Below are 48,878 nucleotides of genomic sequence, written 5' to 3' on the forward strand. Positions count from 1 at the left end.
GACCTACGATGACCCCGACCATCACCGGAAAGGAACAGTGTGGATGAGTACCCTGAACAACTATTCCGAAGCGGACCTGGACACCGAAATTTCGGTGAAGCTGACCCTGCGCGACTTGCTAATTCTGAGCTGGGGGCACGAGAGCGTTTCCTTCGTGCCTGGGGAAGCGTCCGACAAAGAATTCAAAGCTGCTGAACAGAAGATCGACAATGCCCTCAACCAGCTTCGTGTACAGATCTCCCGGGCAGAGCGGCCAAATCTCATGGTTGATGAGGGGCAGAGAGCGCCGCAACTCAGTGCTGATGCCATCCAAACCGTGTTGAAAACGAACACCAGGAACTGATCACGGTAAACGCTCAGGTGTACCCCAAGCCCCGGCCTGATAAACCGGGACCGAGGCCGTAGAGACAGGTGTGATTTTCGCGCCCGCATAACCATAAGGGACCTGTATGAGAAGAGAAATGGATCCAACCCGTCCAGTGACAAGAAATCGCGTTCTTTCGTTTTTCGGTGCGGCCGTGATCTGGTTCATCCTGATAGCACTTGACAGCCGTTCTGAGCACATCAGTGCGTTACTGTTCTTTGTCTTGGCGTCATATATGGCCCGTAGTATTTCGGGAATTAAATCGAATTGAACCAACTTACTTATGTGCTGCTCGCAGCCGCTGCATTGTATTTTTTCTTTGCAACCCTCCTGAAATCAGCCGGCGCTTTGTCATCAGCAAATTTTAGGATTGGCGGCACGAAGGTGCCTGTGTTACCTGGTATTCTAGTTTTCTGGCTAATTGCCCTTGTCGTTTGGGCGATTTTTGATGCCTTCGGCGTGAGGGTGATTGCCTTTACGGCGCTAGTAGCAATTGAAGCCGTTGCGTTCTTCTCGTTGGAGAGGGGAGAGGCCGCCAGTGATAATGCGTTTCTTTGGCTTCTCAAAGCATTCACGCTTGGCGGTCTGTTCATAGTGGCGCTGACGATGTTCGCGGCGTAACGCTGCCATCAATCACCCCAGATAACGGACAATTCCACTATGCGCCAATCCACGACAGACCCCATTGAAGGCGAAGTATGCGCCGCACTGGCAGCTTACAAATGGGCTTTGGTTCAGACGAGCTACAGAAGCCTCTGGCATCGCCTGTTGTGTAGCGCGGGTGACAAGGCTGCTATCAGCCATTCTGCCGCTCTTGATCGAGCAGAAAAACACGCTCAGCAGGTTGTCAGCAAAACGCCTGAGCATCGTTCGGCATTGGAGCGAATCGTTAGGCAGCAGCCAGAACACGTTGCCAAGAAGGATCGCTTTTTCGACCTGCTCAACACAACGTTTGAACCATAGGGAAGCCATGAAATTGCCGTCAATGCAATTTCGGGGCTCTCAGGCATAAGATAGGCAGCTTTCACCCCTATTTAACCCATTTCAGTGAGGCAGCAGGATGCGGGCGTTAGAAGAGATCGTTACCGAGTTTTTTCAAGGCTGGGACGGCAAACACATCAGCGAGCCAGCTTTTGGAGCCCTACGCGAGCTGGCGAAAGATGGGCGCTTTGATCAAATGACAACCCTGCTGGAGGCCTGCGTTGAGCTGCACGGGCGCGTAGCAATGGGTTTTGTGTTGGATCATCTGCCAGGGGTCCTGCTCAATAATTACGTCTACGGGCAGGCCGAAGCATCTGCGACGATTGTTGAGAACTATTGGCGCGACGAAGATGTTGCCACCACGATCAGAGACGCTGCACTGAAGCCTGGCAAATTATCTGTGGTCGTTCCGAAGATTCTCAGTGACCTTGGTAAAATGGCCGAGTCGAGCCGCTAACCTCACTAGACCCGCTGCTCCTGCCTTGCTCGGCCGTTGGCAGGGCAAGCAGTGTGTAAAGGCGCGGTTATCGCGCCTCATCATTTGACTGCGACAGGAGGCATGCCATGACAGTATCCCCGCAAGCAGATTCTTCGGAGCGCTCGCCAACCGCCGATGAGGCGGCGGGTATGGCATGGTGGAACTGCATGCCCGACGTCGAACGTAGCCAATGGCTAACTGCTTCAGGTACCGGTTCGGTGGCCGACGCATGGGCAGTGCGTAAGGGTGCCCAGGCTCATGAAGCTGCCGACGCTGCGGTCTATTTCAACCATCTGTTTTGGTTCGATCAGCTCGCCCAGCGACGCCTGGCTGTCGACGCAGCCCCTGATAATGCGGAAGCCGCTGCAGCGCTGCAGAGCGTTGAAGAACTGCTGCGGTTGGAAGAGTTGGAGCGCCACTTGCCTCTGCGCGCTTGGTGCATCGGCGACGACTATGTGGTCGTCGCCCGTTCAGTGGAGCAGGCGTTGGCCGTGGTCGAGGCCGAAGGGGGCGAGTTCCCAGGCGGATGGGCCGATCCCAGGCTAGTGGAAGAACACATTCCCGACCCTGCGAGCTCGCGGCGCACAAGCTTTGAGGATGCGCCGGACGTCAAGTTGACGTTCGCTGAAATACTTCCGCGATTTCGGTTCCCCAGGATTATTTGGGTATGCCCCTTTGGCAACGAATGGACCGATCCCGAGTACGATGAATGAGCGGTACCGCACACGGTGAAAGCTCCCGAATCACAGTGGCAGGCGTGGCCGCCGAGACATGAAGGTGAGGCATGAAGCTGGATCGCATCACAGGAAATACTGAGAACTACGGGCATCACCTGCAAGGGTTCTGTACCAATCCGGCGTGTAAACCCGGTGCGCTTGGCCGGCAGGTAGCTGAGCACCCAGAAGGCAGCCAGCAGCTGCCAGACGGTGTGCACCTGTTTGAGTGCTGCAGTTGTAAGCATCGCTTTGAGGTTCAGGAACAGTCATCAGCGCCGGCAGAAGTAGCACCTGTGATTACGTCTGGGCTTTCGAGCCTTACCGTGCCATGTCCATGGTGTGGTCACCGCAACGAATACAAAGCTGAGGTGTGGCCCTTGCTGAATAGCGGCGGCGTATTCGCTATTACACCCATCACAGCGTATGCGGTGGATTGCAGCGAGTGCCATGCCGTCTACACGCTTCGGCCGCAAGCCGAGTAGCGACGGATAACGCCATGTTGAATCTTGTAACTGACCAGCGCCCAGGTGAGCCAGACGTGCTTTCTGCGGTGAAGCATGCAGCTTTTGAAATCCGTTCTCTCGCAGGCGATGTGCTCCTAGCCATTGCCGCACCCCCAACGGGCTGGACGCATCAGCAGCTGATAACCGTTGCGTACGAGCATGTGGCAATAACCCGCGACGGGGCCGATGGCTACCTCGGCGGCGAATGGATTGGCAGTAGCGAAATCTGACCAGAGTCGTTCAATTGAGCAGGAGATCACCATGCAGTCCAATAACCACCCCGCGGCGCCTGACAGCTTTGAGCGTTCCCGTTTGACGGATCTGGTAGCGCTGCATCAAGCAATCGCAGCGCTTGGCCAGGCGCCTGACTTTATGGCGGTAATTGAGCAGCGTTCGGCGCTGTATGACCGTGTGCGCGCTCTTCACCCGACTCTGGTAAGTGCTGAGGAGGTTTCTGCCCTGAACTTGCTAATTGGATCAATGGCCGAAACGCGCAAGGAAACGCTCGGCCTCTAAATTTTGCGCGGGCGCAAGGGCTCGGGCCTACGCCCGCCCACCTGGTTACGCCGCCCCCGGCCCATAGACTGACCCGACCCCCCCATCCATTTTTTATATCGAGGATCCCGCCGTCGCTTTCGCGGCTGCGCCCGACAGGAGAAACGCAACATGGCCAACCTGACCACGCCACAGATTCACGCCATCGGCGATTGGTGCGCCGAGCGCGGAATGTTGCCGCAGCGGATTGATGCCGCTGATATCAAGGCCGCGTGTGCCAGTCTGGGCATTTTCTTGGTCGGAGTGCTGAGTCAATACGAGGTCGAGGCGATTAGTGACGTTTGCGAGGACGCCGCCGGCTGACGGCACAGGGCACTCACTATGCACGTACGTGGTTTCTGTTAAATCCAGGCTCCCAGTTATAGAGCGATGCAAGTCTCATGCGATGCGGCGCCCCATTGATAACTAATTTATCAGGTTGACTAGGAACGTTATGCTTGATTCACCTTTTTCTTGCAGCAATTCAATAGTTTGGTTCTGCGGAATTGCGATATTTATTCTTGTTTTCCAGTTCGTTAGGCCGAAAGTTTGGGCAAAACCTTTCGCAATAGTGGGGATTTGCCTAATGATGGTGAATTTTGCGGCGTTTGGGCAGATACCTTTGCGCTATGCATTCGCTGATAAACTCGAACTCTGCCGGCCTTATGGTCTCTGAGGCGCGTTTCACGGAGCGACAGCATGGTTAAAGACACGAATGCTAGCGAGCGGATCAGCCGGGCTGAAAAGCACGTCAATGAGCAGTTGAGCTACGGCGGGATTTTCCCTGGTACCGGGCCTTTCGGCGGCACGCTTGAATATCGCTATCATGATGGAAATTTGGCAGACGAAATCGGCCAGATGCGCCGCCTTGCTGATGCGTTCAGCCAGCTCGCTGATGCGCTGGAGTCGGACTCCAGGTTGAGTTCATAGAATTCCTTAATATCGGACTGGGACTGACAAATCTGGCTGCACCATCAGCCCGCTCCGTCACGGTTTCTTGCAGTAGCGTGTCTTCCAGCTCTAGGCACATCCTTTCTCTTGCGGCCTAACTGTCAACCCTTTAGGCTCAGTACCCGCCCGCAGTCTGCGCGCTGCGAGCATGTGATCACCAAGAAATAATCAGTTTTATGCTAGGGATTCTGGGGTATGAGGCGGCAAAAAGCAGATCCGCGCAATGCGCATATGGCTAGCTACGAGCAATTTGCCTGGCAGGATGCACTGGCCTTGGCAACTTGGTTGAAGAGTGCCTTCGATCTGGTGCAGGTAAAAGAGGCCTTCGATGCCCTTTCAGTTGAGCAACTTCATGCGTTCGAATCAGAATCCGAAATCTTCATCCGGGAGCTGTTAGCCAAACCTGTGAGTCAGCGTCCAGCCTACTTGCGCAAGGTCGGCAAGAACGTAGGTGCAATGACCCAAGCCATGCTAATTGTCCTGTCGATCATTGCCCAGGTCCGGGTTATGGAGGTAATTGAAATTCGTGACCGGTTTCGCTACTCGCTGTCTCCAGGCAGCGGAAATCGGGCCACCTGCGCCAGCATCTACGCATTTAACAACGAGATGAGGGATGTCACCTTCATGGATTGGCCTACGCGTGTGTTCGAGGTGCTTGCTGAGCAGGAAGCCGAGCACAAGGCTTTCTTGGCGACGCATGGAGACATTCTTGAGCAGTGGGCGGCTGCAGTTCGCCCTCTCCCCCCTGAGGCAGACTGATCGAATACCTCAACGGCTTTTCTTTTGCCTCCAGTCAACAGCTAGTGGCCTGAGGCCAGTGAAACAGACCCACGGTTTTGTGCGGCCTGTTTTCATAGGCAAATCCCCAACCGAAAGTCTGGCACCGGGCGTGTACAACTGCAACGATGATGATAGTGACTCCTAAGGGTGTTGGGTGGGGGGGGATGTCATCAAGTTCAAGAATCATGCTCGGTGTTGAGCATCCCCAGGATACGAAGCCTACTTCCTCCTGGAGATGCCAATATGAATCAGATGCTTGTACCCGAATTGATCGCCGTAAACGACTACACCCACGCAGTTCCTGCCTTGGGCAGTGCTGGTCGCTTTGCCCGGATCGTTGCGCGGGCGGAAGCCTGCATTGCGCGCATCGACCAGATTATCGATCAAGGCTTCACATGTAGCTCAGCGACCTCGTTCGGTAAGGACAGCACGGTTGTGCTGGTACTGATGCTAGAGGCCATCCGGCGCCGTGTCGAAGCCGGATCGTACGTGCCGCCGGCTTTCGTCAGTCATGCCCAGACCACCGTAGAGAACCCAGCAATGGAGACTTACGCCGAGGCGATGATCACTGAGCTGGAGGCGCACTGCACGAGGCTCGGACTGCCAATCACGGTAGTCAAAGTGCAGCCTTCAATGACCTCGACATTCGCTTATGCCACCCTGGGTCGCGGCAAACTGCCGGTTTTCGCTGGCGCCTCTCGAAGCTGCTCGGTCGATTGGAAACTGCGCCCGCAGCAGAAAGCGCTCAAGCAACTGCTCTCCACGCTGCAGTCTCCTGGTGAGCTGGTGACCTTCGTGGGCACTCGTTTGTCAGAGTCGGCAACCCGTGCCGCCAACATGCGCGAACGGGGTGAGGAGGAGGCCGGGCGGCTGGTGCTCAATGAGCATGGCTCGTACAACTGCTCGATCATCGCCGACTGGGAGATGGAGGAGGTGTGGGAGTTCCTCATGGCGTGCGAGGCGAAGCGCGGTGGTCCTTATCGGACCTTCGTCGACAGTTTCGACTGGTGCCTGGAGCTCTACAAGGAAGCTAATGAAGGCACGTGCGCAATCATCACCGGCGATGGTGGTAACAAGGCGGCGTGCGGCTCTCGCTTTGGCTGTGCCTGGTGCACGGTCACCGGAGAGCGTGACAAATCCATGGAAGCAATGATTGCGTCTGCGCCTGACAAGCATGGACACATGTCGGGAATTAACCGCTTCCGGAACCATCTCATCAACACCCGCTGGGACATGGAGCGTCGAGACTGGATCGGGCGCACAACCTCGGACGCCGGCTACATCAACGTCACAGGAACAGCCTACAACGCAGAGATGCGCCGTGAGCTGTTGCGGTACCTGCTGACTTTAGATGTGCTGGAGGAAGAGCGGGCTGAGGAGCACGATGCGCGGATGTTCCGCGGCGAGCTGGAAAGGACGGAGTCCAACGAAATTCTTCGTGGTAGCACCTTCCAATTCATAACGCCGAAAAATCTCCTGGCCATCGACTTTGCCTGGTCACTGAGCTACGGCTTTGACCATGCCTTCCCCGCTTTGTCGGAGTGGTACGAGATCCGTGTCTTAGGGAAGCGCTACCTGATCGATGATGTCGCTCCCACGGAAAAGGGCATCATCCCAGAGCAGCGTTGGTTCAAGTTCGATGACTGGCAGAGCCCGGCGCAGGAGATGGGCTTGCAGGACGCTTACCTCGAAGCCACCAACAAGCACCGACACCCTGAACGTCCGGCGCTGCGAACGATCCGAGACCGCTTTGAGGGCAAGGAACGCAATATCGTCTACTACGAAGAAGCCGATGAAATGGAAATCGACCCGGCAGATGCAATGTGCTTGGTCGACTCGTTCGATGAAGCGTTTTACACGTTGGCGAAAAGTCTTTCTCCGACTGACAGCGCCAAGTACTACTTGAACAAAGGCTTGGTCAAACTGGCCAAGGGCAAGGCTGCTGATTACGATGCAATGGCTCGCCGAGCGCAATTCTGGCAACGCATGGAGCGCGATCTAGCTGGTACCGATCTGCGTTCCTACATACGGCATCATTCGATCAGCAACGCCGAGCACGAACAGGTCCTGGAGTCGATGAAGGTTGAGTCCACCAATCAAAATTCGGCGATCTCGGATCTATTTGCTTAACTAATCGAAGGCTACCTCTTGCGAGGTGGCCTTTTTTTTCGACGTCGCTGACGTAGCTCGTATATGGGTTTTCGCGGTCAGGTTGCCAATCTGCTTGTTTCTTAGTTAGCGGTCGCCGCAGGCGTTGTGCCAAACGGCGCCACTTCAGGAGACTATTCAATTGGTGCTAGGTTCTGTACGAAATCCCGAGAAACCCAATTGGCGCCCTTCGGAAGCTGAAATTCTGTAGGGTTCCCGGCCATCTACGGAAAGGAATTCTGTGATGGCAAAGCGTTACGAACTCTCTGACGAGGCCTGGGATGTAGTCTCTGATCTCTTCATCGAAACTCATGGCCGAGGGCGGCCACGCTTAAGCGACCGCCTGATGCTCGATGGCGTGCTCTGGGTGCTCTGCTCGGGCGCTGCATGGCGAGACATGCCGGAGCGCTTCGGCCCATGGTCAACGGTGTATCAACGGTTTCGCGGCTGGCGAAACCAGGGGACGTTCGATCAGATGCTCAAACGCTTACACCTGAGATTGAATGAGCAAGGCTTGATCGATCTGCAAACCTGGATGATCGACTCAACCGCCGTACGTGCAACCCGAGCCTCATCTGGTGCTCGGAAAAAAGGGGGGGCTGACGAACCTGCCGATCACGCTCTAGGCCGCAGTCGCGGTGGCCTGACGACCAAGATCCACATGCTCTGCGACGCTAACGGGATACCGTTGCGCTTCCTCCTCTCTGGCGGTCAAGCCAGTGACATCAGCTACGCCCAACCACTGTTGGACGAAGTCAGCATTCAATCGAACCAACGTGGCCGCCCGCGTAAGCGCTGCAAATGGTTGCTCGCCGACAAGGGCTACGACGCCGAAGCGCTGCGCCGTTACTGCGACCAGTACCGAATGCAACCCGTCATCCCGATGCGCTCAATGAAGCGTAAACCCAAGCCTGGCTTACCCAGACTGTTTGATCGACCCAAATACCGACAGCGCAACATCATTGAGCGCATGTTTGGCTGGCTGAAAGAGAACCGCCGCATCGTGACGCGCTTCGACAAGCTCGCGAAAAGCTATGCAGCCATGGTCTCACTGGCTTGTTCCATGCGGTGTTTGCGACATCTCTTTTCGTACAGAGCCTAGGCTGGTCCAGGTGAGGGCCGACGTAAGCGATCACCATTCTGTCCTCAATGATGTCGAAGTAGATCCGCATCCCTTCCACAGCACCCCACCCGTTGCCGGTTCTTAGTCGGTACTCAAAGAATCGAATCTCGCCCTTGTAATTAAACTCGCGCTGAGCTCTCATCGAAGCGTCTTGAGAAACCGACTGCGACTCTTTTGCCGCGAAGGCTCCTGCGAATAGTTCTCTGCCGACAGTTCCCATAGGTGTGCCAGCACGAACTTGGTCTAGGTAATCGAACACCAGCTTGCAAAGGTGCTCGCTGAGGCGTTCCGGATTAGCGAAGTTCTCAGATTGCCGAGATGACTTCCAGGCAGAGTCGAGTACGAGAAGGCGATCAGGGGCCATGAGGCTGTAAAACCTCAAGAGCTCCTCTGGCTTAAGGCGTTGCCCCTGTACCTGGCGGCGTGCGAGATCCATGAATGACTGATCCAACGTTCCGTTAGAGGTCTCCCCCCGGATTTGAAGTGCCTTGTTTGCAGAGTTGAGACGGAAGATTTCTACCTGCGCGGCCTTGAGTTCAGTTTCGAGGCGAGTATTTGTTTCGAGCAGCTCTGTCTCGATGTCGTTTTTGCTATCTTGTATCGGTGGTGGAGCTTCTTGGATCGAATCAGCACCTTGCAAGTCTGTGGCCGAAGGCGAAATGTTGGACTGTGCAGCCTTAGTGGCATCTATTGCATTGATAAATAACTGTGAATCGCCCCTGGTTTTCTAGACACTCTCCAAGCTCAGGAAATAGCGTTTCTCATACTCTACTGGAGACAGCTGCATAGCACTGCTGTGTCGGCGTTTAGGGTTATAGAACATCTCGATGTAATCGAAAATATCACTTCGGGCTTCTTCACGGGTTGTGTAGATCTTTCGTCGGATTCGCTCTCGCTTCAAAAGCTGGAAAAAGCTCTCGGCTACGGCATTGTCGTGGCAGTTTCCCCGCCGGCTCATGCTGCTGATTACATTGTTGGCCTTCAAAAAGCTTTTCCAATCCGAGCTACTGAACTGACTACCTTGATCTGAGTGAATCATAACTTGCTGCTGAGGCTTGCGTCGCCAAACAGCCATCAACATCGCGTCGATAGCCAGGTCGCTGCACATCCTTGGCTTCATTGACCAACCAATTACTTGGCGTGAGAACAAATCCAGCACTACCGCGAGGTAGAGCCACCCTTCATAGGTGCGGATGTAAGTGATATCTGTCACCCAGACCTTGTTCGGCTCACTTACCTTGAACTGCCGCGCGAGGTGGTTGGGCGAGGCCACTGTTGGTTTTCCACCATAGAACCCTGGACGCCGCCGATAGCCCGTTTGAGAACGCAGCCCCTCCGCCTGCATCAAGCGCCTGACTCGATTTCGGCCGCATTCCTCTCCCAGCTCACGCAGGTCATCGTGAATTTTGCGGTAGCCGTATACACCTCCGCTTTCCAGCCAAGCGTGTTTGATCAAGCCAAGCAGACGTTGATCTTCTTTTGCTCGGGCAGATTGAGGCTCGGCCAGCCAGGCGTAATAGCCGCTGGGGTGCACCTTGAGGGTTTGGCAAAGGCGCCGCACCGGGTAATCAGTCGAGTGCTTCTTGATGAAGGCGTACTTCAGCCGCACTCCTTGGCAAAGTACGCGGCGGCCTTTTTTAAGATGTCTCGCTCTTCCGTCACGCGCTTGAGTTCAGCGCGTAGCTTGCGCAGTTCGGCCTGCTGATCGTCGTCTTGCTGACGCTGCTCTTGGGGCTTGCTGTAGACCTTGATCCAGGCGTAAAGACTGTGCACGGACATGCCCAGGCGCTGGGCGACATCGGCGACAGGTTTGCCTTTCTCGGTCACTTGCTTGACCGCTTCGATCTTGAATTCTTCGGGGTAACGCTGACGACTCATGGCACCTCCTATTTGGGCCTCATTATGAGGCTTGGAGGTGTCTACGAAACCAGGGGCGATTCACTTGAGTAGATTTGTTTCTGGAGATTTTCGTAGAGGTCGTCGCCAATGATTTCTTTGGTTCTGTCTTCAAGCCTGGCCTGCGGCATCAGTTCCCGCACACGCTCTACGCCAAGACTTTTTTCGAGTACTGCGCGTCGGTCATCGTCCAATAGCACAGTCGACAGCAACATGCCATTTGGCATCAGTTTAAGATCACTACGACTGAAACCCTCAAGCCGGATACCCGATTCGATGATCTCGGCCCTTAAATCGGAGACGTTCTCTGTGGCCCCATACCAACTCGACCATGCCTCATCGCACGTAGACGGATGTATAAACTTGGTTGGGGACGTGACGACGGAATGAATCCTCTCATCGCTCATGAGACCAGTCTTGCGGTCTGGTGGTCTTCTGACCTTCTTCTGACGGGCCATCGTTGGTTCCTTGTTATTTGTGTGATGTGGGCCCACTGAGTCCACACCAGAACGCTCTGGGGTTACAGGGTGTCCTCAGATTGTAGAATGCCGTTTCCGCAGACAGGGATTCAACAGATGACCCGCGAGCGAGAGAGGTTACGCCATCAGCCCCTTGACCACTGCCCGACCTTCGGCTGTCTGGGGGCATCAGGTGCCAATACGCAGAAACGCTCGCCAGAAAATCGCCATTCGGGCCTAGGCAAACAGATCATCCGCATTTAGATTATGTCTACGTGTTATGTATCCGAAAACTGAGGTTAAAATGGGCGTGGATCAAAGTACCGATGGATCATCAGCCACGAGCTTAGCTGTAGAGCGCTCTGTGGTGACAAAGCTTGTCATCACGGGAGGTGTAAACCTTGACCCGATCACTGTCTTTCTTGAGGACCTCGGCTGCAGGGTTTCTCCCCGTGATGACGGCCAAGATAGTGTCAGTTGCCAGGGTAACCTCACCGTCCGCTGCGCAGGGGAGAGCTGGACTTCATACTGGGGCGGCATGGGTTCAAGGACGGTGACTGAGTTTGTTGCCAAGTGCAGTGATGAGTACATTCTGAATTGCCTAAGCCGCGGCCTGAGCAGCACTCGATTCAGCGCAAAGGCTCTCAAACAGCTCTCAGCAAGGTGCATCATCGATCGCCGGCGTGAGCGCAGCGGTACCGATTGGGAGCTGGGGTATCTCGACGCTGAAGAGGCTCGTTCGCTTTACGGGCGCCTCGATGAGCTTCGCGATGTTGAGTCGTTGCGGGACTGCTGGAGTCATTCCGAGCTCCTATCTCTTTTGTTCGGTGATGAATGGCATTACCCCGTCGATCGAGCTACTGAACCAAACCCGGACTACATGTACCTGCTGCGCATCGTCCAAGCAGTCCAGCAAGCGCTCACACAACCTGTCGAGGTGGCGGCAGCATGAACAGTTCTGGACAGCTGGCAGGCCTGCCGCCTTTCGCTAACCTGGTCATCCGAAAACTGCAGCGCTTTGACGAATACGCCAGCGATGGCCAAGGCGCTGACATTGGTACCCAGTGGTTTGATGTTCTCACCCAGCTGGGCTTGCTCAAGCGAGTTCAGCGACGCCCGGCCCTATGGCAGGTCACCGATCAAGGGGAGCAGCTCTTGGAGCTCCAGGCAGGCCCCCAGCGCAGCGAGGATGCTGTGCGGGTTGAAGCGGTCGCTGTGACACGGACTGATGAGGAAGGAATGCGGCTTGAGTGGCTGCTTGAGGGCGGCATCGCAGCGCTGGAGCACGCGGACCAAGTCCTACTGATTGCTCATGGCTCGATCACGGACGAGGAGGGCGCTGGCGAGGTCTATCTGAAGGCTCCAGCTGTGCCGTCCGCAGACCAGCGCGACATGGCTCGCGTATACGACGTCATTGGTCTGCACCATGGTCACCCTATGGGCGTGCTGCTGACTAACCTGGGTAACATCAAGCGCTTCTCGGACTACCTGGGAGCAGTGGAGCGCGCATTCTTCATGGTTCCAGGTGAGGCGTCGGAAGAAGCAGAAGATGCAGGCGCACCCATCGACGAAGAGTGCCTGTTGAATAAATTCCCGGCGACCAGTACTGAGCATTACGTTGATCAGTTCCGTGAGGCCTTGATCACGATCGGGGCCTTACCGCGTAATGAGCCTAGTAGCTCGGAAGTCGACGAGCTCAGGTCCGAATGCAGCCTGTTGAGAGCCCAGCTGGCTGAGTTGCCGGCGTACATTGCAGCGCTTGAAAAATTCCAAGCCGAGGATGGCGATTTTGTCCGTCTTGCCGACGTGCTTGCAGCACTTTCCGCCTGTGCCGATCGGACCCAGGCAACTGAATTTCGCCTGTTGGTGCACGGCGAGAAGATGCTTGCTGATGACCAGTTTTTGGCGGATGACGCGACTACCTGGCGCCAGCTTGTAGAAAACCCTGTGTTTATCGGCATGCCCTATTCACGCGGCTTGGTCCCGGTGCGCCGGGTAGCTTCTTCGGCATAAGCAACACCTACCTTCTACCCGGCCTAGCCGGGTTAATGAGATGGTCACCCCGACACCCTGCGAGGGCTACGCTTTCGCAGGGTGTTTTCATTCCGGAGGCCATCATCATGAGCGATTTGGCACTGGTCGGTATCGACCTCGGCAAACATACCTTTCATCTGCACGGCCAGGATAAGCCCGGCCGGGAGCTGTTTCGCAAGAAGCTCTCACGACAGCAAATGATGCGGTTCTTCGCCAACCTGCCAGCGTGCACCGTGGTGATGGAAGCATGCGCCGGCGCACATTTCGTCGCTCGTGAGCTGACCGCCCTGGGGCATCAGGCGAGGCTGATTTCTCCTCAGTTCGTTAAGCCCTTTGTCAAAGGCAACAAAAACGATTTCGTCGATGCGCAAGCTATCTGCGAAGCCGCTTCGCGCCCTTCGATGCGTTTCGTTTCGCCCAAGACCGAAGCTCAGCAGACTCTTTCTGTGTTACATCGCCTACGCGAGTCACTGATCCGTGACCGCACTAAGGCCGTCAACCAGATGCATGGGTTCTTGCTTGAGTTCGGCATCAGCTTGCCTCAGGGCCTGGCGGTCATGAAGCGTTTGTCTGCCGTTCTGGCGGAGCACGAGCTGCCTGCTCGGCTGACAGTGCTGCTGCAACGTCTGCACGACCATTTCGCCTATCTGGACGAGCAGGTCAAGGCACTGGATAAAGAGCTGGTTGGCCAACTGGCCGACGATGATCTAGGGCGTCGTTTGTTGAGCATGCCCTGTGTCGGGCCGATCACCGCCAGCCTGCTGGCTGTGGAAATGGGCGATGGTCAGCAATACGGCTGCAGTCGCGATTTTGCCGCTTCTCTAGGCTTGGTGCCCAGGCAGTACAGCACTGGCGGCAAAGCTAACTTGCTAGGGATCAGCAAGCGAGGCGACAAGAATCTGCGACGCCTTTTGGTGCAATGCGCCAGGGTCTACATGCAGAACCTGGCGCGGCAGAAGGGGGCTCTGGCGGACTGGGTGCGAGCGCTTATGACGCGCCGACACTCAAACGTGGTCGCCTGTGCACTGGCCAATAAATTCGCCCGCATAGCTTGGGCGATTTCTGCTCATCACACCCAATACGAAACAGGGCCAGGCGCCTTGAACGCCTGACCCTGTGGTTGTTGCTGTACCACGATTCACCTTTCAGGTTTTGCGATAGCTGAGCAATAGATGAAATAAACGGCCTACCGGCCTGGCGAGGATCCTGACATAAAAATCGGCTCTCGAAGCCGAGCGGTTTTTAAGGATCGTCAGGCGCGGCTCTCATCGTGGCGCGGGGCTTACCCCAATTTGACGCCGGATAGATTTAAGCGAGCCATCCATTTCATCCGTTAATCAGTATTGCAAAAAATGGGGTGACCATAGATTTTTTATGGGTCGGATCCGGTGCGCAAGCGCGTTCGGTCGATTTTCACTCTCCCGGCACCAGGGCGGGAGGCAGATCTTCATGCTGGGTGTGGTTCATCTCATTGGCACTAGGACAACGTCGAGGTATGCCATGACCTGTTTCATCGCGGTTAGAACCAGCTGCACCATTCCTGAGAAAATGCATGTTCACTCTGTGCTGAATGAGCAAGGCCTTATCGGTAATCGTTACCCCAGGACTATGGAGCAAGTACCTCGCGCAATTCGCGAGTACTTCGAGCAGCTTCCGCTCGGTCCCGAAGCAACGAGTATCTTTTCGAACGAGGTGGAAACTCTGTCTGATCGTAAGGCAGCTGCTGACTCTCTCGGACAGGCGCTTGAAACATTGCCGGATTCGAAAGTACGAGGCCCCGTTAGGACTGCGCGCATTAAATGTAAATTGGCGGCGCAATACGGTAAGTCGCATGTGGACTTGACTGACCGTTACTGCGAAGTGAGCGATCTGCTCCATAAGGGCGGTGTGACAGTCCACTTAAACAAAGGCATGTAAGCGCGCAGCGCTTGATAGGGATCAAACATGAAAGCAGATATCAGCAGTTTCGTTAAGCACGCCCGCCGTGTAAATCGGGTATTAATCCTATTGAAGAAACAGGGTGAATACGACAAAGCAATTGACTGCAAAAGCATTCGTAACCTTTGGATGTCTGAGGCTCGGCGTTCCGCAGTCTGAACAGCTGATTTTCATCAGCGATCGGTCTAACCAATAGGTAACACCATGACCAACTACAATACGGTTAATACTCACATCAACACAATCCGTGCTGGCGATACAGTCCTACACAACGGCGAACTACGCACCGTCTGCAATTCGGACATTAAACGTGGTGGTTTCATGGGTACGTCATTGTTTGGAGACAGCTACCGCTTGGGCACTTTGCCTGTGCAGCTTGTACGCTTCAGCTGTGCCGTATAAACAGGAACTCCAATATGCAATACAAAGTGAACTACCAGCTTGGTGATAAAAAACGTGAAGCCATTATGGCGCAGATAGAACTGGATGAATGCCGAAATCATTGTGAAGTGATTGAGGCGGTAGATCGCAGCTGTCAACAGACGTCTGCCTCGGTTTCTCCCTCAGAGATTCAGGAGGACGATGGTTGGACTGAATTCTCCTATGGCGGTAAGCGCTGGTCGTTCGATTCCGATCAATTGGCACAATGGGATGAGGAGTTAAAGTATTTTGATTTCCTTGATTACCATTTGCTGATTAATCCCACTATTGAGTCAGTCACTGCCTTCATTCATCGTCAAGGTTATTAATACCTTCACCCTACCTCGCGAGCGCTTTGTTGCGTGGCGGGATTCCATATCAACGCAATACCCACCCGGCCACAAGGCCGGGTTTTTTGTCCGCGCAATAAAAAGGTACGGTATGACGATACTGACCGAGTGTGCTTGCTAGCGGGTCCAAGCATTAGTAATTTTACTTATCGGCATTGTACTTTCCATAGCTGTTCCCAACTGGTCATGTAGCTGGGACTAAGGAGTGCTCGGCGCATACCCCAATCTGGTGTCAGTGGCACAGCAGCAGTCCGCAAGCAATCATGCCCCCAGCGCCGGTTGATTTTGTCCATGGTAGCCATCAATGCATCTGTGCGCTCCGGTTGGCTGGGGGTGAACAGATCCTGCGTATACTCCCCTCGCTTGCGCAAATCCATTAGAAGGACTTCTGCCTTGCTGTATGCATAGCCCGGCCGGTAGATCCCCTCCAGGGCACGCAGCGCGTAGCGGGTGAGCTGACGGACATCATCTGTTGGGTAGGCTGGGATGATAGTTGCAGCATTGGCGTACTTCGGTCCGTCGCCATGGAATGACGTCTGAATACCGATGCGTAAGGCACCGCAGAGAGAGCGTTGCTTCCGCAGCTTTTCAGCGGCACGGTGAATGTAGGTCGCTAGGGCTTCCTGCAGGCCCTTGCGGGTATGCACGCGTTGACCAAACATCTTGCTGGTGCAGATTGATTGCTTGGGTGGGGCAGATTGCTCCAGGTCCATGCATGATTCGCCCTGCAGCTCTCGGATGGTCCTTTCCAGCACGATGCTGTACTTACGGCCCATTGACCGCGCATCAGCTTGAGAAAGCTCCCACGCGGTGCTGATGCCATCACGAGCAAGGTTGTCGCGCATACGACGACCTATCCCCCATACCTCATCAACCGGCATTCGTCGAAGTAGCCATTCGATTGCCTCAGGCTTGCGCAGGTCTACCACGCCGCCTGTTTTCTCCCTCCACACTTTTGAGGCGTGCTGCGCCGCCTTTGCCAGGGTTTTGGTATGCCCAATGCCGACGCCCACTGGCAGCGCAGTCCATTGCAGGACGCGGGCTTGGATGGCCCGGCCTACCTCAATGATCGGCTCAGGTAGGCCATCGAGCCTGCAGAAGAGCTCATCAATGTAAAGGAAAGATTTCAAGCCATGGACATGGTTCCGTACCTTGCTAACCGGGGATTCAAGGGTAGTCTCATGCTGTCCATGGCAAAACGACATTTTCTGTCGATCTTGCCTAGGTATGTCCATAGATCGTAGTTCCACAGGGCCACACCCACGAGTTGATTTCGTGCAGTCGTTCTGCACGCCAATGAACGCGACGCGATTGCCCTATTGGCGGGCGCTAATTATTTTGTAGGAGTTCAAGATAGATTGGCGAGACGCACATGGAAAATTCGGTCATGACCAGCAACATTGACGAAAAGGATCTCAAGGCTCTAGCCCAACGAGGACTGTCGCTGCTTCGCTTGACTGAGAGCCGCTGGATGGAGCTCGAAGCGTGTCGAAACCACGGTACAAAATTTTCACTTACTTTTCCGCACGTAATTTCCCGTAGTGGTAGACCCAATACTTTGGTTCTGATCGCTACAGATGGAAAAGCTCCCACCTTGCGGTTAGGGCTTATCCGCTCGATTCAAACGATCTCGACGCTCGACTCCCGGGTGATGTTCGATTGTGTCTTGCTGATCGCTCCACAATCACTTAATGCCCTTGTCGCTGGCGTCACTAGCACCACCTTGCGCGGAGCTACCAACAAGCTGAAATCGGAGACCGCCGAGTTTCAACCGGTGTCACAGAAGCTCGGTGAAAAACTGATTGCACTGATTGCGGAAGTACCAGCCAATGTAGCAGTTTTTCATCGTATTCTCGCCGAAGTCGGGCGACCAAAATATTATGAGAATGGCCACGCGCTACAAGTAAATGCCCTTGACCTCGCACTCAAAGCTTTTGGGGTAACGGACGGTGCGACAAGCGTCGCGTTGCCCGGCGGACACACCGCTATTGGCACGGTCCGACTGCAAGAGGACGCGGTCATTGAGCATGACGCACGCTGGATCTCTGGCTGGCACTTGTCCGACAGTGACCTTACCGGCAAAGCCGTATTCACTCGGCGCGGTGAGCAGCTCGAAGTTTTCACCGCCAACAAGCGACCGCTTGAAGAGTTGTTTGGCGTCGACCTTATCTATCTGAACAAGGCACGCGGCTCGTTGGTGATGGTTCAATACAAAATGATGGAGCCAAAAAGCAGTAAGGTGCATCGCATTAAGGCTGACACGCCCGACATTGACCAGCTTGACGCAAAGGAATGGACCGTGCCAATCAATGCTCAGTTCAAGAGTGAGATGGAGCGGATGGAGAAGTTCGACAACGATCTCTCGCCCGAAGGGCCCTATCGACTGAATCCTGGAGCATTCTTCTTTAAGCTTGTCCGCCGCCATTCGGCAATCAAATCTGCGGGAATCATGCTGAGCCTGCAGCATCTGACTCGGTTAATCGAGGATGGTTGTACTACCGGACCTCGAAAGGGCCTACGTATAAGTTACAAAGCACTGGACGGCCATTATCTACGAAGTGACCCGTTTATTGAGCTAGTACGCTCTGGCTACATCGGAACTCGTAGCGGCACGACAGAACATCTGCAGACACTTATTGAGGCAGCCTTGACCGGCGGTCGCTCAGTTGTCGCTGCAATCCAGAGTGCAATGGCCAAAGGTTGAGGTTAGATGCAGGGTACAAAAATTCCGTTCGGTGAACGTCAGGGAATGCTTTTCCGAGCCTTTGAGGTCGAGAATGGTCTTGCTTGTGGCTGTATCTGCCCGGGCTGTCACAAACCGCTAAATGCTGCGAATGGTGGCCAGAAAGTCATCCCGCATTTTCGCCACGTCCATTCTGAAAACTGTGTGAGCGGCTTCAAAGATGGTGTGCGACGGGCGGCTGTAGCTCTAATTGCTGCACAACGATCCCTTACTCTTCCGTCTTTCCATCGTCAGATAAGCGCCATGACTGGCTCAGGGCGCATCCTGTCTCGCGAAGTAAGTATCCCGGAAACGTCAGTTGCAGCTGAGACGGTCGAACGATTTGTGGATCTTGGCGACGTCACAGCTCACGCGATTCTTACCACCGGCAACCATCAACTGTTTGTTCGAATCAAAGTTTTCTCCCGATCCGAAAAAAAGCGGCACGAGCGGCTCTCTAACATCGAGGCTTCATCAGTTGAGATTGATCTCAGCGAGCTCGATTTGGGCCAGATCAACGATCCATTAACGTTTGAACGAGCCGTTCTTTTCGACCCAACCACCAGGTCTTGGATTCGATCGCTTAGGGGAGAAATGCGAATCAAGCGTGCTGAAGCTGAACTTGCGACCGAAGTTGCTCGCTGCAACGACCAATGGGAACTGGAACAGGCTCCCCTGCGGGTGATCGAGGACGCGAAACGAGTTGAGCAAGAGGCGAAGGTAGCCGAGCATAAAGCTGCATTGGCAGCGCATAGGCAGATCCAATCGGAGACTGCTGAGGCACAGCGTGCCGCAGGGATCCTTGAGAGGGATGAGCTTCCCGCTCTCAAGCGGCGAGAGGAACTGATCGTTAACCAGACTCTCCGAGCAGCCCGTGAGTGGGGTGGTAAAGCTGTAGAGTGCTCCTCTTGCTGGCTACTTAGTCCACCAGGAAATCAGTTCTGCCTCTACTGCGATAGTGAGACAAGCACAAGTCCCATTCAGTTACCAAAGGATATTGCAATCACGATTAACAATCGAATGCGTAGCTCGGCAAAGCCAGATCAATCATTACAGAAGGCGCCGACGTTGCTGGTTCAACCTGATCCTTTCACGTGAGTCTCATTTTGCAACGAAATCAATCTTGCCATACGCAGCAAGCGACCAAATTCAATCGAGGCCGAGCGGCTGCTGTGGGTTGAAAGCGGCCAGTTGCTGGAAGCCCGCAACGGCTTCCAACATCTACGTTGAGTGGCCATCCTGGGTCCTAGCGACGCCACACTCGCCCGTCAGCAGTGACCACCCAAGGCGATTGGCCCGCGATAATACGCACCCCGCCAACCCAGCGTTCTTCTGGTGTGTAATCGAGCCAGTTCTTATTTCCGAGTAACACTTGCTCTCCAAGAGGAGTCATCCGAATGAGGCGTTTTTGCCACTCTCTACCCGGCAACTCTTCGACTAGCGGATACGGAGTAACGGTGATGGTCCTTCGTAGTGTATTGAACATCTGATCGCCTAGATAAGGCAGCGGCTCGTAACTCATCATAAGGTGGCCGAACACCTTGCCAGCCGCCAACCCACCCCGCTCGGCAAGAATCCGCAGTATCAGCCGCTGGGTCATGCTCAAGCCGTCCTCTGCGCCTGGAAGCTCTTGAAGTTGCCTTGCCAAGGCTGGCCCAAGTAGCGGTAACGCCGGATGCGGCTGCACTGCCAATTGCGCCCAATCGCCCGGGTCCGTTGCCGTATAGGCATCCCAAGCTTTGCGGGCAAGCGCCAACGCATCGTCACCAAGTGGGCGCCGTTGGGTCCAGAGCCAGGCCAACAGATCCGGCGCGAGCTGACCAATGCCTAAGAATCGTTCAACACCAGGCACCCGATTGATCTCAATCAATTCGAGCCTGTGTGGCAGGACGGGCAGACTCGCCAGTAATCGAATCAGAAACAATTGGTCGTACGCATCACCTTCACACCAAAGCACCAGTTCACTGTCCTCGTTAAGTTGCGCTAGCGCCTTGCGCTGAATTGCCTGGCGCTCCTGGATATCCTTGGAAGCGAGTTGGAATGCCTGCTCCGCGAACTTCGCGCGCACCAACCAGTAATCATCATCCGCTAAAGCGGGAACCGGCCCCAGCACCATGGGATCATCGAACATATGAAATGAACCCGAGAATCCCGCTACTCGAAGGCTGTGCTCAATATCGTTGCCACAACGCCAATGCTGGATTGTTGATTCGTTTGCAGCAGCGAAGCCCGGATGCCGTGCCGCGAATGCAACGCTGTCGGTGTGAGCAATCAGTTTAGGCCAACTGGCGAAACCCGACTCGCGAGCCACCAGCCACTGCGCATCGGCGAGTCGATAGTTTGGGCCAGGTATACCCAGTGCGTGTAGCTGGGAACGGGCATCTGCGGCCTGGTTATTCTTGATGTCTTTCAAAAGGCGCTTGGCGTGTTTGCGAAGCGAAGGGAGGTCGAGTAGACCGTGATGACGGGAAGCAATAGTGGCAGGCATGCCAACTCCTTATGAGGCTCGGTCCGCCGACAAGCCGGGAGCTGGAATGAAAAAATGGGTAAGCATGCCTTGGGTGACCCCTTCGCGCGGACCGCAGGCGCAGCAAACGCCCATGTGCCGACTTTAGCCGGAAGAAGGGACAGAAGCAAAGAGTGGAGGAGCACTGATATTGAACAGCCAGTCTTGAGGTGGGACGCAAAGTGTCGCTACACCGGCGAACGCCGTGAGGGCTATGGCAGCTATCGGACATTTGCAGTCATTCGTGAACGGCAGCAATGGGTCGATTAGCGACCTCCAAACAATGCGACTGCTGATCCACCCTTGTCCTTCCTCAACCCGGAGGACAAGCCATGAACACTATCGCTTTACATCGCCATCAGCCTTGGAACAAGGGAAAGCTTGTTGGGCAGAAAGCCCCGCTTCGAGTCAGAGATATCTGGGCCATTCGGGTCAGGCTTCAGCTCGCGGAGAAGACACGGGATCTGGCTCTGTTCAACTTGGCCATCGACAGCAAACTGCGTGCCTGTGACTTAACCAAGCTACGAGTACGTGACATTGCGCATGGGGAGCATGTTTCGTCACGGGCCATCGTGATGCAGCAGAAAACTCAACATCCAGTGCAGTTTGAAATTACTGAGCAAACACGAACAGTTCTGGAGGCTTGGATGCGCCAGGCGCATCTTCGCAGTGAGGACTTTCTGTTCCCGACGCGATTGCATGACTCAGATCATCTCTCCACCCGGCAATACGCTCGAATAGTAAAAGCATGGGTAACAGCCATTGGACTTGACCCGACGATGTACGGTACCCACACGCTACGGCGAACCAAGGCTTCGTTGATCTATCGCAGGACCAAAAACTTGAGGGCAGTTCAACTCTTGCTTGGTCATACGAAACTTGAAAGCACTGTCAGGTACTTGGGCATCGAGGTAGACGATGCTCTAGAAATGGCAGAGCAGACAGACGTGTAATTACCCACTGCGACGGTCTGGGTCAGACCGTCGCTTTCCGACCCATTGCGGCCGGTCGCTAACGACTGCAAGTGGCCGGTTTCCGTCCCTTACGTCAGGCAGAAAACGGCCTAAGCTCAAGTTCATTACCAGGTATTCGCTGCCTCGGATAGCAACCACTCTCGGAAGGTTGCCAGCCTTGGCAAGCTGGCACACTCTGGTCGGTAGACAACGTAGTAAGCCAGCCCTGAAGCAACGCTAATGTCTGGGAACAGTCGAACCAGGCGGCCGCTCGCCAGGTCATCACGCGCCATTACGCTGCGGGCTAGCGCGACACCATGCCCTTCGACTGCAGCCTGCAGGACGGCAGCTGAGTTGTTGATTTGCATGCCGCGAAGGGTGGTCGTGTCCGTCACGCCAGCCTTGCGCATCCAGGTTTCCCAGGTCGGGAAGCCTGAGTGGTTATCCATCGAGAGATCGTGAATCAACATCTCCCGCACCAGGTCATCGGGCTTGTGCAGGCGCAAGTGCTCTCGCAGCAATTGCGGCGAGCACACCGGATAAATCTCTTCCTCCATCAGCTTCTCGGCAGCCAGCCCTGGCCACCTGCCCGTGCCGTAGCGCACACCAATGTCGATTTGCTGAGCAACGAAATCCACCGGCTTGAGGTTGGTGTCCAGTCGCACGTCCGTATCAGGGCAGATGACCTGGAAGCGGTCGATTCGGGGCAGTAGCCACTTGGCGGCGAAGGCCGGGCTTACGGCCACGGTAAGCACTCCACGGATCGAACTTTCCTGAAGCCGCTCCATCCCCAGGGTCAGTCTGTCGAAGCCTGCCCGGATATCCGGTAGAGCACGTTCGGCAGCATCCGTGGGAATCAGCCGTGCTTTACCGCTGGTACTGCGGACAAACAGAGGCGTTCCTAGCCAATCCTCCAGTGTACGCACGAGCTGGCCAACCGCTGCAGGCGTAACGTGCAGCTCGGCTGCAGCCGAAGAAAAACTCTGATGGCGGGCGCTGGCTTCAAAAGCACGTAGCGCGTTGAGATGAACTGGAGCCTTCATATTGATAAAGAATTTCTTTAGTGGTGAGACACTTTATCTCGTTTGTTGGCGGATTTGGAAGCGAGGAAGATTCGTTCCAAGGCCAAGGGTGCTGATGCTTAGCCACCCGAAGTCAACGGAAAGTCTTTGGAGTTTAGCTGTGTTGGAAAGTTTTTCTTCCTGATCTACAGCTTCCAGACACCCAACGTTGCACTGGCCCCTAGAGGGTACGAACTGCCTGCCGGTGACGGCGTCTTTGGCAAGTGACTCGTCCCAATCCCCGTTAGCCAGACACCTGTCGTGGGCAGGTGCAAAGAGGTCTCCCAATGAGCAATCAATTCAACGGTAAGAAACTGCTGGTCGTCGGTGGCACCAGTGGCATGGGTCTGGAAACCGCACGCCAGTTTCTCACCGAAGGCGGCAGCGTAGTGATAGTCGGTAACCGTCCGGAAAAAACTGAAGAGGCTCGTAAAGACCTCTCCGCTCTGGGCAACGTAACTGCCCTTATTGCAGATCTGACGAGCGACGAAGGCCTGGCCAAACTGATCAAGACCCTCAGCGAGCAGCACTCGGATATCGACATGCTGGTGAACGCTGCAGGTGTGTTCTTCCCGAAACCCTTCCTGGAACACCAGGATGCGGACTACGACCAGTACATGAAGCTGAACAAGGCGTTCTTCTTCATTACCCAAAAGGTTGCCGCCAACCTGGTTGAGCAAAACCGCCCAGGCGCCATCGTGAACATCGGCTCGATGTGGGCCAAGCAGGCAGTCGCCGCCACCCCGTCCTCTGCCTACTCCATGGCGAAAGCCGGCCTGCACTCCTTGACTCAGCATCTGGCGATGGAACTCGCTTCGAAGAACATTCGCGTGAATGCCGTTTCCCCGGCAGTTGTGCAGACCCCGATTTACGAGGGCTTTATTCCGAAGGCCGAGGTGCACAGCGCTCTGCAAGGCTTCAACAGCTTCCATCCGATTGGCCGTGTTGGCACCCCGCAAGATGTAGCCGGTGTAGTTGCCTTCCTCCTTTCCGAGCAAGCCAGCTGGGTTACCGGTGCCATCTGGGACGTTGACGGCGGTGTCATGGCTGGTCGCAACTAAGACCTGCGCCCAGTTTCCACCCGACCTGCCGTGACCTCACTTCCGGCCTCAACCATTACTTGGAGAAGAACCATGATGCAAGACTGGAATGCCTACCGCGAATCGCTGCTGGTGCGCGTAGGCGACTATGCCAAACAAAGCCCCGACGTTATGCGAGGCCTGATGACCATCGACAATGCGGCCGTCAAAACGGCTCATCTGGATCCGAAGATCCATGAGCTGATCGCATTGGCTGTGGCGATCACCACTCGCTGCGATGGATGCATTAGCGTCCACACCCAAAAGGCTGTTGAGCACGGTGCTTCCCTCGAGGAAATTACCGAGGCGCTGGGCGTGGCCATTGCGCTGAATGCCGGTGCAGCACTGACCTACTCGGCGCGTGTCGTCGAGGCTTACCAGCAGCTACCGGCCAGGCAATAACTCGTATCGACGAGGGCCGATCGCCTCTGTAGGGGGGATCGGCGTCTTCGCATCCCCGTTTGGATAAACCGTATGTTGATCAACGCCGACTTCACTCGCCCCGCTGTTGTGGCTCCACACGAATACCAGTGGGTTGCTTCGCCCCAGACAGGTGTCGACCGCGTGATGCTGGATCGTGTCGGTGCAGAGAGAGCGCGTGCCACTAGCATTGTGCGCTATGCCCCGAACTCTTATTTTCCAAGTCATCTGCACCCTGGTGGGGAAGAGATCCTGGTGCTGTCGGGCACTTTCTCTGACGAGGTGGGGGACTATCCTGCGGGTTGGTATCTACGCAATCCGCCTGGCTCGAGCCACCGGCCGTCCAGCACCGAGGGGGCCACCATCTTCGTCAAGTTGCAGCAGATGCCTGCCTGCGAGCAGCACCACGTGCGTATCAATACCCGAGACCCGTCCAACTGGCAGCGCCAGGGCTCGCGTGAGTTGTGCCCGTTGTTCGCTGACGATTCAGAACAGGTGAGCCTGCAACGCCTGGGAGCGAACGAGTTGCTCTACGACGAGTTGCTGAACGGCTTCGAGTTACTGGTGCTGGAGGGCAGCGTAATGGCGGACAGACAGTCCTGTGAGCGCGGCGCTTGGTTACGAATGCCAGCAGGGCGGCACTTGGATGTCGTTGGTGGCCAACAGGGAGCCACCGTTTACCTGAAAACCGGCCACCCGGCTCATCCGGAGGTGAAAGCATGACCACGCAAACCACCCGTATTGTCATTGTTGGTGCCGGATTGAGTGGGCTGTATGCGGCCTATCTGCTGCAGCAGCAAGGCATCGGTGATTTCGTTGTTCTGGAAGCTCGGGATCAGCCTGGCGGACGCATTGCGTCAATCAATGCCCAAGGGCAGGTAGTCCAGCACACTTCAACGAACAGTATCGTTGATCGTTTCGATCTTGGGCCTACCTGGTTCTGGCCGGGCTACCAGCAAGAACTGGATGAGCTTGTCGACGCGTTGGGAATTGAGCGATTCGAGCAATTTGAAGCGGGCGACATGGTAGTGGAGCGTGCGTATGAAGGCCCTGCAGTGCGCACGCGCGGTTACGTAAACTCACCGCCATCCATGCGTCTGGTCGGCGGTATGGGAGCGCTGGTCGAGGCTCTGCTCCGCAGAGTGAATCCACAGAAAATAGTCTCCGGCCAGACCGTGCACCTGCTTCGTAAGCATGACTCCTATGTCGAAGTCGAAAGCCAAAACGCAAACGGCGTAGTGACGACCTGGCGTGCCGAACATGTGTTCCTGGCGCTCCCGCCACGTCTGCTCGAAAGCACGGTCGACTTCGAGCCATCCTTGCCTGCGGAACTTGCCAGGCAGTGGCGAACGACTGCTACGTGGATGGCTCCTCACGCCAAGTACATTGCAATCTACGAGACACCGTTCTGGCGAGACCAGGGACTGTCCGGTGAGGCCCGCAGCATGCGGGGACCTCTGGGAGAAATCCATGATGCCTCGATGCCAGGCGGCAGCTCGGCACTGTTCGGCTTCATCAGTGTGCCAGCGAGTACACGCGGCAAGATCCCTGACGAAATGCTGCGAGAGCTTTGCCGAGAACAACTGGCCCGGATGTTCGGTCCCGCAGCGGCGATGCCGAAGGCCGAATTCATAAAAGACTGGGCTCAGGACTCTTGCACGGCCACCAGCGCCGATGTGAATGCGATTGCCCAGCATGCAGTCGTGCCCGCCACCAGCGCCTCTTGCGGGCCCTGGCATGGTTGCCTGACGGGCATCGCCAGCGAGTGGTCCTCTCAGTTTCCTGGATACCTCGCCGGTGCCGTAGAGGCGGCCCGATTGGGCGTGCAGGATCTGATTTCACTTAAGGAGTGATGACCATGACAAGCACCTACCGCGCCATGCAAGTCAGCCGTCCAGGGGTTCTCGAACTGGTGGAGCGTGCAACGCCAACGCCCGGTATCGGGGAAGTACTGATCGAGATTGAGGCCTGCGGCATTTGTGGCGCTGACGCCAGTGACATCGACGGGGCAGATCCAACGCTGCAGCCTCCGCGTGTGCCCGGCCATGAGGTGGTTGGTCGAATTGCTGCACTAGGTGAGCACCTTCCCTCGATTTGGCGAGTCGGCCAACGGGTTGGCATCGGGCGTCTGGGCGGACACTGCAATGAGTGCACGCAATGCCGCCAAGGGCTTTTCCAGCTCTGCCAGAACCAGCTCATCGTCGGTGCCTCCTGCGATGGTGGCTATGCCGAAATGATGATTGCCCGTGCCTCAGGGCTCGTGTCGATCCCGGACGAGTTGAACGCAGAGGAAGCCGCGCCAATTCTCTGTGCGGGTATTGCCACGTTCAACGCATTGAAGAAATCCGGAGCACAGGCCGGCGATACCGTTGCCATTCTCGGTATTGGTGGTCTTGGTCACATGGCTCTGCAGTACGCACGCCGTATGGGCTTTCGCGTGATTGGCGTTGGTCGGGGCAGCGATATCGCGCAGGACGCGATGGATCTGGGTGCCCATATCTACATCGACGCCAATGAAGAGGATGCAGCAGAGAAGCTGAAGGCCATGGGTGGTGCGCATGCCATCGTCACGACCATCGGTGTCCCTGCGGCCGTCTCCGCGCTAATGCCAGGCCTGACACCGCAAGGCCGTCTCGTACTCCTGGGTGCCGGCAAAGACCCGCTGCCCGTATCCAGCGGCCATCTGGTCGTAGGAGAGCGTAGCGTACTGGGCTCCATCACTGGTACGCCTTACGAGAACGAAAGAACGCTGGGGTTCAGTGTGCTGGCTGGCGTGCGCCCAAAGATTGAGGTGATGCCTTTGGAGCAAGCTAATGAGGCTTATCAGCGGATGAAGTCAGGTGACGTCAAGTTCCGCATGGTCTTGACCGTCGACCGGCAACGCCTCAGCCCATCCACCTCAGATGCTGGCATTGAGCTGGCTCAAGCCAAGAGCGCACAGCGCCCATGACAAACACCAGTTCCAGCATCGCCCTACAACACGACTCCTTGCTGCTTTCGTGAGCAGTTGCGTTGAGGGCTCAACGACCCGGTTCGTACGAGCCAGTACACGTTTGCCTGATGAACGTCCGCTTCTGGCCGTTTTCTGCCCGTGGTGAGAGGCAGAAAACGGCCAGGAGCGGACGCTCCAGATGCCCTCACCATCCGCTGGATCAATATGCGCGCAGCGAAAATACCAATGGCGCCATCAGGCGCCATTGGTGTTTTCATTTTAGAGAGCGAACCTGAAGGTTGCCCTCCAAAGCCTGACGAGACGACTCAAACCGCAGCAGGAATTGCCGGGAAGTCGATCGTCGTGTCGTTCACACGGTTGAACAGGTTGGTGAACATGATGACCGAGATCGCCAGGCTGATTTCCGCCAACTGCACGTCGGTGTAACCCGCAGCCTTGATGGCCGCAAAATCCTGTTGGCTCACGGTACCGCTGGTTTTGATCAGCAAGGTGACAAAGCTGATCAGGGCATCGCGTTTCACGTCGCCAGTCGGACGGCCAGCACGCACATTCTGAAGCACTTCAACGCTTAAGCCGGTCATTTTGCCGAGCATGAAATGCGCGGTTTCGCAGTAGTCGCAACCGGTCAGATGGCTGACCAGCAGCTTGATGACTTCCTGATCCTGTTTGCTCAGGGTGCCGGCGGCCAGTGCACCGTCTGCGCCCAGGATTGCACCCAGACCCGCCGGGGTCAGGGCACCGATCGCGGCGTAGGTGTTAGGCACCATGCCGACAGCCTTCTTGATGTTGCCGTACAGTTCAGCGGTAGCGCCGGTTGCGGTTTCGATTGCAGGGGTGTGAATGCGGCTCATGATGTCTCTCCAAGGTGGATGTGTATCGGGTGAGACGCTACTTTAGGAAATACATCCGATACCGATAAGATTGGAAAGACTCACAAACAACCTCATTCGTCTCAAATCAGGAGTGTTCCATGAATCCCCCTCTGGATTGGCTCAGTCAATTGCTGGCGATGATTCCGGTTTCCGGCCGACTGGACACACGATGCTATTACGGTGCGCCCTGGCAGATCACTTATGAGCCATCACCTCTGGGCGAGATGCCCTACCACATAGTCCTGACCGGCTCTGCGATGGTGAACGCACAAGGCGATTACCCGGCGCAGCAACTCCATGAAGGAGACATCATCCTTTTCGCCCATGGGTCGGCGCATATCCTTCACGATGGCGGTGAAAAAAAGGCAGGGCAGGCACTTTTCAGGCAGGAGCTGAACTTCGTCATCAGTGAAAACCTCGAGGCCGGAGAACGGCTGGAAATGCTCTGCGGGCGCTTCATCGTGAAACCGCCTTATGATCGCTTTCTACGTGCGTATCTGCCGCCCCGGTTGATCGTAAGGGCGACGCCTGCCCTCCCCGTCGATCATTCCACCGCAGGGCAATTGGCGAGTCTTGTAGGGTTGATGCGTCATGAATCGGCCAGCCCGACCCTAGGCGCTCACGCGATGCTGGGTGCACTCTCTGCGGCGTTGTTTACCCTGGCGTTGCGTCGAGCGAGAGAAGAAGCAAATACTCCCTCGGGCCTGCTGGCGATGGCGGGCCATCCTCGTCTTGCACCGGCATTGAACGCGATACTGCATGACCCGGCTCATACCTGGACACTGGAAAACCTGGCCGCGCTTTGCAACATGTCGCGGGCGACACTGGCCCGGCATTTCAAGGAGCGCATCGGCTGCACCACCAATGATCTGCTGACAGACGTTCGAATGACCCGAGCAATCAACGAGCTTAAAAACCCTTCAAACTCGACGGAACTGGTCGCCGAGCGCGTGGGGTATCAATCGATCACCGCTTTTCAAAAGACCTTTAAACAATATGTCGGAATGAGTCCCGCGCAATGGCGCAGGCTGAACAAGGCCAATGCCTGATCAAGGCCACGCACACCCAGCCAACATACGTGGGGAGCTTGATCAGGCAGGCACACCATCGGCACTCACCGATTTCATCCAGTCACGGGGATTGAGCCCCGTTCTTCGACGAAAAGCCCTGGCCAGCGCTGAGGAACTTTCGTACCCCACCTGATCGGAAATCAGTGCGATGGGGCGACCTTCGCGCAGCAGTTTCTGAGCGAGGCTGATGCGCCAACTCAAAAGGTATTCAGCCGGTGTCTGGCCCACGGTATTTTTGAAGTGAGCGGCGTAACTGGCACGCGACATATTGCACACCACAGCCAGTTCCGCTATCGACCAGGGGTGCTGCGGGTCTTCATGAATCTTCACCAGCGACCGAGCCAGACGAGGATCGGCCAGCCCCGCGATCAACCCTGACTTGAGCTGCTGGTGATCGAGCAAATGCCGGAACAACTGGATCACCACCAATTCAAACAACCGATCCAGAGCCGCCTGACGGCCACACTGATCGGCTGCTGCCTCCTTGAACAGCCAATTCAACGTGTCGGTGAGCATGGGCAGTTCAACCAGGGGCATAACGATCAGGTCCGGCAAGGAGGCTGCCAGGGGATTATTAACCCCGCCTGCAAATTGCAAGGACGCACACTGCAAATTCGCGACTCCCGCATCGCCGCTGATCAACCGGTGCCGGCTGGGCCTGGGCACGAAAATCAGACTCGGCTCGGTCAGCACCTGCGTTGGCTGGCCTGAAATTTCGAGCCTCATCTCACCTGCCTGCAGCAAATGGATGTGCCCTCTCTGATCGTTGCCATCGAACGCACTTACGCCACAGAGCTCTCCGCTATAGAACAGATTTGCGCGTACCCCGAACAGTGACAACAGCGTGGACAATCGATCCATAAATTCACCGAATTAGACGATTAGCATCATATCTTTGACTATTTGCGTCCTTAGCGATCAATTCTCGAAGCAGTATAGCCCCGTACCCAACGCGGGCTGCGCGGTGCGACCGGAGACTGAAGGATGTCTCACCAGGTCAAACTGGCCATGGAGGAAGTCACTCCCTGGCCTCGTCTGAAGACGTCGTCGCCCACTTTGCGTCCTCCTGAAAAAGGTCGATGGCGATCTCACGTATCACGCCTCGCCAACCTCAACCCTTTAGACGACGTTACCGGAGAAACAACATGAGCACTTCCACTGTGAACCAAGGCAACACCACCGCTGGCCTTCTGAAACAAGGGCTCGGCGACAAAGTTACCCAACTCGGCATAGGCAGTCTCTACTTCGCAATGACCGTCATTTACTTGTGGTTTGGCGGCATGAAGTTTTCTGCGTATGAAGCCAACGGCATTTATGGATTTGTCAGCAACAGCCCACTGCTTTCCTGGATGTATGGCTTCATGAGCATGCAAGGCTTCTCCAATTTCCTGGGCGTGCTTGAAGTCTCGGTAGGCTTGCTCATCGCCGGTCGTCTTGTATCACCCAAGCTGTCTCTGCTGGGAGGTGTTTTGTCCGCGGGCCTCTTCATCACCACGCTGTCGTTCATGCTGACCACCCCCGGTGTATTTGAACCGACCCTCGGCTTCCCCGCGATCTCGGTGGTTCCAGGACAATTCTTGCTCAAGGATCTGGGGCTTCTGGCCGCGTCGATATTCGTGGCGGGTACCTCACTGACCGCACTGGAGCGAGAAAGCATCAAGGGCTGACGGTCAGCCAGTGCAACAAGCTAATGGGCCTTCAGATGCGTCGAAGGCCCATTTTTTATTCCGACGCAAAAACAGTCGCTATGGGGGGCAAGGCAACGTATTGGTGGATGGCGAGGAAGTCACGATCTGCCGACGGCGGGCCAAATTTCAGGAACAATAAATAACCCCTAAAAAAGCATTTGACAGGTTACTGTTTCGAGGAATAACCTCTTAATCGTGATTGTAGAGGTTACCAACAACTCAAGAGACCTCCGTTATGTCCGCCTTTCTGCACAGACTCCCAAATAGCTGAACCGTGCACCGGTGCACGGACGCATCTCTGATCCACTCAATTATTGAGCATCGCGCTCATCTTTCACTGGAGAACGAAATGTCAGATCAACATTCAGCAAACCTGCACCACAACCCGGTCGACGTCGTGCGCGGTTTTTACGCTGCGCTCGGCCGGGGCGATGTTCCCGCCGTCATCGCCTTGCTCGATGATCAGGTGCAATGGACTGAGGCCGAACGATTCCCCTACTACAGCGGAACCTGGGTTGGGCCACAAGCCGTTGTAGACAACCTGCTCAAGCGTCTGGCTGCGGACTGGGACAACTTCACCGCAATCGCCGACGACTTCATCGTTCAGGACACCCGGGTCGTCTCCCTGGGGACATATGCCGGAACCTACAAGAAAACCGGCAAACATATGTCCTCGGACTTTGCCCACCTGTGGACGGTAAAGGGTGACAAAATCACCAGCTTTTTGATGTACACCGACACGGCAAAGGTGCTGGAGGCACTGCACGCCCCCGCTTCGAACATCGCCGCCACTCAATCGAAATTTGCCGAGGCTGACGGCGTACGTGTTTTCTATCGTGAAGCAGGTGACCCTTCGTTACCGACCCTCCTGCTGCTCCATGGTTTTCCGAGCTCGTCTCACCAGTTTCGCCAGCTGATCCCGTTGCTCAGCGAGCACTTTCACGTTGTCGCGCCTGATCTTCCCGGTTTCGGTTTCACCGAAGTGCCAGCGGAGCGTGGGTATGTCTACACGTTCGACGCGCTGGCCAAAACGCTGGCTGATTTTGTCGACGTCGTGGGGCTGAAAAGCTACGCCATGTATGTATTCGACTACGGCGCACCCACGGGCCTGAGACTGGCTGTCAAACATCCAGAGCGAGTGACAGGGCTGATCTCACAAAACGGCAACGCCTACCTCGAAGGGCTGGGCGATGCATGGGCGCCAATCAGGGCCTATTGGGCCGAGCCTTCGCCAGCCAACCGGCAAGTGATCGCCGATGCAATCCTGCATCTGGCGGGAACGAAATGGCAGTACGAGCATGGGGTGAGCGACCCAACCGCCATTGCGCCGGAGTCCTATACGCTGGATGCAATGCTTTTGGAGCGTCCCGGCAATAAAGAGATCCAGCTCGACCTGTTTCTCGATTACGCCAACAACCTCAAGTTGTATCCCGATTTTCAGGCGTTTTTGCGCGCCACGAAAATCCCGACACTGGCGATCTGGGGGAAACATGACCCTTTCTTTATCCCTCCCGGCGCAGAGGCGTTCAAGAAAGACAATCCCAATGCAATCGTAGAACTGCTGGACACTGGGCACTTTGCGCTGGAAACACATGCACAGCATATCGCCAGTCGGATCATTGAAGTGTTGGCTGGAGATTCATAACAGTCGCCATAAACAGACCGGATCGTCAGCCGAACTCCTGGGCCAAAGGATTGGCCTCGTTCTGCGGATTCATTTCATGGAAGGAATGACCTCAAATCGCCCTGCGAAAATCCGGCACTGGCATCAGGACAGACTGCAAGAATTAGTAACTTGTCAAAATAATTTTGAGTGGTTACTCTACTTCACAACTCAGAGACCCAAGTGATCGTCATGACCCATCCCGAGAACGGCCCGGCAATTTTTGTCGCTGATGCCCCCGCGTTAGATTTTTTGAACTCCGTGGCCAGTCCTGGCGGTACAGAGATCGACTGGATCAGCGATGGTGCCGGCTGGATCAACTGGCTGAAACAAACAGGATGGGTTGATCTAGCGATCCTTCACAACATTGAAGTCAAAGCCATGCCCGGCGAACTGGACATGGTCGCGTCCCAGGCGCAAGCACTCAGGGCATGGTTTCGCGAGTTCGTCATTAAATACAGAGGCAAACCCCTAGTTGCAGAAGCACTCAGCGACCTGGCAACCCTGAACCATTTGCTGGAGAGAGACGACAAGTATTCATCTATCGTCCCGGATCCGGTAGAACCCTTGCGATTCCAGTATCGGCAGCTGAGGCGTTGGCCTACACCACAGGCACTCTTGCTGCCGGTTGGGGAATTACTGGCTGATTTCGTTTGCTCAGAAGACTTCACGAATATCAAAAGCTGTGAGGGGGTTGGCTGCACGTTGATGTTCATTGACCACACCCGAGGGAAAAAGCGACGCTGGTGCAGCATGGCTGTGTGTGGCAACCGGGCCAAAGCGGCGGCTCACCGGGAACGAAGCAAGGTTTCGGGTAGCTGAGAGAGATTGACTCCTCATCTTCGCGACTACAATCAGGGAGCCGTCAGTGGCCTTGGCGGTTCCCCCTCCAATCGTGTTTGACCAGGCAGAAAATGGAGCGCCCCTCCTATGCTCATACCTGCCCTCAGTGCCTTCCTCGCGTTCGTCACGGGATATGCCATAAAGCGCGGCAATATCTGTGCGGTCGCGGCCGTCCATCAGTGGGTCCAGCACAAAGACAGTTATCACCTACGAGCCTTCCTGACCGCCATGTGTTGCTCCGGGATTGCACTGATATCAATCACGTGGTCGATGCCAGGTGTTACCAGCCTGTCGCCTGCTTATATGACGACGCTCGCAACGCTATCGGGCGCAGTCTTGTTTGGAATTGGCGCATGGGTGAATCAGGCGTGCGTGCTCGGAACGGTCGCGTTCTTGTGCAGAGGAGACATCAACTACGGCTGTACGCTGATTGGCATGTTTCTCGGATCGATCATGGGTCAATACGGGTCACAGCCAGTGCTGCAGTCTCCGGTTTCACCCCTTGAATCGCCCAGCGGATTCGCGCTCGCTGCCGGCCTATACGGCTTTGGCCTGATTTTCGGCCTCAGGCATCACGTTTTCCGTCACCCCCGACGTTCGGCAAAATACCGGCACTTCAGTAACAACGGCGAACTGTTACCCATGATGATTATCGTCGGCGGTTGCTGCGGGGCATTGCACGCGTTGAATGGAGAATGGACTTATCTTGCGGCGCTTGTTCGACTCGCGGCACGCACTATAACGGCATCCGCTGGCAGCCCCATTTCGACAATCTGCATCTATGCCTTTGCTGTTTTCGCCGGAGGTTTGTTCTCCGCTTGGCACAGTGGCGAATTCAGAGCGTCTTCTCTATCAATGCGCCTGGCTTCTCGCAAACTGGCAGGAGGTACGGCGATGGGATTTGCAGCCTGCAAAATTCCTGGCGGGAATGAGTCCATGTTGTTCTATGGCGCTCCATCACTGGCAACACACGCGATCGTCGCTTATGTGGCAATGACCCTGACAGTGCTTTGCATAACGTATATCCACCACGTTGCTCGTCAACAAGCCTGAGTTCTCGTGCAATCCGACTAGCGAACGCACGGTATCGCAGTAGCCGCAACCGGTCAGATTGCAGGCTGAATGCGGCCCTTGGTGAACGCCCCAAGAGCCTGCCTGATCAGCCGCAGATGACGATGTAGTCGTTCCTCTGCGTAACCCGGCGTGACTACCTTCCACGAAGTGAATGTAACGGCCCTGCACCTCATCGACTGGCAGGTACTCATCAACGTCACGACCAGATCCGTGTGGCATTGAGTCCATTGCCCAGCATCTGTCGCGTGCCCTTTGACATCGGTTCTTTCCTGGTTTGAGCAACGACCAGCAGGCAGAGACGCGCCTCTGAAAAAGACCTCGCTTCACACTCACTCAGATTGATTAAGAACGGGATGCCGCCGCACTTTAACGTTGCGACTGTCCGCTTCGGGTCGTTTGCAGCCCATGACGACAGGCGGCAATCCGCAAACAGCAGTAAGTAAAGAAATATTGTCCTTATCGGTATTTTCAGCGGTTAAAGGAAAGATTTCTTTTCCTTACTGCTGGGATTTTAGGGCATGGCAAGAGGCCGAGCTTTGAGCGCGGGTTGAGTCAAAGTTAGTCCTGGAAAGCGAAAACTGTGGGCTGGGCGGATCTCAAAAAAAAAGGATCCTAAATCACCCAATCATCCGATCTTAGATTTCAATACGGCATCATTTACCTTAACGTATGGCAGATTGACTTCACCATAAAAACGTTTCGGGGATTGCATGGACGTACGCTATTGGGAAGGAGGTCTCCTTTCTTTTGAGATCGACGCTATCGACAAGATAGCCAAAGCATTTGGGCCCAAAGAGCTTCCTCCGGAACCGGGGTCAGGCTCCACGAAAGGGAATTCGTTTGACGTACTGAAACAATTGAAGAAACCTGAGGCAGGCCATGGCGTATGGCCTTGGCGCGGATACGCAGGCTTTCGTTTTGCGAACTCGCGGGGCTCAGATGGGGAGTTCGATCTTGTCATCGTCACTCATAGCATCGTTCTTGTTGTCGAGCTTAAGCACTGGCGCGGCGAGATCACCAACCACGGCGGTAAATGGCACCAAGACGGTAAGGAAACAGAAGTCTCACCGGTAGACAAAACCCGTCGGAAAACCTTTGAGCTGAGAAAACGAATCAAGGGCCTAAAGTCTCGGCTGCCTAACGGGAAAGAGCCCTGGATCGACTTCTGCATTGTGCTCACTGGCAAATGCACCCTAAATCTTCCTGAGGTCGAGATGCAGCATGTCATGCTGCTGAACGATTTTCTGGAAATGGCCGACCCTAAGCGGTTTAAAGACCGATTCAACGCGCGCTCGAATATCGGCTTGAATGAGCATTTCGGCTTCTTCGATGGCGTCATCAATGAGGGCACGGTCAAGCCCAAAGAGCTTGTTGTCGACGACTACCGTGCGCAGTCTCAAGCGGTGTTCACACACCCTACAGAGGTCTACCGAGAGTACGACGCGGTCAATATCCATAACAAGGATGACCGTGCGATGGTCCGGCTCTGGGACTTTTCGAAGCTCGATGACACCCGTGCTCGAACGGCTGAAGGGCGGTACCGAATCCTCTCGCGCGAGAGGGATGTCATGGTCTACCTCCGTCTGCGCGATCAGGAATTGATGAATCGCTGTGCTCGCCCTAAGCGTAATGCCAGCCCCGACAGTGTCACCGAGCAATATGCCGAATTGCTTGAAATGCCGGACGGGCATTACCGCCTAAACGAGTTCATCAACCGCTTTGTGGAGCGAATGACTGCGCTTGAGCGCGTCCAGCTTTTTAAAATCCTTCTGGCCCAATTTGCTGGACTGCATGGATTCAACATTGCTCACCGTGATTTGGGTGACCACAGCGTGTGGTTCACTCCATCGTCATCGATCGCTCTTTCCAATTTCATCAGTGCCTATTACCAGCCTGTCGGTACTCTCGGCGATTTGCGTACCCTGCTGAGCATTGGTGCGATCGCGCTCCCTGAAGACCAGGAAACTGCGATGGAAGGCAGTACGCCATTTTGTCGTGATGTCTTCGCGCTCGGGCTGTTGGGTTGGCATCTGCTTCAGGCCCGGCCAATGCCTCTGAAGCTCGATGTCGCCTACGTCGCAAGTATTCAAGCTCAGGTTGAGTCATCAGAAGAGTGGCCTGCAAACGTCCTCGTGCAAGCATTGCAGAATGATCCAAAGGAGCGGTTCGATCATGCCGGTGCATTTCAGCAGGCATTGAGCGAGTCTACCCCGGACAACTCTGCCAGTTTTGAATTTGATAACCGGCGGCTGGACGTTTTCTCTACCGATCTACGGCTGAGTTCCGCTTACCGGGAGGACGATGACCCTATCGCCGACACGGCAGAGAAATTGATTTATCGATCCGGCGCTCTAGTCGTGAAATCGTGGCCCTCGATCAATGCCCGGGATCCCAAGAACGGCCAAGGGCCGATGTTGATGGCTTTCTTTGAAGTTTTGGAACAGCTGAAAGGCAGCGGTTTCGCCTTTCTGCCAAAAATTGAACACTTTGGTTACGATCGCAGCGGTAACCCTTTCCTGGCTCAGGAGCATATCGAGGGTGAGCACTGGGATGAGCTGAAGGGGTTGCCGCTTGAGACCCGTATCGTCGTCGCCCACGGGCTAATCGAAGCAGTTGACGGGTTGCATGGCCAGCAATTGAGCCACGGCGATCTGCATCCACACAACGTAAAAGTCAATGTCGGTTCCGCTCCCGAAAATACCCAGGTCTACTTGCTCGACTGTCCGGATTTTTCGGCTTCAGGCGCGTCACCGATCAACACCCTCTACAGCCCCGTACTCGAAAACTGCACCCCAGCAGAGCGAGACAACTTTGCTGTGATGAGAATGGTGTTTGAGCTCTTGGACATGGACTGGGACGTGCCGTCGCAAAAGGACATTCCCGCCCTGAGGGCGGCCGTCGCGCACGAGATGGATACGGAGTCCGGCTTTCTTTCCCTGGAGCGTTTCAAGGATGCTCTGGAAGCTGCTTTCACGCCTGCGAAAACCATTGAAAACGTCTCTGTCGTCCTAAGAAACAGAAGTGGCGATGCATTTGAGATCCTACCTGACAACGGGAAAGTATTTGTTGTCGTGAAACCCGACCAAAGAGCCCCCACCAAAGCCTTGGAGGTGACGTTCGCAGGTGTCGGCGGGCAGTTACTGACGGAGTTCAATCCTGCTTCCAAGCAGTTTGTAAATGCGTTCAGGGCCAATCAGGAGATGCGGGTTCCCGCCTATCTGGCGCGTCAGGCAAACCACCACATAGAAGCACGGTTCAGCGTTTCGGGCGGTGCCAGCGTCAATGTCTATGAGCTGACCAAGCTTCTGGCCAAAGATGAGGCGTTTTTAAATCTCGCCGCGCAGGTGCATGACGCTGAAGTTCGTAAGCAAGCGGCCATTGAGGATGGTGAAAGCGTTGCGGACTCGATTACTGGTGAGGACGAGGACAACGGGCTGGCCATAGATGAGGCGCAGCTAGAAGCTGTGAAAGTGCGAAGTTTCCCTGTCAGTCAGATATGGAAAACTATCACCTCTACTGAACTTGAGGCCCAGCCCTCTTTCCGTGTTTCCGAAGAACCACACTTCCACAAGGATGGCGTAGGACTTTTGATTCCGTACGCCATGGATGCGAAGGCCCTTGAGAGTTTTGAGGCGGGAGACAACATCCGACTAATCCTCAGAGACGGGGAAAAGGACATTGATATCGGTGAGATCAACCTGGGCATGAGCGTGCGTGATGCAGTCTACGTACTTGCCTCCAGTCGTTCGAAACGCGTACAGGCTGATTCTCAATTGTTCCTCCAAAGCCGGCAAAACAAGACATCAATGACGCGTCGTCGTGGTGCGATGGAGCGGATTTTGAACCGGCAGTCGGTGCTGCCAGATCTGATGGATTACTTTGACGAAAAATGCAAACTGGCACCAAGGGGGTATGCTGAAGAGCCCACCGATGCGGACTTTGCAGTGTACGAACGTACCACTGCTAGTGGCACGGTCATCGGACTGAATGAGGCCCAGCGCGCCGCATTTACGCAGCTTATCACCACAGGCCCAGTGGGGCTTTTGCAGGGACCTCCGGGTACAGGTAAGACGGAGTTCATCGCGGCCTTCATCCATTATCTGATCAGCAAGGTCGGGGTGCGAAATATCCTCCTTGTCAGCCAGTCTCATGAAGCTGTCAATACTGCAGCAGAACGGATCCGCGCGCACTGCCGTCGACTGGACACCGAGCTAAACGTTGTGCGCTTCAGCAATCGTGACCAGGTTGTCTCTGAGGAGCTACTGGACGTTTATTCTCGCAATATTATCGACCGCCAGAGAAATGGGTTTAGCGCTGAACTTAAGGAACGCGTGGGTTCCATGGCTTCGTCACTGGGTTTGAGTAAGGTTTTTGTCCAGACGATGGTCGATGTAAATCAGCGAGTGTTTCACTTGGTCAGATCGTTGAAAAAGCTGGACGAGGAAATTTTGCGCGCTCAGGGAAACGGAGCAGATCGAATGGCTTTGCAAGCGCTGAAGTCCTCTCTGATGGGCGAGCTGAATCTTAATGCCAGCTTGTTTCTTGGCGAGCTGGGCGAGGGCGAAAGCACTCCCCAAGAATTGCTGGAACGCATCTATGATCACGTCCAAACGGTTCATGGAGTGCGGCCTCCGGAATTCAAACACTGCCTTGACCTGATCCAACTTTCTCACGAGTACGTCGAGCGCCTGTCGAGCAACAGGGCCAATTATGATGAGTTCCTCATGCGGTCCCGGACATTGGTTTGCGGCACCTGTGTGGGTATCGGGCTGCAACATCTTAAGCTTGCAGAAACCCATTTTGATTGGGTCATCATCGACGAGGCTGCTCGATCGGCGCCGAGTGAATTGGCGATCGCCATGCAGGTTGGCTCCCGGGTTCTGCTGGTCGGCGACCACAACCAGTTGCGTCCTACGTATGAGGAAGAACATAAGGTAGCCATTGCCCGTTCCCTGGGCGTTACAACCAGCTCAGCTGAATTCCAGCAGGTCATGCGCAGCGACTTTGAGCGAGTGTTCCAATCCCAGTATGGGCGTGCCACTCGGGCGACGCTCAATACGCAATATCGAATGCTTCCAGCGATTGGCGATCTGGTTAACGAGATCTTCTATGACATCGACCTTGAGAATGGCTACAGACCAAGTCCTGCCTATTTTTCACAAAAGGTACCTGAGTGCCTGTCCCATGTGGTCACTTGGCTCGACACCAGCGAGTTAGGCAAGAAAGCCTACGACAGCGGCACGCTGAGCCTGTCTAACAATGCTGAAGCGGATGCGATCATACGGCTGCTGGAAGAAATCGCAGAGGACACCGAATTTTGCGCGGGCATGGCTATGGAGATGGCCGAGTCGCAAGAGCCTCCAATCGGGGTCATCTGCATGTACCTCGATCAGCGAAAACTAGTGAGAAAGAGATTTGCCGAGAAAATCTGGTCGGAGGAGTTCCGCAAGCTGGTAAAAATCGAGACCGTCGACAGTTATCAGGGTAAAGAAAACAATATCATCATCGTCTCCCTGACTCGGGCCAAAGCGGATCAATCACCTGGCTTTTTGGCGACTCCGAATCGTATCAACGTCGCGATGTCACGCGCGATGGAGCGGTTGGTCATCGTAGGCAGTTTGAGCATGTGGAGCGGCAGGAACGCGAGGCTTCCATTGGGTCATGTAGCCAGCTTTATCCAGACGAAACAGGACACGATCAACTACTGCATCAAACCAGTGACGCCGGCTAGGAGGGTTGTCTGATGGAGCTTAACCCAGTTGTTCTATTCGAGCTGGACGTCGTGGTGCCCGCGCAACAGTTCCGTATTGAGTACACCCTTGTGGACAAAGGGGGCCTGCCAGTGGTACCGGAATTTCTTCTGCGGTTACTAAAGATTTCGGCGCTGCTGCCAGCAGAAATCGCCAATTATTTCGGGTTTACAGCGCAAGAGCTCAGTTTTGCCATCACACCGTTTCTACAAACGGGGGAGCTTAAAACGCGCCCTGATGGACGAATAGAGCTGACCGATAAAGGCCGTGGCTTATTTGCCGGTAACCATGAGTCACCGATTGTGAAGCGCAAGGAAGAGCGCGAGCAGATGTTCGTGTTTGAGCTTCTAGCGTTTACTTGCCTTGGAAAAAGCCTTGGAGATGCCGACTCCAAACGTTGCCTTGAATTGCAGGCGCCAAGCGATACACATTCCGAGTCCGGTGCGAAGGCCGTCGGTGCGTTCATGCGTCAGATTTACGACATTTATCGCGCTGGTCACCTGGGTGGGCAGGCACAGGATGGGGGGCCGCCGGAGCTATACAAGGTCGCAGGCGTTCAAAAAGTAAGGGATGGCTGGGAGAAGATAGAAGAGCGTGTAAGCATTGATGCCGACTCTCGGCAGGTACGCTTTGTCGCAAAGGAAGGTCTGCGCGAAAACGAGATCTACATGCGTCAGCGAACGGAGCAGTTGAGCCGCATGCTGGGTAGAGGAAACCTCGATCAGGTTCTTCAGCTCGCCGACATCCTGGGAGATTCGGACGCCTACGACTTTGTGTCTTCAAATGGGCTGGACCTTTCTGCTCTCTACAACAGCGCGAGCGCCGTTGCACAGGTTAGAGAGTCTTCCGGGCTGCGACTTTTTGGATCGCTTCAGCTACAGCAAAACTGGGATAGAGTTTCTTCGGTGCTGCGCAAACATCAGAAAACACTTCAGGGTGAACCGCAAGCCGCCCCGATTAGCCTGTCCTGGTTAGCTCCTGCCTCTCACGAACTCTGGGGTCGCTCGGCCAGGCATGCTCAGATTTGCAGTGCATTTTCTGATCTCTCAAAAACAAAAAGCAAGGGTGGCGGGAATGATGGTAAACCTGTATTCGGCGCTAAGATTCTGATCCCTGTTTCTGCCAGCGATGATTGGCCGGCGATTAAGCGCGCAAAAGGCGACTGCAACAATGCCAGACTGCTTCTGTGCGGCTTTGTTGAGTCGGAGCAACTGGCTCCGCTTGAGGCGATGGTCATTCACGGAAGATGCGCGGTCGTGATTTATCATTTGGTTTTGCCGACGTTGTCTCCGGTGCCTATCCCATTCGGATTCATCACGGAGGATGCTGCCAAAATCCTTAATGTTGAAAACCTGATAAACCGCACGATGGGCGAGTACGTCACAGGTAATACTCAACGCTACCTCGGTAGCTTCGAGCGCCCCGCCGCTTGAGCGCAGCGACTGGGAACGTTCGCAGCGGTGGGGTATGCAGATGCTCCGCAAGGGCTTTGTCGTCAAGGTGCTTCAGCTCTTCGCAGCTTTGCCCACACTGGGCTATGAGAATTGATGTTATGCACGCAGTGCGCCCGCAGCTCGCGTTGCGGGAAGACATCGGGGAAATCGCAGACGAGTTGGTCGAGGAGTTTAATAGAACGTCGGCACTCAGAACTTGGGGGGATGTGCATCGCTGATGGCGCACCCAGGTAGTGCCCCAGTAGCGCTGCTGTTCCCATCATTCGCTAGGCGAGTGGTCACGTCCGATGCATACGACTGGTCAAATGGGGCGCAATTTCCCACAAGGTGGCAGACCTTTGTGGTCTTTTCAGATAGAGGAAATCGCAGGTGCCAAGTAACGACGTTTTGTGGTTCAAACTCGACAAAGAATTAGTAGCTAGCTTTGCCGAGGCCAATCTCGTTGATCTCAACTGGGATGACTATGTGAAATATGACGAAGGTCTGGAGATCAAGCTCAAGGCCAAAAACGTTTCCTATGAAATGAATGGGAAAAAAGATTTCAAGGAATACTCAGAGATTCCTGCCCGGTTCGTACATTCGAAAGGCGATGCGATTGCCCTCTCACCAGGAGGCTGGCGCCCTCTAGCTTTCATTCCGAACGGCGCTGTGGTCCTTTTTGACAAAAATGCCTTTGGCACCGTCAAGAACCACATCGACAAAAAAGGAAATCCTCAGCCAAACGCCATCCAGGTAGTGGTTGATCTCTTCCAAAACAGGGAAATAACTATTGATCCCAAGCCAATCCTGCTTGAGGGGAATAATCGGTTTGACAAGCGACTTCCGTCACTTGAAGAGATGCGCACAGAGCTTGGTTTCTTCACCACCAAGATGCAGGAACGTGCCCCGAACCTGACGATAAAGGCCACCGACGCTTCGCTTTCACAGTTGCATAAGGCGAGCGCCGTCTTTTTCCGAGGCCTAGAAGCGATTCTTGAGTTCATTGATGCGGTTTACAAAAAATACGAGTCGGGCCACCGCTTTCCTCGGAACCTAGAGGGTTTCAAAGCGATCATCAGCTTGGCCAAGGCCGCCAACGTACAGAGTTTTCATCTGATATTCGCGGCAATTGTCTTCAAAGCCGTAACCGGCGAGAAGCACAACCCCATCCTCAAGCTATTGAAATTCAATAAACCTAATTTCATCAACGATGGTCACTCGTTCAATGGTGCTCTGGACATTTATTCCCTCATTCTGTTCCTGAGTGAAATCCGGAATCACGGGAGCAACGTTTTCTTTGTCACTGCCGATAAAGACCTAATTCATCTGTGGAACGATATGAATGCGTTCATGATGGTTAATGATGAACCAGGTGTTCTCCATTTCGACATGATGTATTTCCTCCCTGGTCTTGAGGGAAGTGAAATCAGTGAGCTTCAGGAGCTTATGAATGGCTAACCATGAGCCTGGTGAAAATGGCTAAAGCCTTCTGAAAATCCCCGTTTCAGAGTTGGTTTCAGGGCACTGTGAATTTTACGGCAGTGAGAATCCCTCGACCGCTGATACCTCTAATCGCAGCGCACTATCCAAAGTTCGTCCAGCTTGGTCGTATAAGATCGGCTCATCATCTCACGGCGCATTCCCCAGTCAGGTGATGCTGGAACACTGGCAGCGCGCAGTGTGCCCCGGCCCCATCTTCCGTTGATATTGTCTAGGACCTGCATCAGCCGAACGCATTCTGCAGATTGCTTGGGGGCAAACAGGTCTTCGGTGAACTCACCTGGCTGCCTCAGATCCATCAAAAGCACCTCAGCTTTGCTGTAACGGAAGCCGGGACGAAAGATTTTAGCCACTGCGTCGGTGGCCATTTGCGTCATGAGCAAGCTGTCACATGTCGGGTAAGGCAGTTCTACCATCACTCCCTGAGCGTAATGGGCCTCGTCAGGATTGAACATACCAGTGCGGATGCTCACTCGCATGCGCTTACACATCGAACCTTGAGCTCGGAGTTTTTCCGCAGCGCGTCCAACGTAAGTAGCCACCGCCTGCTTGATCGGTTCAATCTCTGTGAGGCGTTTGCCGAATGCCCGACTACAACAGATCTCTTGCTTTGGCGGCTCGACCTCTTCAACGTCCAAGCAAGATATGCCCGCCAGTTCACGGGCGGTCTTCTCCACCACCACGCTGAATTTTTGCCGCAGCATCTTGGGATCAGCCGTTGCCAAGTCCATAGCCCTCAGGATGCCCATGGATTCCAGGTGCGCTGTCATTCGCCTGCCAACTCCCCAGACTTCCCTTACCGCGGTATTACGCAAAACCCAGTCTCGCTTGAAAGGATCACGGATATCCACAACGCCTCCAGTTTGAGCCTGCAAGCGCTTGGCGGTGTGGTTGGCCAACTTGGCAAGGGTTTTAGTGGATGCTATTCCAACACCTACCGGGATGCTCGTGCAGCGTAATACTCGGGACCGAAGATCACGGCCGAATGCCTCAAGGTTACCGGGCATACCACCTATGCTTAGCCAGATTTCATCGATCGAGTACCGCTCACAGGAATCGACTGTTGATTCCAGAATGGTCATGACGCGTTCGGATATGTCGCCATACAGGGCATAATTGCTGGAAAACGGCACGATTCCGTGCTGCCTCAGTTTGTCTCGAATCTGGAAATATGGCTCGCCCATTTTTACGAATGGTTTTGCATCGTAGGATCGAGCTATCACACACCCGTCGTTGTATCTGAATGACGCTAACAGTTAGTAGTGCATAACATATTGATATTTAACGATATTGTTACGCTAACAATTTTTCGTCCTTCGCAGCCTAAATCAGGGCTTTTCAGTCCGACCCACCTCCATGCGGCCAACTAGCTGCCCGCCTCGAATGTCGTGTCCCTGGGGCCGCGAGGCCCCAAAAAACTTTGAATGAACTTCATGAGCGTGCACATCTGTTGTCGGCTGGAGTCGTTCGGTTGTTCGGAAGAGCAGGCGAAACCGAAAAGCACACGGAGTCCTCGCATAACGTCCTTGGCTCGCAGCACTATTACGGAGACCGAAGCGTTCCCGGCCAATCAGGGCTGCTGAGAGGGCCTACATCACCGACACTCCCGGCCTTCTCCGCACCCTGGAGCGCCAAGGTACTTTCGGCCGGCCAGGCGCTCGGGCAGCCAGATGAGCAAGGGTGCCGCCCCCAGTGCCAGCAATAGCCACAGTCTGGAGAACTGCTCGCCATGCGGGTCGAAGCCATAAACCAGCAGCCCGCCGAGCGCGAGCAACAGGAAGTACGGCGCCGTGAGGTAGCAGTGAAGTCGGCGGCAGCGTGCGGCATTGACCAGGCAGGCGCCACCCATCACCGCCAGCGCGGCGCTTGCGGCCAGGAATAGCGTGGGGTGTCGATCTGCCAGAAGAATGGTTAGCGTCGCGACAACGGCAGGCAGCCCCCAGAAGCTGATCACCTGCCATGTCTGGCGCAGGCTGTCACCCCTGCCGAGTTCATTAGTCTTAATGTTCATGTTTGCACCTCGCATTCTTTACCCGGCGCAGCAGGACAATTGCTTCACGTCCTTACTGAAGGTTTGCGCCGCGAGCTTCAGGCCCTCGACCATGGTCAGGTAGGGGAACAATTGGTCGGCTAGTTCCTGCACCGTCATCCGGGCGCGGATGGCGAGGGCGGCCGTCTGAATCAGCTCGCCCGCTTCCGGGGTCACTGCCTGCACGCCCAGCAGTCGGCCCGAGCCCGTTTCGGCGACCAGCTTGATGAACCCCCGTGTGTCAAAGTTCGCCAGAGCGCGCGGCACGTTGTCCAGGGTCAAGGTGCGGCTGTCGGTTTCGAGGCCGGCTTGGTGCGCTTCCGCTTCGCTGAAGCCGACGGTGGCCACCTGCGGGTCGGTGAACACCACGGCCGGCATGGTGTCGAGATTGAGCATTGCCTCGCCGCCGGTCATGTTGATCGCCGCGCGATTGCCGGCCGCCGCCGCGACATAGACGAACTGCGGCTGGTTGGTGCAGTCGCCGGCCGCATAAATATCCGCTTTGCTGCTGCGCATGCCCTGGTCGATCTGGATGGCACCGCGTTCATCCAGCTGCACGCCGGCCGCTTCCAGGTTCAGGCCGTGGGTGTTGGGCGTGCGTCCGGTGGCGACGAGCAGTTGGTCGACCCGCACTTCACCGTGCTTGGTGGTCAGCACGAACTCGCCGTTGGCATGGGCCACCTGGCTGGCTTGCGTCTGTTCCAGCACTTCGATGCCCTCCAGGCGGAAGGCCGCCGTCAGCGCTGCGCCGATGGCCGGATCTTCACGGAAGAACAGCGAGTTGCGCGCCAGGATGGTGACGCGGCTACCCAGCCGGGCAAAGGCTTGCGCCAGCTCCAAGGCCACCACGGATGAGCCGATCACGGCGAGCCGTTGCGGAATACTGCTGCTTGCCAGCGCCTTTTCCGAGTTCCAAAAGGGGGTATCTTGCAGTCCGGGAATCGGCGGCACGGCCGCACTGGCGCCGGTGGCAATCAGGCAGCGGTCGAAGGTCACGATGCGCTCGCCCCCCTCGACCAGTTCCACACTGAGCGTGTGGCTGTCCTGGAAGCGGGCGGAGCCACGCAGCACGGTGATGGCTGGGGTGCTTTCCAGAATGCCTTCGTACTTGGCGTGGCGCAGTTCGTCGACACGACCCTGTTGCTGGGCGAGCAACCGTTCGCGCAAGACAAGCGGCGGCGTGGCGGGCAGTCCGCCATCAAACGGACTTTCGCGGCGCAGATGGGCCACGTGCGCGGCGCGAATCATGATCTTGGAGGGCACGCAGCCGACGTTGACGCAGGTGCCGCCGATGATGCCGCGCTCGATCAGGGTGACGCGGGCCCCCCTTTCTACCGCCTTGAGCGCGGCCGCCATGGCGGCGCCACCACTGCCGATAACCGCCACGTGAAGCCTGTCACCCTCTTTCCCGGCGTCAGTGCCACCGCTCAGCCAGCCCCGTGCCTTATCGAGCAGGCCGGGACGGGTAGGTAGCGTGATGTCTTCGAACGCCGCTCGATACCCCAGGGCCTCGACGGCGGCCTGCATTTGTTCACGGCTTACGGCCTCGTCGACCTTCAATTCGGCCCTCCCACTGGCGTAGGAAACATCCGCCCGATGCACGCCCGGAATCTTCTCCAAGGCCTCTTTCACATGCACGACACAGGATGCGCAGGTCATGCCAATGATTTTCAGTTCGGTCATAACGTTACTCATTGAATCGTCTCTTGTCAGGTTCACTGGTTTGGCGGCGTCGGACAGGACGCCGGGGAGCAACGGCGGTGCGCGGGCGACACGAAGTCCCAGATGGACACCCCAAACATGACGGCCAGGCCGATATAGAGCAGCCAGCCGCTCCGCCAGCCGTGAGCCAGCATCAAAAACACCGCTACCAGCACCAGGGCCGGGCCGATCAGGCCAGGCGCAGCGCGTCGCCACTGCCGGTGACTGAACCAGCCGAGGGCATTGACGAGCAGAGCCACGCCGGCAAACAACGGCAACAGCGTGGTGATGAACAGGCCTTCCCATTGGCTCAAAAAGCCCAGTCCGATCGTGGCGCCCAGGCTGGCAAGGGCGGGAAAGCACGAGGCGCAACCTATGGCGGAAACCAGCACGCCGACGGAACCGGCTTTGTCACCGATCCGTGTGAACAGATTGAAAGAATTTGCCATCGGAATGCCCGCCTATTGCTTGACGCTGGACGGGTAGCCGGCGTCCTCTGTCGCCTTGGTCAGCGCCTGCGCACTGGTCTTGGCATCGTCGAAGGTGACGATGGCTTCGCGCTTCTCATAACTCACCTCGGCCTTGGTCACGCCCTCGACCTTGGTCAGCGCTTTCTTCACCGTGATTGGGCAAGCGGCGCAGGTCATGCCCGGCACCGACAGGGTGATGATTTGGGAGGCGGCCCACACTGGGGAAACCACGGCAATGAGGGCGAGAGCGGCAAGCAGCTTTTTCATGACCAACTCCTGATTAGTAGAACAAGGGGAGGATGTAGGGGAAAGCGAGCGCGACCAGCACCAAGGCCATCACGACCCAAAAAACGAGCTTGTAGATGGTGCTTACCTGGGGATCAGCGCAGACCTCACCGGGTATGCAGACTTGAGCCGGGCGGAAAATGCGCCGGTAAGCGAAGAACAGCGCAACCAGTGCCGCGCCAATGAAGAACGGGCGGTAAGGTTCCAGAACGGTGAGGCTGCCGATCCAGGCACCGCTGAAGCCCAAGGCGATCAGCACCAGCGGCCCCAGGCAGCACGTGGACGCGAGGATTGCCGCCAGACCTCCAGTGAGGAGTGCACCGCGCCCATTTCGCGATTCAGACATACGTTCATCCTTCCGAGTGGTTGATCGATGGGTTAAGGTTATTTCCGTAGTTAGGTACGGGGTCAAGCGGCATGCACAACGCGGTGGAAAGCCTGACCATCGGCGCCTTTGCCAAGGCAGCCGGGGTTAACGTGGAAACCATTCGGTTCTATCAACGCAAGGGGCTGTTACCCGAACCGGACAAGCCCTACGGCAGCATTCGCCGCTATGGCGAGGCGGATGTCGCACGGGTGAGATTCGTGAAGTCCGCGCAACGGCTGGGCTTTAGCCTTGATGAAGTGGCCGGACTGTTGCGACTGGACGACGGCGCGCACTGCGACGAAGCGCGTGTGCTCGCCGAGCAGAAGCTTGAGGATGTGCGTGAGAAACTCGCGGATCTTCAGCGGATCGAGTCGGTCTTGGCGCAGCTGGTTGATGACTGTTGCGCGAGCCAAGGGACAGTGAGCTGTCCGCTGATCGTTTCGCTGCAAGCGAGCAAGTGACCGCCCGCACTTCGCGCGTTAGCCCACGATTTCCCGTTTGTCAGGGCTCTCTGTTTGTCGGTCTGAAGGTGGAAAGAGCGGCGCTCATTGAGCGCCGCTGACTGGGCAAAGGAGCACTTGCAAAGGCCCTAGGTTGGTACTGCTATTTGCCCTTGTGCATCAGTGGGGCGGGCCCACGTTGCATCTGGTCGAGTAGCACATATCTACCTTGCAGGCGGACAGCCGGGCTGCGCTTCGCTTCGCCACGGCCTGCCGCCGTGGCGCCCAGTTGTTCAATCTTCTTGACGGTTTCCGCCACTAGGAT

The 48,878-nt window shown here is 55.7% G+C and carries 46 protein-coding genes and 2 pseudogenes; 34 read left to right on the forward strand and 14 right to left on the reverse strand.

Annotated elements, in window-relative coordinates:
* Both APH44_RS21850 and APH44_RS21855 read left to right on the forward strand, forming a co-directional pair.
* Positions 1 to 343, forward strand: a 343-nt coding sequence (locus APH44_RS21850) for a hypothetical protein (RefSeq protein ID WP_218187344.1), incomplete at its 5' end; no start/stop codon positions are given.
* A 288-nt stretch (positions 344 to 631) separates the two neighbouring features.
* Positions 632 to 985 carry a hypothetical protein gene (locus APH44_RS21855; protein WP_060495099.1) on the forward strand — a complete coding sequence of 118 codons (354 nt, stop codon included), beginning with the start codon at positions 632 to 634 and terminating at the stop codon, positions 983 to 985.
* A 12-nt stretch (positions 986 to 997) separates the two neighbouring features.
* Here APH44_RS21855 and APH44_RS29840 read toward each other — a convergent pair whose 3' ends face one another.
* Entirely contained in the window at positions 998 to 1,336 is a 339-nt protein-coding gene (locus APH44_RS29840; RefSeq protein ID WP_143133189.1) for a hypothetical protein, read from the reverse strand.
* Between the two features lie 88 nt (positions 1,337 to 1,424).
* Here APH44_RS29840 and APH44_RS21860 point away from each other — a divergent pair, with 88 nt between their 5' ends.
* The 9 genes from APH44_RS21860 to APH44_RS29380 all read left to right on the forward strand — a co-directional run bounded on the left by APH44_RS21860 (position 1,425) and on the right by APH44_RS29380 (position 8,557).
* The gene (locus tag APH44_RS21860) at positions 1,425 to 1,802 is read left to right on the forward strand and encodes a hypothetical protein (protein ID WP_054894506.1); all 378 of its coding nucleotides are present in this window, start codon (positions 1,425 to 1,427) and stop codon (positions 1,800 to 1,802) included.
* Between the two features lie 107 nt (positions 1,803 to 1,909).
* Entirely contained in the window at positions 1,910 to 2,536 is a 627-nt protein-coding gene (locus APH44_RS21865; RefSeq protein ID WP_054894507.1) for a hypothetical protein, read from the forward strand.
* Positions 2,537 to 3,035: 499 nt separating this feature from the next.
* Positions 3,036 to 3,272, forward strand: coding sequence for a hypothetical protein (locus APH44_RS21870; RefSeq protein WP_054894508.1), 237 nt, complete (start codon positions 3,036 to 3,038; stop codon positions 3,270 to 3,272).
* 31 nt (positions 3,273 to 3,303) lie between these two features.
* Entirely contained in the window at positions 3,304 to 3,558 is a 255-nt protein-coding gene (locus APH44_RS21875) for a hypothetical protein (protein WP_054894509.1), read from the forward strand.
* Between the two features lie 150 nt (positions 3,559 to 3,708).
* On the forward strand, positions 3,709 to 3,900 hold the full coding sequence (locus APH44_RS21880; protein WP_054894510.1) for a hypothetical protein: 192 nt from the start codon (positions 3,709 to 3,711) through the stop codon (positions 3,898 to 3,900).
* Positions 3,901 to 4,275: 375 nt separating this feature from the next.
* Positions 4,276 to 4,506, forward strand: coding sequence for a hypothetical protein (locus tag APH44_RS21885; RefSeq protein ID WP_054894511.1), 231 nt, complete (start codon positions 4,276 to 4,278; stop codon positions 4,504 to 4,506).
* A gap of 216 nt (positions 4,507 to 4,722) precedes the next feature.
* Positions 4,723 to 5,286 carry a hypothetical protein gene (locus APH44_RS21890; protein ID WP_176483557.1) on the forward strand — a complete coding sequence of 188 codons (564 nt, stop codon included), beginning with the start codon at positions 4,723 to 4,725 and terminating at the stop codon, positions 5,284 to 5,286.
* 264 nt (positions 5,287 to 5,550) lie between these two features.
* Complete coding sequence (locus tag APH44_RS21895) at positions 5,551 to 7,437, forward strand: phosphoadenosine phosphosulfate reductase family protein (RefSeq protein ID WP_054894513.1); 1,887 nt, start codon at positions 5,551 to 5,553, stop codon at positions 7,435 to 7,437.
* Between the two features lie 262 nt (positions 7,438 to 7,699).
* Positions 7,700 to 8,557 (forward strand): IS5 family transposase, encoded by an 858-nt coding sequence (locus tag APH44_RS29380; protein ID WP_082412256.1) that lies wholly within the window; start codon positions 7,700 to 7,702, stop codon positions 8,555 to 8,557.
* A gap of 748 nt (positions 8,558 to 9,305) precedes the next feature.
* Here the strand turns inward: APH44_RS29380 and APH44_RS21905 are convergent.
* Together APH44_RS21905 and APH44_RS21915 are read right to left on the reverse strand one after the other, a co-directional pair.
* A protein-coding gene (locus APH44_RS21905; RefSeq protein ID WP_087535084.1) for an IS3 family transposase occupies positions 9,306 to 10,456 on the reverse strand; the annotation gives its coding sequence in 2 pieces (ribosomal slippage) (positions 9,306 to 10,222 and positions 10,222 to 10,456; 1,152 coding nt in all).
* A 41-nt stretch (positions 10,457 to 10,497) separates the two neighbouring features.
* The gene (locus APH44_RS21915; RefSeq protein ID WP_054894514.1) at positions 10,498 to 10,932 is read right to left on the reverse strand and encodes a hypothetical protein; all 435 of its coding nucleotides are present in this window, start codon (positions 10,930 to 10,932) and stop codon (positions 10,498 to 10,500) included.
* Positions 10,933 to 11,236: 304 nt separating this feature from the next.
* Here APH44_RS21915 and APH44_RS21920 point away from each other — a divergent pair, with 304 nt between their 5' ends.
* The 5 genes from APH44_RS21920 to APH44_RS21940 all read left to right on the forward strand — a co-directional run bounded on the left by APH44_RS21920 (position 11,237) and on the right by APH44_RS21940 (position 15,653).
* Positions 11,237 to 11,884, forward strand: coding sequence for a hypothetical protein (locus APH44_RS21920; RefSeq protein ID WP_054894515.1), 648 nt, complete (start codon positions 11,237 to 11,239; stop codon positions 11,882 to 11,884).
* Positions 11,881 to 12,945: a hypothetical protein gene (locus tag APH44_RS21925; protein ID WP_054894516.1), complete on the forward strand. Its 1,065-nt coding sequence runs from the start codon at positions 11,881 to 11,883 to the stop codon at positions 12,943 to 12,945. Before APH44_RS21920 ends, APH44_RS21925 begins: the two co-directional genes overlap by 4 nt.
* Positions 12,946 to 13,052: 107 nt before the next feature.
* Positions 13,053 to 14,078: an IS110 family transposase gene (locus APH44_RS21930; RefSeq protein WP_054573869.1), complete on the forward strand. Its 1,026-nt coding sequence runs from the start codon at positions 13,053 to 13,055 to the stop codon at positions 14,076 to 14,078.
* Between the two features lie 388 nt (positions 14,079 to 14,466).
* Positions 14,467 to 14,883: a hypothetical protein gene (locus APH44_RS21935; RefSeq protein ID WP_143133173.1), complete on the forward strand. Its 417-nt coding sequence runs from the start codon at positions 14,467 to 14,469 to the stop codon at positions 14,881 to 14,883.
* A 437-nt stretch (positions 14,884 to 15,320) separates the two neighbouring features.
* On the forward strand, positions 15,321 to 15,653 hold the full coding sequence (locus tag APH44_RS21940; protein ID WP_054894518.1) for a hypothetical protein: 333 nt from the start codon (positions 15,321 to 15,323) through the stop codon (positions 15,651 to 15,653).
* A 167-nt stretch (positions 15,654 to 15,820) separates the two neighbouring features.
* Here APH44_RS21940 and APH44_RS21945 read toward each other — a convergent pair whose 3' ends face one another.
* Complete coding sequence (locus tag APH44_RS21945; RefSeq protein ID WP_054894537.1) at positions 15,821 to 16,804, reverse strand: Y-family DNA polymerase; 984 nt, start codon at positions 16,802 to 16,804, stop codon at positions 15,821 to 15,823.
* Between the two features lie 257 nt (positions 16,805 to 17,061).
* Between APH44_RS21945 and APH44_RS21950 the strand changes: the two genes are divergently transcribed.
* Positions 17,062 to 18,378 (forward strand): hypothetical protein, encoded by a 1,317-nt coding sequence (locus APH44_RS21950; RefSeq protein ID WP_054894519.1) that lies wholly within the window; start codon positions 17,062 to 17,064, stop codon positions 18,376 to 18,378.
* A 6-nt stretch (positions 18,379 to 18,384) separates the two neighbouring features.
* Positions 18,385 to 19,494: a hypothetical protein gene (locus tag APH44_RS21955; protein WP_143133171.1), complete on the forward strand. Its 1,110-nt coding sequence runs from the start codon at positions 18,385 to 18,387 to the stop codon at positions 19,492 to 19,494.
* 148 nt (positions 19,495 to 19,642) lie between these two features.
* On the opposite strand, the gene APH44_RS21960 is transcribed toward APH44_RS21955, so the two are convergent.
* The gene (locus APH44_RS21960; protein WP_054894521.1) at positions 19,643 to 20,884 is read right to left on the reverse strand and encodes a DUF1835 domain-containing protein; all 1,242 of its coding nucleotides are present in this window, start codon (positions 20,882 to 20,884) and stop codon (positions 19,643 to 19,645) included.
* Between the two features lie 350 nt (positions 20,885 to 21,234).
* Between APH44_RS21960 and APH44_RS21965 the strand changes: the two genes are divergently transcribed.
* A complete protein-coding gene (locus tag APH44_RS21965) occupies positions 21,235 to 21,855 on the forward strand; it encodes a tyrosine-type recombinase/integrase (RefSeq protein ID WP_008060324.1) in 621 nt (206 codons plus the stop codon).
* Positions 21,856 to 21,980: 125 nt separating this feature from the next.
* On the opposite strand, the gene gcvA is transcribed toward APH44_RS21965, so the two are convergent.
* The gene (gene gcvA / locus APH44_RS21970; RefSeq protein ID WP_054894522.1) at positions 21,981 to 22,898 is read right to left on the reverse strand and encodes a transcriptional regulator GcvA; all 918 of its coding nucleotides are present in this window, start codon (positions 22,896 to 22,898) and stop codon (positions 21,981 to 21,983) included.
* 305 nt (positions 22,899 to 23,203) lie between these two features.
* Between gcvA and APH44_RS21975 the strand changes: the two genes are divergently transcribed.
* The 5 genes from APH44_RS21975 (at position 23,204) to APH44_RS21995 (ending at position 27,365) form a co-directional block, all read left to right on the forward strand.
* Positions 23,204 to 23,977: an SDR family NAD(P)-dependent oxidoreductase gene (locus tag APH44_RS21975; RefSeq protein WP_054894523.1), complete on the forward strand. Its 774-nt coding sequence runs from the start codon at positions 23,204 to 23,206 to the stop codon at positions 23,975 to 23,977.
* A gap of 75 nt (positions 23,978 to 24,052) precedes the next feature.
* Positions 24,053 to 24,397, forward strand: coding sequence for a carboxymuconolactone decarboxylase family protein (locus APH44_RS21980; protein WP_217989952.1), 345 nt, complete (start codon positions 24,053 to 24,055; stop codon positions 24,395 to 24,397).
* Positions 24,398 to 24,469: 72 nt separating this feature from the next.
* Positions 24,470 to 25,138 carry a cupin domain-containing protein gene (locus APH44_RS21985; protein ID WP_054894525.1) on the forward strand — a complete coding sequence of 223 codons (669 nt, stop codon included), beginning with the start codon at positions 24,470 to 24,472 and terminating at the stop codon, positions 25,136 to 25,138.
* The gene (locus tag APH44_RS21990) at positions 25,135 to 26,268 is read left to right on the forward strand and encodes an FAD-dependent oxidoreductase (RefSeq protein ID WP_054894526.1); all 1,134 of its coding nucleotides are present in this window, start codon (positions 25,135 to 25,137) and stop codon (positions 26,266 to 26,268) included. The genes APH44_RS21985 and APH44_RS21990 overlap by 4 nt, the downstream gene beginning before the upstream one ends.
* A 5-nt stretch (positions 26,269 to 26,273) precedes the next feature.
* Entirely contained in the window at positions 26,274 to 27,365 is a 1,092-nt protein-coding gene (locus APH44_RS21995; RefSeq protein ID WP_082412231.1) for an alcohol dehydrogenase, read from the forward strand.
* A 308-nt stretch (positions 27,366 to 27,673) separates the two neighbouring features.
* On the opposite strand, the gene APH44_RS22000 is transcribed toward APH44_RS21995, so the two are convergent.
* A complete protein-coding gene (locus APH44_RS22000; RefSeq protein WP_054894527.1) occupies positions 27,674 to 28,219 on the reverse strand; it encodes a carboxymuconolactone decarboxylase family protein in 546 nt (181 codons plus the stop codon).
* Positions 28,220 to 28,338: 119 nt separating this feature from the next.
* Here APH44_RS22000 and APH44_RS22005 point away from each other — a divergent pair, with 119 nt between their 5' ends.
* Positions 28,339 to 29,289, forward strand: a complete 951-nt coding sequence (locus APH44_RS22005) for an AraC family transcriptional regulator (RefSeq protein WP_054894528.1) — start codon at positions 28,339 to 28,341, stop codon at positions 29,287 to 29,289.
* A gap of 42 nt (positions 29,290 to 29,331) precedes the next feature.
* On the opposite strand, the gene APH44_RS22010 is transcribed toward APH44_RS22005, so the two are convergent.
* Positions 29,332 to 30,171: an AraC family transcriptional regulator gene (locus APH44_RS22010; protein WP_054894529.1), complete on the reverse strand. Its 840-nt coding sequence runs from the start codon at positions 30,169 to 30,171 to the stop codon at positions 29,332 to 29,334.
* Between the two features lie 284 nt (positions 30,172 to 30,455).
* On the opposite strand from APH44_RS22010, the gene APH44_RS22015 reads away from it, so the two are divergent.
* The 8 genes and pseudogenes from APH44_RS22015 to APH44_RS22045 all read left to right on the forward strand — a co-directional run bounded on the left by APH44_RS22015 (position 30,456) and on the right by APH44_RS22045 (position 43,219).
* The gene (locus tag APH44_RS22015) at positions 30,456 to 30,977 is read left to right on the forward strand and encodes a YkgB family protein (RefSeq protein ID WP_054894530.1); all 522 of its coding nucleotides are present in this window, start codon (positions 30,456 to 30,458) and stop codon (positions 30,975 to 30,977) included.
* A 370-nt stretch (positions 30,978 to 31,347) separates the two neighbouring features.
* Positions 31,348 to 31,707: pseudogene (locus tag APH44_RS30470) on the forward strand (nuclear transport factor 2 family protein); the annotation flags it as partial.
* A gap of 72 nt (positions 31,708 to 31,779) precedes the next feature.
* The gene (locus APH44_RS22020) at positions 31,780 to 32,643 is read left to right on the forward strand and encodes an alpha/beta fold hydrolase (RefSeq protein WP_224459427.1); all 864 of its coding nucleotides are present in this window, start codon (positions 31,780 to 31,782) and stop codon (positions 32,641 to 32,643) included.
* Between the two features lie 210 nt (positions 32,644 to 32,853).
* Positions 32,854 to 33,483: a CGNR zinc finger domain-containing protein gene (locus APH44_RS22025; protein ID WP_054894531.1), complete on the forward strand. Its 630-nt coding sequence runs from the start codon at positions 32,854 to 32,856 to the stop codon at positions 33,481 to 33,483.
* A 108-nt stretch (positions 33,484 to 33,591) separates the two neighbouring features.
* The gene (locus APH44_RS22030; RefSeq protein ID WP_054894532.1) at positions 33,592 to 34,557 is read left to right on the forward strand and encodes a YeeE/YedE thiosulfate transporter family protein; all 966 of its coding nucleotides are present in this window, start codon (positions 33,592 to 33,594) and stop codon (positions 34,555 to 34,557) included.
* A gap of 731 nt (positions 34,558 to 35,288) precedes the next feature.
* Positions 35,289 to 40,322, forward strand: coding sequence for an AAA domain-containing protein (locus APH44_RS22035; RefSeq protein WP_054894533.1), 5,034 nt, complete (start codon positions 35,289 to 35,291; stop codon positions 40,320 to 40,322).
* Positions 40,322 to 41,761: a hypothetical protein gene (locus APH44_RS22040; protein WP_054894534.1), complete on the forward strand. Its 1,440-nt coding sequence runs from the start codon at positions 40,322 to 40,324 to the stop codon at positions 41,759 to 41,761. Before APH44_RS22035 ends, APH44_RS22040 begins: the two co-directional genes overlap by 1 nt.
* 390 nt (positions 41,762 to 42,151) lie before the next feature.
* Positions 42,152 to 43,219: a hypothetical protein gene (locus APH44_RS22045; protein WP_054894535.1), complete on the forward strand. Its 1,068-nt coding sequence runs from the start codon at positions 42,152 to 42,154 to the stop codon at positions 43,217 to 43,219.
* A gap of 110 nt (positions 43,220 to 43,329) precedes the next feature.
* Here the strand turns inward: APH44_RS22045 and APH44_RS22050 are convergent.
* From APH44_RS22050 to merT, 6 genes and pseudogenes are all read right to left on the reverse strand, one after another.
* Positions 43,330 to 44,496: pseudogene (locus APH44_RS22050) on the reverse strand (DUF4113 domain-containing protein); the annotation flags it as partial.
* Between the two features lie 359 nt (positions 44,497 to 44,855).
* Positions 44,856 to 45,272: a hypothetical protein gene (locus APH44_RS22055; RefSeq protein ID WP_054894536.1), complete on the reverse strand. Its 417-nt coding sequence runs from the start codon at positions 45,270 to 45,272 to the stop codon at positions 44,856 to 44,858.
* 18 nt (positions 45,273 to 45,290) lie between these two features.
* On the reverse strand, positions 45,291 to 46,973 hold the full coding sequence (merA, locus tag APH44_RS22060) for a mercury(II) reductase (protein WP_008567178.1): 1,683 nt from the start codon (positions 46,971 to 46,973) through the stop codon (positions 45,291 to 45,293).
* Between the two features lie 32 nt (positions 46,974 to 47,005).
* The gene (merC, locus tag APH44_RS22065; RefSeq protein WP_008567179.1) at positions 47,006 to 47,440 is read right to left on the reverse strand and encodes an organomercurial transporter MerC; all 435 of its coding nucleotides are present in this window, start codon (positions 47,438 to 47,440) and stop codon (positions 47,006 to 47,008) included.
* Between the two features lie 12 nt (positions 47,441 to 47,452).
* Positions 47,453 to 47,728, reverse strand: a complete 276-nt coding sequence (merP, locus tag APH44_RS22070; protein ID WP_008567180.1) for a mercury resistance system periplasmic binding protein MerP — start codon at positions 47,726 to 47,728, stop codon at positions 47,453 to 47,455.
* A gap of 13 nt (positions 47,729 to 47,741) precedes the next feature.
* Positions 47,742 to 48,092, reverse strand: coding sequence for a mercuric ion transporter MerT (gene merT / locus APH44_RS22075; protein WP_021205791.1), 351 nt, complete (start codon positions 48,090 to 48,092; stop codon positions 47,742 to 47,744).
* A gap of 71 nt (positions 48,093 to 48,163) precedes the next feature.
* Between merT and merR the strand changes: the two genes are divergently transcribed.
* Positions 48,164 to 48,574: an Hg(II)-responsive transcriptional regulator gene (merR, locus tag APH44_RS22080; RefSeq protein ID WP_008567182.1), complete on the forward strand. Its 411-nt coding sequence runs from the start codon at positions 48,164 to 48,166 to the stop codon at positions 48,572 to 48,574.
* Positions 48,575 to 48,878: the final 304 nt, after the last annotated feature.

The sequence above is a fragment of the Pseudomonas sp. NBRC 111143 genome, assembly GCF_001320965.1.
Taxonomy (GTDB): Bacteria; Pseudomonadota; Gammaproteobacteria; order Pseudomonadales; family Pseudomonadaceae; genus Aquipseudomonas; species Aquipseudomonas machongensis.

What these genes read in the sequence shown, in the direction of transcription:
- APH44_RS29840 (WP_143133189.1), bottom strand. Translation starts at nt 1,336, where the DNA reads ATGGCTTCCCTATGGTTCAAACGTTGTGTTGAGCAGGTCGAAAAAGCG.
- APH44_RS21860 (WP_054894506.1), top strand. Translation starts at nt 1,425, where the DNA reads ATGCGGGCGTTAGAAGAGATCGTTACCGAGTTTTTTCAAGGCTGGGAC.
- APH44_RS21865 (WP_054894507.1), top strand. Translation starts at nt 1,910, where the DNA reads ATGACAGTATCCCCGCAAGCAGATTCTTCGGAGCGCTCGCCAACCGCC.
- APH44_RS21870 (WP_054894508.1), top strand. Translation starts at nt 3,036, where the DNA reads ATGTTGAATCTTGTAACTGACCAGCGCCCAGGTGAGCCAGACGTGCTT.
- APH44_RS21875 (WP_054894509.1), top strand. Translation starts at nt 3,304, where the DNA reads ATGCAGTCCAATAACCACCCCGCGGCGCCTGACAGCTTTGAGCGTTCC.
- APH44_RS21880 (WP_054894510.1), top strand. Translation starts at nt 3,709, where the DNA reads ATGGCCAACCTGACCACGCCACAGATTCACGCCATCGGCGATTGGTGC.
- APH44_RS21885 (WP_054894511.1), top strand. Translation starts at nt 4,276, where the DNA reads ATGGTTAAAGACACGAATGCTAGCGAGCGGATCAGCCGGGCTGAAAAG.
- APH44_RS21890 (WP_176483557.1), top strand. Translation starts at nt 4,723, where the DNA reads ATGAGGCGGCAAAAAGCAGATCCGCGCAATGCGCATATGGCTAGCTAC.
- APH44_RS21895 (WP_054894513.1), top strand. Translation starts at nt 5,551, where the DNA reads ATGAATCAGATGCTTGTACCCGAATTGATCGCCGTAAACGACTACACC.
- APH44_RS29380 (WP_082412256.1), top strand. Translation starts at nt 7,700, where the DNA reads ATGGCAAAGCGTTACGAACTCTCTGACGAGGCCTGGGATGTAGTCTCT.
- APH44_RS21915 (WP_054894514.1), bottom strand. Translation starts at nt 10,932, where the DNA reads ATGGCCCGTCAGAAGAAGGTCAGAAGACCACCAGACCGCAAGACTGGT.
- APH44_RS21920 (WP_054894515.1), top strand. Translation starts at nt 11,237, where the DNA reads ATGGGCGTGGATCAAAGTACCGATGGATCATCAGCCACGAGCTTAGCT.
- APH44_RS21925 (WP_054894516.1), top strand. Translation starts at nt 11,881, where the DNA reads ATGAACAGTTCTGGACAGCTGGCAGGCCTGCCGCCTTTCGCTAACCTG.
- APH44_RS21930 (WP_054573869.1), top strand. Translation starts at nt 13,053, where the DNA reads ATGAGCGATTTGGCACTGGTCGGTATCGACCTCGGCAAACATACCTTT.
- APH44_RS21935 (WP_143133173.1), top strand. Translation starts at nt 14,467, where the DNA reads ATGACCTGTTTCATCGCGGTTAGAACCAGCTGCACCATTCCTGAGAAA.
- APH44_RS21940 (WP_054894518.1), top strand. Translation starts at nt 15,321, where the DNA reads ATGCAATACAAAGTGAACTACCAGCTTGGTGATAAAAAACGTGAAGCC.
- APH44_RS21950 (WP_054894519.1), top strand. Translation starts at nt 17,062, where the DNA reads ATGACCAGCAACATTGACGAAAAGGATCTCAAGGCTCTAGCCCAACGA.
- APH44_RS21955 (WP_143133171.1), top strand. Translation starts at nt 18,385, where the DNA reads ATGCAGGGTACAAAAATTCCGTTCGGTGAACGTCAGGGAATGCTTTTC.
- APH44_RS21960 (WP_054894521.1), bottom strand. Translation starts at nt 20,884, where the DNA reads ATGCCTGCCACTATTGCTTCCCGTCATCACGGTCTACTCGACCTCCCT.
- APH44_RS21965 (WP_008060324.1), top strand. Translation starts at nt 21,235, where the DNA reads ATGAACACTATCGCTTTACATCGCCATCAGCCTTGGAACAAGGGAAAG.
- gcvA (WP_054894522.1), bottom strand. Translation starts at nt 22,898, where the DNA reads ATGAAGGCTCCAGTTCATCTCAACGCGCTACGTGCTTTTGAAGCCAGC.
- APH44_RS21975 (WP_054894523.1), top strand. Translation starts at nt 23,204, where the DNA reads ATGAGCAATCAATTCAACGGTAAGAAACTGCTGGTCGTCGGTGGCACC.
- APH44_RS21980 (WP_217989952.1), top strand. Translation starts at nt 24,053, where the DNA reads ATGCAAGACTGGAATGCCTACCGCGAATCGCTGCTGGTGCGCGTAGGC.
- APH44_RS21985 (WP_054894525.1), top strand. Translation starts at nt 24,470, where the DNA reads ATGTTGATCAACGCCGACTTCACTCGCCCCGCTGTTGTGGCTCCACAC.
- APH44_RS21990 (WP_054894526.1), top strand. Translation starts at nt 25,135, where the DNA reads ATGACCACGCAAACCACCCGTATTGTCATTGTTGGTGCCGGATTGAGT.
- APH44_RS21995 (WP_082412231.1), top strand. Translation starts at nt 26,274, where the DNA reads ATGACAAGCACCTACCGCGCCATGCAAGTCAGCCGTCCAGGGGTTCTC.
- APH44_RS22000 (WP_054894527.1), bottom strand. Translation starts at nt 28,219, where the DNA reads ATGAGCCGCATTCACACCCCTGCAATCGAAACCGCAACCGGCGCTACC.
- APH44_RS22005 (WP_054894528.1), top strand. Translation starts at nt 28,339, where the DNA reads ATGAATCCCCCTCTGGATTGGCTCAGTCAATTGCTGGCGATGATTCCG.
- APH44_RS22010 (WP_054894529.1), bottom strand. Translation starts at nt 30,171, where the DNA reads ATGGATCGATTGTCCACGCTGTTGTCACTGTTCGGGGTACGCGCAAAT.
- APH44_RS22015 (WP_054894530.1), top strand. Translation starts at nt 30,456, where the DNA reads ATGAGCACTTCCACTGTGAACCAAGGCAACACCACCGCTGGCCTTCTG.
- APH44_RS22025 (WP_054894531.1), top strand. Translation starts at nt 32,854, where the DNA reads ATGACCCATCCCGAGAACGGCCCGGCAATTTTTGTCGCTGATGCCCCC.
- APH44_RS22030 (WP_054894532.1), top strand. Translation starts at nt 33,592, where the DNA reads ATGCTCATACCTGCCCTCAGTGCCTTCCTCGCGTTCGTCACGGGATAT.
- APH44_RS22035 (WP_054894533.1), top strand. Translation starts at nt 35,289, where the DNA reads ATGGACGTACGCTATTGGGAAGGAGGTCTCCTTTCTTTTGAGATCGAC.
- APH44_RS22040 (WP_054894534.1), top strand. Translation starts at nt 40,322, where the DNA reads ATGGAGCTTAACCCAGTTGTTCTATTCGAGCTGGACGTCGTGGTGCCC.
- APH44_RS22055 (WP_054894536.1), bottom strand. Translation starts at nt 45,272, where the DNA reads ATGAACATTAAGACTAATGAACTCGGCAGGGGTGACAGCCTGCGCCAG.
- merA (WP_008567178.1), bottom strand. Translation starts at nt 46,973, where the DNA reads ATGACCGAACTGAAAATCATTGGCATGACCTGCGCATCCTGTGTCGTG.
- merC (WP_008567179.1), bottom strand. Translation starts at nt 47,440, where the DNA reads ATGGCAAATTCTTTCAATCTGTTCACACGGATCGGTGACAAAGCCGGT.
- merP (WP_008567180.1), bottom strand. Translation starts at nt 47,728, where the DNA reads ATGAAAAAGCTGCTTGCCGCTCTCGCCCTCATTGCCGTGGTTTCCCCA.
- merT (WP_021205791.1), bottom strand. Translation starts at nt 48,092, where the DNA reads ATGTCTGAATCGCGAAATGGGCGCGGTGCACTCCTCACTGGAGGTCTG.
- merR (WP_008567182.1), top strand. Translation starts at nt 48,164, where the DNA reads ATGCACAACGCGGTGGAAAGCCTGACCATCGGCGCCTTTGCCAAGGCA.